Annotated in this window: 52 protein-coding genes, 4 tRNA genes and 1 pseudogene (1 of these 57 only partly in view); 33 read left to right on the forward strand and 24 right to left on the reverse strand. The window is 65.3% G+C overall.

Annotation, left to right across the window (positions count from 1 at the left end):
• Positions 1-388: 388 nt before the first annotated feature.
• From CXY77_RS07895 to CXY77_RS07915, 5 genes are all read right to left on the reverse strand, one after another.
• On the reverse strand, positions 389-1,813 hold the full coding sequence (locus CXY77_RS07895; RefSeq protein WP_092339985.1) for a dihydrolipoamide acetyltransferase family protein: 1,425 nt from the start codon (positions 1,811-1,813) through the stop codon (positions 389-391).
• Positions 1,813-2,832, reverse strand: a complete 1,020-nt coding sequence (locus CXY77_RS07900) for an alpha-ketoacid dehydrogenase subunit beta (RefSeq protein ID WP_092339986.1) — start codon at positions 2,830-2,832, stop codon at positions 1,813-1,815. The genes CXY77_RS07895 and CXY77_RS07900 overlap by 1 nt, the downstream gene beginning before the upstream one ends.
• Positions 2,829-3,971: a pyruvate dehydrogenase (acetyl-transferring) E1 component subunit alpha gene (pdhA, locus tag CXY77_RS07905; RefSeq protein ID WP_092339987.1), complete on the reverse strand. Its 1,143-nt coding sequence runs from the start codon at positions 3,969-3,971 to the stop codon at positions 2,829-2,831. Before pdhA ends, CXY77_RS07900 begins: the two co-directional genes overlap by 4 nt.
• A gap of 109 nt (positions 3,972-4,080) precedes the next feature.
• Entirely contained in the window at positions 4,081-4,569 is a 489-nt protein-coding gene (locus CXY77_RS07910) for an Lrp/AsnC family transcriptional regulator (RefSeq protein WP_092339988.1), read from the reverse strand.
• 6 nt (positions 4,570-4,575) lie between these two features.
• Positions 4,576-5,349 (reverse strand): oxygenase MpaB family protein, encoded by a 774-nt coding sequence (locus CXY77_RS07915; protein WP_092339989.1) that lies wholly within the window; start codon positions 5,347-5,349, stop codon positions 4,576-4,578.
• Between the two features lie 218 nt (positions 5,350-5,567).
• Here CXY77_RS07915 and CXY77_RS07920 point away from each other — a divergent pair, with 218 nt between their 5' ends.
• Positions 5,568-6,128: a YceI family protein gene (locus tag CXY77_RS07920; RefSeq protein WP_104129912.1), complete on the forward strand. Its 561-nt coding sequence runs from the start codon at positions 5,568-5,570 to the stop codon at positions 6,126-6,128.
• 50 nt (positions 6,129-6,178) lie between these two features.
• Here CXY77_RS07920 and CXY77_RS07925 read toward each other — a convergent pair whose 3' ends face one another.
• Both CXY77_RS07925 and CXY77_RS07930 read right to left on the reverse strand, forming a co-directional pair.
• Positions 6,179-7,033, reverse strand: coding sequence for a phosphotransferase family protein (locus CXY77_RS07925; protein ID WP_092339991.1), 855 nt, complete (start codon positions 7,031-7,033; stop codon positions 6,179-6,181).
• Positions 7,034-7,240: 207 nt separating this feature from the next.
• Entirely contained in the window at positions 7,241-7,531 is a 291-nt protein-coding gene (locus CXY77_RS07930) for a DUF4287 domain-containing protein (protein ID WP_092339992.1), read from the reverse strand.
• Positions 7,532-7,658: 127 nt separating this feature from the next.
• Here CXY77_RS07930 and CXY77_RS07935 point away from each other — a divergent pair, with 127 nt between their 5' ends.
• From CXY77_RS07935 to CXY77_RS07950, 4 genes are all read left to right on the forward strand, one after another.
• Positions 7,659-8,246 carry a DinB family protein gene (locus tag CXY77_RS07935; protein ID WP_104129913.1) on the forward strand — a complete coding sequence of 196 codons (588 nt, stop codon included), beginning with the start codon at positions 7,659-7,661 and terminating at the stop codon, positions 8,244-8,246.
• Positions 8,247-8,395: 149 nt separating this feature from the next.
• Positions 8,396-9,430 (forward strand): nitronate monooxygenase, encoded by a 1,035-nt coding sequence (locus CXY77_RS07940; protein ID WP_233197309.1) that lies wholly within the window; start codon positions 8,396-8,398, stop codon positions 9,428-9,430.
• Between the two features lie 175 nt (positions 9,431-9,605).
• Positions 9,606-11,081: an amino acid ABC transporter substrate-binding protein/permease gene (locus CXY77_RS07945; RefSeq protein WP_233197310.1), complete on the forward strand. Its 1,476-nt coding sequence runs from the start codon at positions 9,606-9,608 to the stop codon at positions 11,079-11,081.
• On the forward strand, positions 11,078-11,821 hold the full coding sequence (locus tag CXY77_RS07950; RefSeq protein ID WP_104129915.1) for an amino acid ABC transporter ATP-binding protein: 744 nt from the start codon (positions 11,078-11,080) through the stop codon (positions 11,819-11,821). Before CXY77_RS07945 ends, CXY77_RS07950 begins: the two co-directional genes overlap by 4 nt.
• Positions 11,822-11,884: 63 nt before the next feature.
• Here the strand turns inward: CXY77_RS07950 and CXY77_RS07955 are convergent, their stop codons facing one another.
• The 5 genes from CXY77_RS07955 to CXY77_RS07975 are packed head-to-tail and all read right to left on the reverse strand — an operon-like array spanning position 11,885 to position 17,306.
• Complete coding sequence (locus tag CXY77_RS07955; protein ID WP_092339996.1) at positions 11,885-12,928, reverse strand: aromatic acid exporter family protein; 1,044 nt, start codon at positions 12,926-12,928, stop codon at positions 11,885-11,887.
• 47 nt (positions 12,929-12,975) lie between these two features.
• Complete coding sequence (locus CXY77_RS07960; protein ID WP_104129916.1) at positions 12,976-14,118, reverse strand: winged helix DNA-binding domain-containing protein; 1,143 nt, start codon at positions 14,116-14,118, stop codon at positions 12,976-12,978.
• A 42-nt stretch (positions 14,119-14,160) separates the two neighbouring features.
• The gene (locus CXY77_RS07965; protein WP_092339999.1) at positions 14,161-15,765 is read right to left on the reverse strand and encodes a tripartite tricarboxylate transporter permease; all 1,605 of its coding nucleotides are present in this window, start codon (positions 15,763-15,765) and stop codon (positions 14,161-14,163) included.
• Positions 15,766-16,305, reverse strand: coding sequence for a tripartite tricarboxylate transporter TctB family protein (locus CXY77_RS07970; RefSeq protein WP_104090432.1), 540 nt, complete (start codon positions 16,303-16,305; stop codon positions 15,766-15,768).
• Between the two features lie 2 nt (positions 16,306-16,307).
• Positions 16,308-17,306: a tripartite tricarboxylate transporter substrate-binding protein gene (locus CXY77_RS07975; RefSeq protein WP_104090540.1), complete on the reverse strand. Its 999-nt coding sequence runs from the start codon at positions 17,304-17,306 to the stop codon at positions 16,308-16,310.
• Positions 17,307-17,486: 180 nt separating this feature from the next.
• Here CXY77_RS07975 and CXY77_RS07980 point away from each other — a divergent pair, with 180 nt between their 5' ends.
• Positions 17,487-19,160, forward strand: coding sequence for an ATP-binding protein (locus CXY77_RS07980; RefSeq protein WP_104129917.1), 1,674 nt, complete (start codon positions 17,487-17,489; stop codon positions 19,158-19,160).
• Positions 19,153-19,839 carry a response regulator gene (locus tag CXY77_RS07985; RefSeq protein WP_199181901.1) on the forward strand — a complete coding sequence of 229 codons (687 nt, stop codon included), beginning with the start codon at positions 19,153-19,155 and terminating at the stop codon, positions 19,837-19,839. The genes CXY77_RS07980 and CXY77_RS07985 overlap by 8 nt, the downstream gene beginning before the upstream one ends.
• A gap of 14 nt (positions 19,840-19,853) precedes the next feature.
• Here CXY77_RS07985 and sepH read toward each other — a convergent pair whose 3' ends face one another.
• Positions 19,854-20,987, reverse strand: a complete 1,134-nt coding sequence (gene sepH, locus CXY77_RS07990) for a septation protein SepH (protein ID WP_092340003.1) — start codon at positions 20,985-20,987, stop codon at positions 19,854-19,856.
• 200 nt (positions 20,988-21,187) lie between these two features.
• On the opposite strand from sepH, the gene CXY77_RS07995 reads away from it, so the two are divergent.
• Entirely contained in the window at positions 21,188-21,481 is a 294-nt protein-coding gene (locus tag CXY77_RS07995) for a DUF4193 domain-containing protein (RefSeq protein ID WP_092112645.1), read from the forward strand.
• Positions 21,482-21,490: 9 nt separating this feature from the next.
• Here CXY77_RS07995 and CXY77_RS08000 read toward each other — a convergent pair whose 3' ends face one another.
• On the reverse strand, positions 21,491-21,943 hold the full coding sequence (locus CXY77_RS08000; protein ID WP_092340004.1) for a DUF3093 domain-containing protein: 453 nt from the start codon (positions 21,941-21,943) through the stop codon (positions 21,491-21,493).
• 38 nt (positions 21,944-21,981) lie between these two features.
• Between CXY77_RS08000 and dut the strand changes: the two genes are divergently transcribed.
• From dut to dxs, 5 genes are all read left to right on the forward strand, one after another.
• The gene (gene dut, locus CXY77_RS08005; protein ID WP_092340005.1) at positions 21,982-22,479 is read left to right on the forward strand and encodes a dUTP diphosphatase; all 498 of its coding nucleotides are present in this window, start codon (positions 21,982-21,984) and stop codon (positions 22,477-22,479) included.
• Positions 22,480-22,514: 35 nt separating this feature from the next.
• Complete coding sequence (locus CXY77_RS08010; protein ID WP_092340202.1) at positions 22,515-23,105, forward strand: DUF3710 domain-containing protein; 591 nt, start codon at positions 22,515-22,517, stop codon at positions 23,103-23,105.
• 262 nt (positions 23,106-23,367) lie between these two features.
• On the forward strand, positions 23,368-23,988 hold the full coding sequence (locus tag CXY77_RS08020) for a DUF3159 domain-containing protein (protein WP_104129920.1): 621 nt from the start codon (positions 23,368-23,370) through the stop codon (positions 23,986-23,988).
• A 209-nt stretch (positions 23,989-24,197) separates the two neighbouring features.
• Complete coding sequence (acnA, locus tag CXY77_RS08025) at positions 24,198-27,044, forward strand: aconitate hydratase AcnA (protein WP_104129921.1); 2,847 nt, start codon at positions 24,198-24,200, stop codon at positions 27,042-27,044.
• A 130-nt stretch (positions 27,045-27,174) separates the two neighbouring features.
• Positions 27,175-29,124 (forward strand): 1-deoxy-D-xylulose-5-phosphate synthase, encoded by a 1,950-nt coding sequence (gene dxs, locus CXY77_RS08030; RefSeq protein WP_092340008.1) that lies wholly within the window; start codon positions 27,175-27,177, stop codon positions 29,122-29,124.
• Between the two features lie 143 nt (positions 29,125-29,267).
• Here dxs and CXY77_RS08035 read toward each other — a convergent pair whose 3' ends face one another.
• The 4 genes from CXY77_RS08035 to CXY77_RS08050 all read right to left on the reverse strand — a co-directional run bounded on the left by CXY77_RS08035 (position 29,268) and on the right by CXY77_RS08050 (position 34,552).
• Positions 29,268-31,433 carry a 3-hydroxyacyl-CoA dehydrogenase NAD-binding domain-containing protein gene (locus CXY77_RS08035; protein ID WP_092340009.1) on the reverse strand — a complete coding sequence of 722 codons (2,166 nt, stop codon included), beginning with the start codon at positions 31,431-31,433 and terminating at the stop codon, positions 29,268-29,270.
• Positions 31,430-32,635 (reverse strand): thiolase family protein, encoded by a 1,206-nt coding sequence (locus CXY77_RS08040; RefSeq protein WP_104090423.1) that lies wholly within the window; start codon positions 32,633-32,635, stop codon positions 31,430-31,432. The genes CXY77_RS08035 and CXY77_RS08040 overlap by 4 nt, the downstream gene beginning before the upstream one ends.
• A gap of 110 nt (positions 32,636-32,745) precedes the next feature.
• On the reverse strand, positions 32,746-33,969 hold the full coding sequence (locus CXY77_RS08045; RefSeq protein ID WP_104090422.1) for an HRDC domain-containing protein: 1,224 nt from the start codon (positions 33,967-33,969) through the stop codon (positions 32,746-32,748).
• Positions 33,962-34,552: a DUF3000 domain-containing protein gene (locus CXY77_RS08050; protein ID WP_092340012.1), complete on the reverse strand. Its 591-nt coding sequence runs from the start codon at positions 34,550-34,552 to the stop codon at positions 33,962-33,964. Before CXY77_RS08050 ends, CXY77_RS08045 begins: the two co-directional genes overlap by 8 nt.
• A gap of 64 nt (positions 34,553-34,616) precedes the next feature.
• Here CXY77_RS08050 and CXY77_RS08055 point away from each other — a divergent pair, with 64 nt between their 5' ends.
• Complete coding sequence (locus CXY77_RS08055) at positions 34,617-35,828, forward strand: S9 family peptidase (RefSeq protein ID WP_104090420.1); 1,212 nt, start codon at positions 34,617-34,619, stop codon at positions 35,826-35,828.
• 3 nt (positions 35,829-35,831) lie between these two features.
• Here CXY77_RS08055 and CXY77_RS08060 read toward each other — a convergent pair whose 3' ends face one another.
• Entirely contained in the window at positions 35,832-36,260 is a 429-nt protein-coding gene (locus CXY77_RS08060; RefSeq protein WP_233197312.1) for a SufE family protein, read from the reverse strand.
• Entirely contained in the window at positions 36,257-37,162 is a 906-nt protein-coding gene (locus CXY77_RS08065; RefSeq protein ID WP_104129922.1) for a sulfurtransferase, read from the reverse strand. Before CXY77_RS08065 ends, CXY77_RS08060 begins: the two co-directional genes overlap by 4 nt.
• 134 nt (positions 37,163-37,296) lie before the next feature.
• On the opposite strand from CXY77_RS08065, the gene zapE reads away from it, so the two are divergent.
• From zapE to CXY77_RS08080, 3 genes and pseudogenes are all read left to right on the forward strand, one after another.
• Positions 37,297-38,349 (forward strand): cell division protein ZapE, encoded by a 1,053-nt coding sequence (zapE, locus tag CXY77_RS08070; protein ID WP_092340016.1) that lies wholly within the window; start codon positions 37,297-37,299, stop codon positions 38,347-38,349.
• Between the two features lie 230 nt (positions 38,350-38,579).
• Positions 38,580-39,221: pseudogene (locus tag CXY77_RS08075) on the forward strand (ammonium transporter); the annotation flags it as partial.
• A gap of 248 nt (positions 39,222-39,469) precedes the next feature.
• Positions 39,470-40,696 carry an ammonium transporter gene (locus tag CXY77_RS08080; RefSeq protein ID WP_104129923.1) on the forward strand — a complete coding sequence of 409 codons (1,227 nt, stop codon included), beginning with the start codon at positions 39,470-39,472 and terminating at the stop codon, positions 40,694-40,696.
• Positions 40,697-40,821: 125 nt separating this feature from the next.
• Here CXY77_RS08080 and CXY77_RS08085 read toward each other — a convergent pair whose 3' ends face one another.
• Positions 40,822-42,003 carry a MarP family serine protease gene (locus CXY77_RS08085; RefSeq protein ID WP_104129924.1) on the reverse strand — a complete coding sequence of 394 codons (1,182 nt, stop codon included), beginning with the start codon at positions 42,001-42,003 and terminating at the stop codon, positions 40,822-40,824.
• 166 nt (positions 42,004-42,169) lie between these two features.
• Here CXY77_RS08085 and CXY77_RS08090 point away from each other — a divergent pair, with 166 nt between their 5' ends.
• Complete coding sequence (locus CXY77_RS08090) at positions 42,170-42,901, forward strand: YqjF family protein (protein WP_092340019.1); 732 nt, start codon at positions 42,170-42,172, stop codon at positions 42,899-42,901.
• Positions 42,902-42,921: 20 nt separating this feature from the next.
• Here CXY77_RS08090 and CXY77_RS08095 read toward each other — a convergent pair whose 3' ends face one another.
• The 3 genes from CXY77_RS08095 to CXY77_RS08105 all read right to left on the reverse strand — a co-directional run bounded on the left by CXY77_RS08095 (position 42,922) and on the right by CXY77_RS08105 (position 44,487).
• On the reverse strand, positions 42,922-43,566 hold the full coding sequence (locus CXY77_RS08095) for an SDR family oxidoreductase (RefSeq protein ID WP_092340020.1): 645 nt from the start codon (positions 43,564-43,566) through the stop codon (positions 42,922-42,924).
• A 36-nt stretch (positions 43,567-43,602) separates the two neighbouring features.
• Positions 43,603-44,316 (reverse strand): M50 family metallopeptidase, encoded by a 714-nt coding sequence (locus tag CXY77_RS08100; RefSeq protein ID WP_092340021.1) that lies wholly within the window; start codon positions 44,314-44,316, stop codon positions 43,603-43,605.
• 95 nt (positions 44,317-44,411) lie between these two features.
• Positions 44,412-44,487, reverse strand: a tRNA-Val gene (locus CXY77_RS08105).
• Between the two features lie 442 nt (positions 44,488-44,929).
• Here CXY77_RS08105 and CXY77_RS08110 point away from each other — a divergent pair.
• From CXY77_RS08110 to secF, 15 genes are all read left to right on the forward strand, one after another.
• Positions 44,930-45,001, forward strand: a tRNA-Gly gene (locus tag CXY77_RS08110).
• A 73-nt stretch (positions 45,002-45,074) separates the two neighbouring features.
• Positions 45,075-45,148, forward strand: a tRNA-Cys gene (locus CXY77_RS08115).
• A 60-nt stretch (positions 45,149-45,208) separates the two neighbouring features.
• A tRNA-Val gene (locus CXY77_RS08120) sits at positions 45,209-45,280 on the forward strand.
• Positions 45,281-45,482: 202 nt separating this feature from the next.
• On the forward strand, positions 45,483-47,468 hold the full coding sequence (gene thrS, locus CXY77_RS08125) for a threonine--tRNA ligase (RefSeq protein ID WP_233197319.1): 1,986 nt from the start codon (positions 45,483-45,485) through the stop codon (positions 47,466-47,468).
• 1 nt (position 47,469) lies between these two features.
• On the forward strand, positions 47,470-48,087 hold the full coding sequence (locus CXY77_RS08130; protein WP_369827338.1) for an HIT domain-containing protein: 618 nt from the start codon (positions 47,470-47,472) through the stop codon (positions 48,085-48,087).
• Between the two features lie 102 nt (positions 48,088-48,189).
• Positions 48,190-49,092, forward strand: coding sequence for a pyridoxal 5'-phosphate synthase lyase subunit PdxS (pdxS, locus tag CXY77_RS08135; RefSeq protein WP_092340023.1), 903 nt, complete (start codon positions 48,190-48,192; stop codon positions 49,090-49,092).
• 26 nt (positions 49,093-49,118) lie between these two features.
• Positions 49,119-49,745, forward strand: coding sequence for a pyridoxal 5'-phosphate synthase glutaminase subunit PdxT (pdxT, locus tag CXY77_RS08140; RefSeq protein WP_104129925.1), 627 nt, complete (start codon positions 49,119-49,121; stop codon positions 49,743-49,745).
• Between the two features lie 74 nt (positions 49,746-49,819).
• The gene (locus CXY77_RS08145; RefSeq protein WP_092340025.1) at positions 49,820-50,374 is read left to right on the forward strand and encodes a DUF1697 domain-containing protein; all 555 of its coding nucleotides are present in this window, start codon (positions 49,820-49,822) and stop codon (positions 50,372-50,374) included.
• A 75-nt stretch (positions 50,375-50,449) separates the two neighbouring features.
• The gene (locus CXY77_RS08150; protein ID WP_092340026.1) at positions 50,450-51,214 is read left to right on the forward strand and encodes a YebC/PmpR family DNA-binding transcriptional regulator; all 765 of its coding nucleotides are present in this window, start codon (positions 50,450-50,452) and stop codon (positions 51,212-51,214) included.
• A gap of 4 nt (positions 51,215-51,218) precedes the next feature.
• Positions 51,219-51,845 (forward strand): crossover junction endodeoxyribonuclease RuvC, encoded by a 627-nt coding sequence (gene ruvC / locus CXY77_RS08155; protein WP_092340027.1) that lies wholly within the window; start codon positions 51,219-51,221, stop codon positions 51,843-51,845.
• Positions 51,842-52,507 carry a Holliday junction branch migration protein RuvA gene (ruvA, locus tag CXY77_RS08160; protein WP_104129926.1) on the forward strand — a complete coding sequence of 222 codons (666 nt, stop codon included), beginning with the start codon at positions 51,842-51,844 and terminating at the stop codon, positions 52,505-52,507. The genes ruvC and ruvA overlap by 4 nt, the downstream gene beginning before the upstream one ends.
• Positions 52,504-53,568: a Holliday junction branch migration DNA helicase RuvB gene (gene ruvB, locus CXY77_RS08165; RefSeq protein ID WP_092340029.1), complete on the forward strand. Its 1,065-nt coding sequence runs from the start codon at positions 52,504-52,506 to the stop codon at positions 53,566-53,568. The genes ruvA and ruvB overlap by 4 nt, the downstream gene beginning before the upstream one ends.
• 105 nt (positions 53,569-53,673) lie before the next feature.
• Positions 53,674-54,060, forward strand: coding sequence for a preprotein translocase subunit YajC (yajC, locus tag CXY77_RS08170; RefSeq protein ID WP_092340030.1), 387 nt, complete (start codon positions 53,674-53,676; stop codon positions 54,058-54,060).
• A gap of 149 nt (positions 54,061-54,209) precedes the next feature.
• Positions 54,210-55,931: a protein translocase subunit SecD gene (gene secD, locus CXY77_RS08175; protein ID WP_092340031.1), complete on the forward strand. Its 1,722-nt coding sequence runs from the start codon at positions 54,210-54,212 to the stop codon at positions 55,929-55,931.
• Positions 55,931-56,746, forward strand: the 5' portion of a protein-coding gene (gene secF, locus CXY77_RS08180) for a protein translocase subunit SecF (protein ID WP_092340032.1). Its footprint extends 198 nt past the window's final position; 816 of the gene's 1,014 nt are visible here — the first part of the coding sequence; its start codon is at positions 55,931-55,933; its stop codon lies off the right edge, out of view. Before secD ends, secF begins: the two co-directional genes overlap by 1 nt.

Here is a 56,746-nt window from a genome sequence, read left to right on the forward strand (position 1 = left end):
ACGCACCCCGTGGCTGATCCTGTAGCAGTACGGGACCTTTGGCCCTATGGGACCGATCCGGCAGGCGACACACTGAGAACGTGCCCCAAACAACGGCACATTCGGAGATCGCATGACACTCACTTGCCCCTTCTGCCGTTCACAAGCCCGACTGAGCCCGAATCCCGCCCACGCCGAGCGCAATTCACTTCCCGTCTACATTCTCAAGTGTTCCGGATGCGACCACACCAGTGTGCGCGTCACCCCGGTTCGCGGCCAGCGGGCCACAAACGCCGTCGGCGTCTGATTCACCGCATCACCCCGCTCATCCTCCCGGCGTCCCCCGCGCCGTCGAGGACAACAGGAACACCTTCGCATGCCCCATGCGAAGGTGTTTCTTTCTGTGCCCCTACAGATCGGCGAGCAGGCTCACCGGGTTTTCGATGCAACGGGCCACGTAGGTGAGAAACCCCGCGGCGGTTCCGCCGTCGCAGACGCGGTGATCGAACACCATCGACAGCTCAACGACGGTACGCACCGCGAGTGCGTGGTCGATGACCCAGGGGCGTTCGATCATGCGCCCGATGCCGAGGATCGCCGCCTCCGGATGGTTGATGATCGCCGCCGAACCGTCGACGCCGAGCGACCCGAAGTTGTTCAGGGTGAACGTTCCGCCGGTCAGCGCACTCGGCGCGAAGGTGCCGTCGGGGGATTGGGCCACGAGGGCGGCGATGGCGTCGCGCAACTGCCGGGTGCTCATCGCGTGTGCACCGTGGATGACCGGAACCATCAGCCCGCGCGAGGTTTGCGCGGCAATGCCGAGGTTCACGGCGCCGTGCTGCAGGATCTCCTGGCTCGCGGTGTCGACCGAGGAGTTGAGCACCGGAAACTGCCGCAGGCCGGCCACGACGAAACGCGCGATGAGCGCCGTCACGCTGAATCGTTCGCCGGTGGCTGTGAGCAGCTGATCTCGCGCTGCGAACAGGGCGGTCGCGTCGACATCGAGCCAGATGGTGGCCTCGGGGATCTCCCGCCGGGACGTGGTCAGCCGCTGTGCGACGACCTTGCGCAGACCGGAAATAGGAATCCGGATGTCGGCGCTCACGTCGTCGCGACCGGCCGGCGTTGCGCTGGCCGCTGCACCCGTCGCCGCAACCACGAGAACGGGCGGCGCGGACGTAGGCGGCTCCGACGTGGTCAACGCGGACGTCGTCAACGCTCGAATGTGGTCCTCAACATCGCTGCGCAGCACCAGATCGTTCTGGCCGCTGCCGGCGAGCATGCTCGCGTCGAACCCATTCTCCCGTGCGAGTCGGCGCACGATCGGCGACACGACGGGGGAGCGGCGGGCCGCATCGATACGGACCGGTTCGACCGCCGCGGGAATCGGCGTGGGCGTTGGTGCTTTCAGCCGGGCCGCGGCATCCGCTGTGGTGACCGTGCCGAATCGACCGGCGGCCACCGTGCGCGGCGGCCGGGTGCTCTCGGTGGTGCCGTAACCCACGAGAACCGCGCCGGAACCTTCGGACAAGGTACTGTTCGGCGCCGCGGCGACGGGAACTCCCACAGTGGCGCCAGCCGCGGACACATCGGTGACGGCATCGGCAACCGTCAACAGCACCTGCCCGGCGTGGATGACCTGCCCGGGCTCACCGAACAGGCTCGCCACGACTCCGCCGTAGGGCGACGGCAGCTCCACGATGGACTTGGCCGATTCGACCTCGACCACGGCCTGGTCGATGACGATCGTGTCACCGGGAGCGACCAACCAGGCCACGATCTCGGCTTCGGTGAGACCCTCGCCGAGGTCGGGCAGCAGAAACTCGCGGCTCATCAGGACCACTCCCAGGTGGAGAGTGCGGCCAGAATACGGTCGGGGGTGGGCAAGAAGTACTCCTCGAGCTTGGGCGACGGGTACGGAATGTCGAAGCCGGTGATGCGCAGAATGGGCGCGGCCAGGTAGAAGAAGTTGCGCTCGGTCAGGCGCGCGGCGACCTCGGCGCCGTAGCCGCCGAACTGCGCGGCCTCGTGCACGATGGCGGCGCGACCGGTTTTACGAACGGATGCCCCCACCGTCTCGTCGTCGAACGGCGACAACGAGCGCAGGTCGATGACCTCGATCGAGAGTCCCTCGGCCACGGCCTGCTCGGCGGTGGCGAGAGCCGTTTTCACGGTCGGGCCGTACGCGATGAGCGTGACGTCGGTGCCCTCCCGCAGCACGACGGCCCGGTTCAAGGGCTCGGTCTGCACCGGCAGCGCGAGGGAGGCCTTGCTCCAGTAGCGACTCTTCGGCTCCATGAAAATGACCGGGTCGTCGCTGCGAATGGCGTCGCGCAGCATGGAATAGGCGTCGGCCGGGTTCGACGGGCTCACCACGGTGAGTCCTGGCGTTGCCGTCCAGTAGGCCTCGGAGGAGTCGGAGTGGTGCTCGACGCCGCCGATGTCGCCAGCGTAGGGGATACGGATGACGATTGGCAGCGGGATCTTGCCGCGGGTGCGGTTGCGCATCTTCGCCACGTGCGACACGATCTGCTGGAATGCCGGGTAGCTGAACGCGTCGAACTGCATTTCCACTACCGGGCGCAGGCCGTACATGGCCATTCCGATCGCGGTGCCGACGATGCCGGCCTCGGCCAGCGGTGAGTCGCTCACCCGGGTCTCGCCGAATTCAGCGTAGAGCCCGTCGGTGACCCGGAATACGCCGCCGAGCGGTCCGACGTCTTCGCCGAACAGAACGACCGTCGGGTCATCGACCATCGCGTCGCGAATGGCCGCATTGAGCGCCGCAGCCATGGTGAGGCTTTCGGGCGCGCGCACGGCGGTGCCCGTCTCCAGGGTCTGCTGCGGGCTCATCGGATGCTCTCTTCGTTAGCAATAGCGGATGCCGCGGCATCGCCGTCGAGTTCGGCCGCCAGAAAGGCGCGCTGCTCGGCCAGGGCGGCCCGCGGGGTGGAATAGACGTGCTCGAACAGTTCAAGCGGGTCGATGACCGCCTGCTCGGTCATGCACTCGCGGGTGGTCGTAGCGAGATCCTCGGCGGCGGCCAGAATCAACGCCCGCACCTCCTCGGTGAGTGCGCCCTGGGCGACGAGATACTTTTCCAGGCGTTCGATTGGATCGCGGCTGCGCCACAGGTCGACGTCGGCGGTCTTGCGGTAGCGGGTGGGGTCATCCGAGTTGGTGTGGGCTTCGATGCGGTAGGTGAGGCCTTCAATGAGCGTGGGGCCGCCGCCGCTGCGGGCACGGTCCATGGCCGCCGACACGACGGCGTACATGGCCGCGACGTCGTTGCCGTCCACGTAGTAGCCGGGCATGCCGTAGCCGATCGCCTTGTCGGCGATGGTGCGGCAGGCCATCTGCTTGTCGAGCGGCACGCTGATGGCGAACTGGTTGTTTTGCACGACGAAGACCACCGGGGCCTGCCAGACGGCGGCGAAGTTGAATGCCTCGTGGGCGTCGCCCTCGCTCGTGGCACCGTCACCGAGCAGGGTGAGGGCCACGGTGTCGTCGCGCTTGAGCTTCGCGGCGGTGGCGAGGCCAACGGCGTGCAGCGCCTGGGTGGCGAGCGGCGTGGCCTGCGGGGCGATACGGTGCTGCTGGTAGTCGTAACCGCTGTGCCAGTCGCCGCGGAACGAGGCGAGAATATCCTTTGGCTCGACGCCGCGCGTGAGCAGCGCGATGCTGTCGCGGTAGGTGGGAAACAACCAGTCCTGCGGGGCGAGCGACGCGACGGCGGCGATCTCGCAGGCCTCCTGCCCGAGCGCGGACGGGTAGGTGGCCAGGCGGCCCTGCCGGGTGAGGGCGGTCACCTGCACGTCGAATCGGCGGGCCACGACCATCTGGCGGTACAGATCGAGAAGGGTCTCCACGGGTGGGAGGGCGAAGCCGCCACTCTCGTTCTGGGCGGCCGCACGGCCCTGATCGTCGATCAGACGCAGGGGTGGGGGTGCCAACTCGGCGGTCAGGCTCGGGTTCTCGACATTGAGGCTCATCAGGCAATGGTGCGCCCTTTTTACCGGCGCGGCTGCGCTTTTTCGCAGTTGTGAACGATTGGCCGATCCGCTGCCAGACGGCGGCCAAACGGCGTTTTGGAATCGTGAATCAGTGCCAGGCGTCCGGGGTGGCTCCGGGAGCGTGCCCGGTGATTTCGTCGAGAATCAGGTGTGACCGGGTCGAGATCACTCCCGGCATGGTGTGGATATCGCGGAGGATGGCTTGGCTGAGCTGCTCGTGATCGGGCGCGCTGACGGTGAGGATAATGTCGATGTCGCCGCTCACGGCCTGGGCCTTCTCGACGAAGGGGAGTTGCGCCAGCTGCGCGGCAATTTCACCCCAGGCCACGTCGCCGATCTTCACGACAACCAGCGCTGACACGTTGAGACCGAGCGCCTTGCGGTCAGTCTGGGCGCCGAACCCGGTGATCACGCCGTGGTTGACCAGCTTCTGTACCCGGGTGTGGGCTGCGGTGCGCGAGATGTGCACCTGCAGGGCCAGCTGGCGCATGGAGAGGCGGGCGTCACGGCTGAGCTCGGCGATGATCTGGCGATCGGTGCTGTCGAGTCCGGGGTGGGGAGTCTGCGGTTGCGTCATGAGTTTTCACACTACCGGCGCCAGCGCGGAAGCGTGGAGGGCGCGCAGGTAGTGATTCTTCGGCCAGTGTCGCAGCGCTTGAGGCAGCCGCGGATAGACCAAGCGGATGCCGCCCAGCACCCGCTCAAATCGTCGCTGCCGCCGGGTCGACCACGGCAGTTGGAAGAGTGTGCGAACGTGCGGGGGGAGTAACCCGGCGGTCATGAGACGGGCCAGGGGGAGGGCGGCGCGATACCAGAGCGGCGCCCTGCGGGAGTGCAACAGGTCGTGTGCGACAGTGCGGGTGGCGGCATCCGTGGTGAGGAGCGTCAACTGCTCATTCCAATAGCGGCCGAATGCTGCCCGGTCGCTCGGCCAGAGCTCCGGCGGCACCTGCAGCGACGTACCCAGGCGTGAATACTCCCGGTAAACCGCATCGGCGGTGTCGTCATCGAGGGGCCCGTAGACCAGGCCGTGCAGGTGAGTGGCCGATTCGTACAGCGTTGCGGCGACCCAGAGCTGCAGTTCGGGGGTGAATGCGTTGTACTCAGGGCTCGTGCCGCGCGAATGCACCGGACCGTGCGCGTGGTTGACCCGTGCGGTCATCGCTTCGGCCTGGTCGGCATCGCCGAACACGATCGCGTAGACGTAGCTGAGGGTGCCGTTCAGTCGGTCGAGCGGCCGGGCAGCGAAGTTGCTGTGGTCGGCCACACCGTGTCCGATCGCCGGATTGGCCAGCTGCAGCAGGATGGCGCGGCCTCCGGCAGCGATCAGGATGCCCTCGCCAGCGACCCCCTGCATGTTCGGTGCGCCTCGTTGTCTCACAGCTACCTCCCAATAAACACGCAGAACCCCGTGACAGGGTGAGCCTATTCGGTCGGGCTGAGTTTAGGTCTCGTCTGAACGCCCGAATAGGGGGACATGAATATTTGTCTTTCGGGGAATACCACCGTCTTCTATGCGCTTGCATGTATCCGAGGGCGACAAATCCTGGGCCCACACACTTGAGGAGAACTTTTATGAGCGACACTAACGCACTGAGCATCCCGGGCTACAAGGCCGGAACCTGGACCATCGACAAGACCCACAGCTCCGTCAGTTTCAGCATTCGCCACATCGTCATCAGCAAGGTCAAGGGCACCTTCGATGACTTCGACGCCACTTTCGTCACCGGCGAGAACCCGCTCCAGACGAGCGTCACCGCGTCCGCCCAGGTTGTCTCGATCAACACCAACGAGCCGGGCCGCGACGGTCACTTGCGCACTGGCGACTTCTTCGACGCCGAGACCTACCCGACCATCGGCTTCGTGTCGACCGGCGTGCGCGTGGTTAAGGACGAGTACCTTGTCGACGGCAACATCACCATCAAGGGCGTCACCAAGCCGGCCACCTTCGAGTTCGAGTTCGGCGGCTTCGGCGGAGACCCCTACGGCAACTACAAGTTCGGCGCCACGGCCAAGACCGAGGTCAACCGCGAAGACTTCGGCCTCACCTACAACGCTGCCCTCGAAACCGGCGGCATGCTGCTCGGCGACAAGGTCACGATCACCCTCGAACTGCAGGCCGCGCTCAACGCGTAACCCGTAGTTTTCTCGTGAGCAGGGCCCCACTTCGGTGGGGCCCTGCTTCGTTAACGAGCCAGCAGGAGTATCCATTCGGTCAGGCGTCGACGCAGCCCGGCACCATCCAGGTCGATGCGACCGAGGTCCTGATAGTTGGGCGCCCAGGTTTCCACCCGGGGGTAGGCCTTCAGGGCGGCGAACTGGTCCCAGCGGGCAACCTCGGGGGTGGGGGAGCCGAAGGCATCGTCGTAGGCGCGGGTGAATTCCTCGGCCACGGTCACGTCGTAGAGAAACACGAGGTCCTGGCGGCACCAGGCCAGGTCGTAGCCGCGCGGCGCGCGGCCGGCTCCCGACCAATCCACGATCCCGGTGAGGTGGCCCTCATGCCAGACAGTATTGCCCGACCAGAAGTCGTTGTGGGTGAGCACTCGCGGTTCGTCGTGGAGCTCTGTCCAGACCGGATGCATCGGTGACGTGGCCGCTGGCTCGGTGAACAGCTCGGGGAGCGACGAGTCAACGGCCATAAAGTGGATGCGCGCAAGCGCCTGCCCGAGTTGCCGGGCGAAGTCCTGCGGGTCCTGCGGGGTAATCGAAGCCCGACCCGGAAGCAGCGTCGTGACGATGAGCGGGCATCCGTTCGGTATCCCGTCAACTTTCGCCGTGCCGTCTGGGTCGGCGGCGAGCAGTTGCGGTGACAGCTCACCAAGATCGCCCAGCCCTGCAAGCACCTGAATCTCGCGGCGCACAGCGTTGTCACCGGGCGGGAACTCGCGCAGCACGAACTCGGCGCCATCGACTGTTCCGACGACGTTCGTTGTGGCGTGGGTGCCGCCGGGAAGCGTGCGCACCCAGTGCAGCTCGGAGACGGCGAGTTGCCGGGCGACCCACTCGAGCACGCCTGGGGAGACGGAGACGGAATTCATGCTCTAAAGCTACGCGTCTCAAGCTGCCTGACCTGCGGTCGAGTTGAGGCACCGCGAGATGACAACTTCGGTTCCGTGCTGTCCCTGGCCACGGGGCCGAAGGTGTCGTCTCGACGTTGACGTCCAACGTCCATGGGGCCGAACGTGTCGTCTGGCCCCGCGAACGTTCCCCGCGTCGGTGAGCCCGACCGCGCCCCCTCGTAGGAGTCACGCCGGGTGGGAGGACTTGCCGTCGAGCCACAGTTCGACGGACTCGTCGCGGTGCACGCCGTCGGTTCCGACGTGCTTCTCGCTGATCGTTGTGCCGTTCTTGATCACGTAGACGAGCGCCATCGCGTGGCCGCGCCCCAGACCGTAATCGGACTTGAGCCAGTCGATGATGGTGCCGGCCTTCGTCGCTGGGTCATCGAAACCCCGTTGGTGGGCGATGCCGACCAGGGTGCGCGGCGTCAGCCCGGTCTTCTCCTCGATCGCGTCGAGGTAAGCCTGAAACGACATGGGAGCCTCCTGAGTGAACAGCCTGTTGTCAGATAGTACGCAGATTTCGCGCCCGACCGGGTAATGGCGACGGCAGGCGTCCGCTTCCGGCCTATGCGGGACCGAGGCATGCTGCAAAGCTAAGGACATGGACGATTCTGCGGAGAAGACGACGCTCATGCACTACCTGGCTTCTGGTCGTGAGGCCCTCATCTGGAAGCTCGACGGGCTCAGCGAGTACGACGTGCGGCGCCCGCTCGTGCCGACCGGCACCAACCTCCTGGGCCTGATCAAACACGTCGCGAGCGTCGAGGCCGGCTACTTGGGCGACACCTTCGGGCGACCGTTCGGGGAGGCGCTGCCCTGGCTCGACGATGAGGCCGAGATCAATGCGGATATGTGGGCAACGCCCGAGCAATCCAGGGGCTGGGTGATCGACCTGTTCCGAAGGGTCGGCGAGCACTCCGCCGCCACCATCGAGGCGCTGCCGCTCAACGCGCCGGGACGCGTGGCCTGGTGGCCGCCGGAGCGCAGCAACGTGACGCTGCACCAGATTGTCGTGCACATCATCGCCGAGACGCACCGGCACGCTGGGCACGCCGACATCGTGCGCGAACTCATCGACGGCGCTATGGGCCTGCGCGCCGACAATAGCAACCTCCCGCCCGGTGATGCTGCCTGGTGGCAGGCTTATCGGGAACGGCTGGAAGCGGCGGCCCGGTCGGTACGACTCTAGAGAGGATGCCCCAGCGGTCGTGGCACCGCCCCGATCTGTGCCAAGGTGCAAGAGGGGAACGGCTGATTCGGGCCCGCCGCTACAGTCCGACGCCAAATAGATCATCATTCCAGCTGCTGGAACAACGGTCTAATCTATTGAGGAGCCCCGTGTTCACCCTGACAGCCCTTGAGATTCCTATCATTGCGGCCCCGATGGCCGGCGGAGCCTCGACTCCGAACCTCGCCTGTGCCGTCAGTGAGGCCGGCGGCTTGGGCTTTCTGGCCGGCGGCTACAAGACGCCAGAGGCTCTCGCTGAGCAGATCGTCGACGTGCAGCAGCGCACCGACCACGCGTTCGGCGTCAACCTGTTCATTCCGCAGCCACCGTTGACCGACCGCGCCGCCGTCGAGACCTACCGCGATGCGCTGGGTCGCGAGTACCCCGCCGCCACATTCGGCGAGATCGCCGACGCCGACGACGATTGGTTCGCTGAGAAGGTGGCCGTGGTCATCGAGCACCGGGTCCCCGTGGTCTCCTTCACCTTCGGTCTGCCGCCGCGAGATGCAGCAGAGCGGATGCACACGGCCGGTTCGTTCCTGATCGCCACCGTGACATCGGTGGCCGAAGCCCTGCAGGCCGTGGACCGTGGCGTCGACGCGCTCTGCGTGCAGGGGCCGGAATCCGGTGGGCACCGGGCAACATTCACGACGAGCGACGAACCGGGCACCCTGGCACTGGGGGAGCTGTTGATCGCGATTCGCGAGGTCGTGACGCTGCCGCTGATCGCGGCGGGCGGCATCCGCTCTGGCGGGCAGATCGCGTCGCTGCTGGCCAACGGCGCCGCGGCCGTGCAACTCGGCACGGCGTTCCTCCGTACCGACGAGTCGGGCGCGAATCCGGCGCACCAGAGCGCCCTCCTCGACCCGCGCTTCACCGAGACCGTTATCACCCGGGCCTTTTCCGGCCGGCCGGCGCGAGGCCTGAGCAACGCGTTCATCACCGCCCACGATGCCAGCGCGCCGCACGAGTATCCGCAGGTGCATCACCTCACCAAGGGCCTCCGAGCGGATGCCGCCCGTCGCGGCGACCCCCACGGCCTCGCTCTCTGGGCCGGCACCGGCTTTCGTGAGGCGAGAACCGGCCCAGCGGCAGCGGTGCTCTTGGGTCTCTGGATCGATGCGCGCGCTGCCGTCAGCTCGTAGACACATGCCTGACCGGCCTGAGGTCCGCTGAAAACCTGAGCGGCGTGCACCCCAAGGTAGGCTCGTTCGACAGGGTGTGCAGCATCCGCTACCCGGTAGATCAGCGTCGATCGGCGCGAAACACCCCTCTGGCCGCTAGGTGCGATCAGATCGTACGACAAGAAATGGCTCTCCTTTGCGCAAAATAACTAAATTCCGGGCGGCAAAGCTCACGGTCGCCGTCACGGCGCTGCTGGCTCTCGCCGGCGGATTCGTCGGCATCAGCGCCGCAGCCGCCAGCCAGCCCCAGGCTAAACCGAACACCGAGGTCACCGGCGAAACCTACGTCATCGGAACCGATACGACCTTTGCGCCGTTCGAGTACCGCAAAGACGGTGAACTGACCGGCATCGACATGGACCTCATTCGCGACATCGCAAAGAACCAGGGTTTCACCGTCGAGATCAAGTCGCTCGGCTTCGACGCCGCTCTGCAAGCGTTGCAGTCCAACCAGGTCGACGGCGTCATCGCCGGCATGTCGATCACCGATGAACGGGGGCTCATCTTCGACTTCTCCGACCCGTACTTCAACTCCGGCGTGCAGATGGCCGTCGCCGAAGACAACACGAAGATCTCCGGGTACGCCGACCTGGCCGGCGAGAACGTCGTCGCCAAGCGGGGCAGTGAGGGCGAGACCTTCGCCAATTCGATCAAGGACGAGTACGGCTTCACTGTCAAGGCTCTGGCCGACTCGGCAACGATGTACGACGACGTCAAGGCCGGCAACTCCGTTGCGGTCTTCGACGACTATCCGGTGCTCGCCTACGGCATCAATCAGAACAACGGCCTGAAGTCGGTCACCGAGAAGGAGCAGGGCAGTTCCTACGGCTTCGCCGTCAACAAGGGCCAGAACCCCGAACTCCTCGCCGCATTCAACACCGGCCTCGCCGAACTGAAGACCAGCGGCGAGTACCAGGACATTCTGGATACCTACCTGGAGCAGCCGGCACCGGCCGCGTCATCGGGATTCTTCGGCCTGCTCAGCGACAGCCTGCCCGCCCTGATGAAGGGCCTCGGGCTCACCCTGCTCGCGACCGCGCTCTCCATTGTGATTGCCCTCGTGCTGGGCGTGCTGTTCGGATTCTTCAAGGTCTCGGAGAGCCGCGTGCTGCGCGGTATCGCGAGCGTCTACGTCAGCATCTTCCGTGGCACCCCGCTGCTGGTGCAGGCGTTCTTCTTCTACTTCGGCCTGCCGCAGCTCACCGGGCAGTCCATCGACGTGCTCACCGCCGGTGTGCTCACCCTGAGCCTCAACGCCGGTGCCTACATGACCGAAATCGTGCGCGGTGGCATCCAGTCAGTCGACCCCGGCCAGACCGAAGCCGGCCGCAGCCTCGGTCTCGGCTACGTGACCACCATGCGCCGCGTCGTACTGCCGCAGGCCGTGAAAATCATGACGCCGTCCTTCATCAACCAGTTCGTGATGACCCTGAAAGACACCTCGCTCCTGGCCGTGATCGGATTCGCCGAACTCACCTACCAGGGCCAGCAGATCTACGCCGCGAACTTCCGCACCGGTGAGACCCTGCTGATCGTGGCCGCGCTGTACTTCATCGTCATCAACCTGCTCACCATGCTCTCCAACAAGCTCGACAAGAGGTTCAACAAATGAGCAAGATCAGCCTCAGCAAGATTTCAGTACGTGGTCTCCGCAAGTCGTTCGGCTCCAACGAGGTGCTCAAGGGCCTCGACGTCGAGATTATCGAGGGCGAGGTCGTCTGCGTGATCGGCCCGTCGGGTTCCGGCAAGTCCACTTTTCTGCGCTGCCTGAACAAGCTCGATGAGCTGAGCGCGGGCACGGTCATCGTCGACGGCTTCAACCTGAGCGACAAGACGGTCGATCTCAATGAGGTGCGTCAGCACATCGGCATGGTCTTCCAGCACTTCAACCTGTTTCCGCACATGACCGTGCTGCAGAACATCATGCTGGCCCCGGTCGAGCTGAAGAAGGAATCCACAGCGGATGCCCGCGCCAGCGCCCTGAAACTGCTCGACCGGGTAGGCCTCGCCGACAAAGCGACGGCCCGCCCCGCGCAGCTGTCCGGCGGCCAGAAGCAGCGCGTTGCGATCGCCCGGTCGCTCGCCGTGAACCCCGACATCATGCTGTTCGACGAGGCGACGAGCGCGCTCGACCCCGAAATGGTCGGCGAAGTATTGCAGGTTATCCGGGACCTCGCCGCCGAGGGCATGACCATGGTCGTCGTCACCCACGAGATGGGATTCGCCCGCGAGGTCGCCGACCGGGTCATCTTCATGGCCGACGGCGTCATCGTCGAGGAGGGCACCCCGGCCGAGCTGTTCGGCAACCCGCAACAACCGCGCACCCAGGACTTCCTCTCCAAGGTGCTCTAGCGGGTCCGACCGCGCCCGCTTCGGCGTTGCTCATTCATGGCCGCGCGGCCAGTGCGACCGCGTTTAGGCGCGGTCGCCGACGATCTCCTCGCGCACCCGGCGTAGGTCTTCCATCAGCGAACCGATCAGAATCCAGTGGTCGGGGTGCGGCGTCACGATGCGCAGCGGCGCGGTCAGGGCGAGAACTTCGGGCGCCGGCGGTTCCGGCACGACCGAGAGGTCGCCCTCGGCTCGGGCGAGCAGCGCGAGGTCGTGCGCCGCCCGCGCCAGCTCCCGGGAGAAGGCCTGAACGCTCGGCTCGTACTGCAGCGACTCGTCGTAATGATCGTGCAGGGCCCGGGTCATGCCGATCGCGCGCGTCACAAGCGTCGGCAACCGCTCGATCATGTCGTGATCGGCGTCGAGTGCTACCCGCAGCTTGGCCTTGCGCGGGTTGAGCATGAGGCTCTCCTCGGCCTGGGCGATGGCCTTCTCCGCCGACACCAGCATCGGCCGCAGCAGCCGGGCCTTGATCATCAGTTCCATCAGGTCGATCGGGGTCTGCGGGGTGCGCAGGGCCTCGGCGATGCGATCGAAAGTGTCTGCCAGCTCGCGTGCCAGCAGGCCGACGGCGTCGCGCGCGGGCGCGACCAGCACCGGGGGAACGATGAGCGCATTGATGATCAGGGCGATTCCGGCGCCGATGAAGGTCTCAATGATGCGGTCGAGGGCGTAGCCGGGCGTCGTGGCACCGAGGGCGAGCACGAGCATGGCGCTGATCGGAATCTGACTGGCCGACACCGGGGAGAGTCGCAGCGCCCAGGCTACGAGGATGCTCACCACGATCGTGCCGAGCACGACCCAGCTGGACTGGCCCAGGAAGAACCCGATCGAGGAGGCGATGATGACGCCACCGATGACCCCGGCGGTGCGTTCGATCGCGCGGCCGAGGGTCTGGTTGACGCTCGGCTGCACCACGAGCAGGGCTGCGATCGCAGCGAAAATGGGCAGGTCGCTCGGCAGGAGCAACTGGGAGGCGAGCCAGGCCAGTCCGACGGCGACGGCCATCTTGACGACCTGCAGCATCGGGAGTCGTTTGGAGATGCGCAGGGCCGAGGTTAGTTTCACTGGTCAAGGCTAACCCGTAGACCGCAGAGTGAGACGGATGCCGGCTCTTACCTGTTCGGAGTCGGTTCCGGCCGAACCGGCAGCTCGAGAAACCGGGCGTAGTCGGCGACGGCCCGTTCGAAGTCGCGCTGGGTCTTCTCCGCCCGCGTCCGTGCCGCGGCAGTGCCCGGCTCCTCGAACAGCGAGGCCTCGCAGGTGACCCCCGACGCCGCAATCTTCTTGCGCCAGGTGCCCACGATCTGCCCGTTCGTGACCACGAGCGGCAGAAAGATGCCGTTCAGCCCCGGCACGACCCGCAGGAGGTTCTCCGCGGAGACCACGTGCGTGCGGTCCCGGTACCCCAGCAGGTACTCGTCGAACCCGGGCAGCGCAAGCACCGGCGTGTGCTGGCGCAGGCCGGCCGGCACTCCGGCATCCGCTGTCTCGTCAGAGAGAAAGTGGGCGACGCCGTCGACCTGAACTTCGGTGAGCCGCTCTCTGGCCACGGCGAGGCCGGTTTTCGCGTCGGCGACCGTCAGCTGCGACCACCAGGCGAAGTCGACCAGGGTCGCCGGGCCGTGGCCCAGAAAATAGCGGTAGACGAATTCACCGAGCGCTTCGTCACGTTCGAGGCGGCGCGGGTTCGGTACCCATTCGTCGAGCAGCACGAGCCCCTGCTGGGTACCGATCTGACGGCCCCAGCACAGGGTTCCGGTCAGGGCGAGGTGGGCGATCGTGTGGTAGCCGCGCTGGCCCTCGGTCGACAGCCCGGCTGCCTGCAGCATGGTCATGAATTCGGCGCGGCTGAGTTGCTTCTGTCCGGTCAGGGCGGCGATCGCGGCCTCCCGCGCCCGCTCCAGCACGGTTGCGTCGAGTCCGAGCCGCTCATTGATCGTGCGCGTCTTCTTGAGTCGGCGCGGGGTCGTCAGTCCCTGCATCCAGCCCAGTTCCCGGGCCGGCACAAAGTGCAGGGTGCCGCGCATCGGCCAGGATCGCACGATCTCGCCGGCCGAAACGGATGCCTGCAGCTGGCTGCGCGTCGTGCTGGGGGAGCGCACGCCGAGGGCCCACTGTCCGGCCGGGTAGTCCTGGGCCTGCACCGCGAGCATCCGCTCGGTGACCGCGATCGCATCGGCCAGCGGTTGCCCGGCCAGCCCCTGGGCTCCGAGGCGAAGGCGAACGACGTCGGCGCGGGAGAGGTCAGCTGGCATGACACCAGTATGCCGACTCCCGCGCCGTCGTAGCCGGTTGGGCTAGTTTCCGCGCCGACTCGGGCGCACCGCCCGAATCACCCGGGCACTGCCATCGGAGGTCTGGGTGCCGAAGGCATCGAACTGGTCCTCAGGGGGACCGTCGGTCGGCCCGGCCCCACGACCGAACCGCTGGCGCAGCGCCTTGATCACGGGCGGAACCACGAGGAACAGAACGATCACGGTGTACACGACGACCGCGAGCGGTTCGCTCAGCAGCGCTGCCGGGTCGCCGGCGCTGATCTGCAGTGCGCGGCGCAGCTGGCGTTCCATCTCCGGGCCGAGGATGGCACCGACGATGATCGGCAGCACCGGAAACCCGAAGCGGCGGGCCATGTAGCCGAGCGCACCGAGCAGCAGCAGGATCAGAATGTTGAAGGTCTGCATGCCGGCCGCGTAGGCGCCGAGGGTCGCGAAGAACAGGATGCCAGCATAGAGATACGGCCGCGGGATGCGCAGGAGCTTGGCCCAGAGCGGTGCGAGCGGCAGGTTGAGCGCGAGTAGCAGGGTGTTGCCGATGAACAGGCTCGCGATCAGGGTCCAGACCAGCACCGGTTCGGTCTGGAACAGCAGCGGACCGGGGTGGATGCCGTACTGGTTGAACGCGGCGATCATGACCGCGGCGGTCGCCGTGGTCGGCAGGCCGAGCGTCAGCAGCGGCACCAGAGTTCCGGCGGCGGAGGCGTTATTGGCTGCTTCCGGTCCGGCGACGCCCTCGATCGCGCCGTGGCCGAACTGCTCTGGATGCTTGGACAGCTTCTTCTCGGCCACGTAGGAGAGAAATGTGGGGATCTCCGCGCCGCCGGCCGGAATCGCACCGAACGGAAAGCCGATGACGGTGCCGCGCAGCCATGGCTTCCAGGAACGCTTCCAGTCGTCCTTGCCCATCCACGGCACTCCGACTGGAATCGTTGCCGGCGTGCCGTGGCGCAGGTGGGCGGCGATCCAGAGGGCTTCACCGATCGCGAACAGGGCCACGGCGATCACGACGACGTCGATGCCGCCGGAGAGCAACGGCTGCCCAAAGGTCAGCCGTGCCTGGCCGGTTGTTGCGTCGAGTCCGACGAGTCCGATCGTGAGGCCGATAAAGAGCGAGGCGAGCCCGCGAATACGGCTGGAACCGAGCACAGTGCTCACCGCAACGAACGCGAACACCATCAGTGCGAAGTACGAGGGAGCTCCAAGGCCGATGGCGACCGCCACAACGAAGGGGGCGACGAGTACGAGCGCTCCGGTGGCCAGTGTGCCGGCAACGAAGGAGCCGATCGCGGCCGTCGCCAGCGCCTGGGCACCGCGCCCGGCCTTGGCCATCTTGTTGCCTTCGAGCGCCGTGACCACCGAGGAGGATTCACCGGGGGTGTTGAGCAGAATCGAGGTCGTCGACCCGCCGTACATGCCGCCGTAGTAGATGCCGGCGAACATGATGAGAGAGCCGGTCACGTCGAGCGCGTAGGTGAGCGGCAGCAGCAGGGCAACGGTCATGGCCGGGCCGATGCCCGGCAGCACGCCGACGGCGGTGCCGAGCAGCACGCCGATGAGGGCGAACAGCAGGTTCTGCAGGGTCAGCGCGTTGCCGAACCCCTCCATCAGAAGGGTGAGGTTGTCCATTTAGAGAATTCCCGTCAACAGGCCGGCCGGCAGATTGATGCCGAGGCCCAGTACAAAGCCGTAAAACGTGCCGACGGCGAGCAGAATGCCGATCACGAGCGCCCAGACGAAGCGCCTTGAGCCGAGCAGCAGGGCGGAGCCGTAGAACAGCAGCGCACTGCCGATCACGAATCCGAGAAAGTCCATGGTGAGGGCGAAGACCAGAATCAGGCCGCCGAGGCCGAAGACAGTCGGCCAGTGGGCCTTCTGTGAGAGGTCGATGTCCTCACCGTCTTCGGCCTCAGCGTGGCCGCCCCGCAGTACAGAGATCGCGAGGGCAATCGCACACAGGCCCAGGCCGATCGCGATGATCGTGGGAACGACCTGCGGTCCCATCACGCCGGCGTTGATGGCGGTGTGACGGATGTTCGCGGTATCGACCACGATCACGATCGCGATTACGGCGAGCAGGGCGGCGACTCCTAGCTCGGAGCGACCGTGCAGGCGAGCCTGCAGGCGTCCTCGTAGCCCGGATTGCGCGTCTGTAGTGGGGGCGGTCATTCTTAGACTAAGCCCAGGGTCTTCAGCACGTCGGCGACGCGGGTGTCCTGCTCGGTAAGGAAGGTGCTGAAGTCGTCGCCGGTGATGAATGCGTCGGTCCAGCTGTTGTCCTCCAGAACCTGCTTCCACTCCGGGCTGTCGTGCATGGCGGTGACGGCGTCGACGAGGCGCGCGATTTCAGCGTCGGTCAGTCCGGGTGCGGCCAAAAGTCCGCGCCAGTTCGTGAAGACCAGGTCGATGCCCTCTTCGGTGAGGGTGGGGGCGTCGATGACGGGAACGCGCTCCTCGCTCGTGACGGCGAGTACCCGCAGGTCGCCCGACTTCACCTGTTCCAGAAATTCACCGTAACCCGAGGCGCCGAACTGCAGCTTGCCGCCGAGGATGGCCGGCAGCAGTTCGCCGCCGCCGTCGTAGGCCACGTAGTTGACGGCGGTCGGGTCGATGCCGACGGCATCCGCGAGCTGCATCGGCAGCAGGTGGTCAGGGCCGCCCGGGGAGGAACCGCCGCCGACGGCGAAGGTGGCCGGGTCGGCTTTCCACGCGGTGACGAGGTCGTCGATGGTTTGGTAGGGGGAGTCAGCGGCGACGAAGATGGCGCCGGCTTCTTCGATGAGTCCGGCGATCGGGGTCGCGTCGGCCACCTTGGCATCGCCCTCGTTGGTGTACGCGGCGCCGACGACGCCGAGCCCCATCATGAGCAGAAAGTTGGCGTTACCGGTTTCGGTCAGGGTGCGGGCCAGGCCCACGGTTCCGCCGGCACCGGCCAGGTTGGTGACCTCTGTACCGGTGGCCAGGCCCAGGTCGTCCATCACCTTGACCGCGGCGCGGCCGGTGACGTCATAACCGCTGCCCGCGGCATTGGGGATCATGACCTGCAGGTTCTCGATCGGGCCGCTGTCGGCGGCCTCGGTGTTCTTCGCGCTCGTGACTCCGCAGGCGCTGAGGGCGAGTGCCACGACCCCGGCGAGAACAACGGTGCCGGCCGTGCGGCGTGAACGCATGGTGCGTGCTGTGATTGGCATGCTTGAATCCTCTTCGATTTCTGGCGAGCCTCTTTGCTGGCCGAGATCAGCCTGTGTGGTGGGCCGGTCGGACACAACTTGTGGCCTTAGTGAACGTTGTGTAGCTTGCGGTTGCGATCAGTGATTTCGGTTTGCCCCTTGCATGGGGCACTATCTCTTATGGCCAAAGACGATCGAGAGCAGCTGACCCGGCGCGGGTCGGGCTTCCGTTCGAGCCGTCTCAGCCTCACCCGCCAGCTCTTGCTGTTTCAACTCAGCCTGATCGGGCTCGTTCTGGTCGCTGTCACGGCCATCTCGCTGGAACAGACCCGCACCAGCTTCGAGAGCGGCGCCCAACGTCGCATGCTCACCGTCGCCGAATACACCGCAGCCAACCCGCTCGTACGCAGCCTGCTCTCCAGTAAGGCGGTGCCCCAGCAGTTCTCGGTGCCGGTCGAGTCCCTCCGTACCACCACGGGGGTAGACCAACTGCTCGTAACGGATGTTGACGGCCGCGTGATCGCCTCACCCGCCGATCCGCGGCTGCTCACCACTGACCTGGCTATCGACCCGACGCCCGACGAGTCGGACGCCGCGTGGGCCGGCATCGCGCCGATCGGCACCAATGATTATGTGGTCGCGCAGGTTCCGGTGCTGTCCAATGCCGGGGAGGTCGTGGGCTCCGTGGTCGCCGCCCGCCAGTTCCCAGCCCTAGCCGATCTGCTCGCGAGCGCGGTGCCGAACCTGCTGACCTATGTCGGGGTGGCGGGGGTGCTCGGCGTGACGGGGTCGCTGCTGCTGGCCGCGCGGGTGAAACGGCAGACGCTCGGGCTCGAGCCGGAGCAGATCGGCCGGCTGGTGGAGCACCGGGATGCCATGATCCACGGCATCCGGGAGGGAATGATCGCCGTCGACACCGACGGGCTCATCACACTCGCCAACGACAGCGCCCGCACACTGCTCGGTCTGCCGGCTGATGCAGAAGGCCGGGCGATCGACACGGTGGGCCTCGACGACGAGGCGGTGCGGGCGCTGCGCCCGCTGGAGGTCGGTGAAATCGATACGGTGTTCGTGAACCGCGGGGTGCTGCTCGTGCTCAACCAGACGCTGATCCACCCGCCTCGGTCCCGGCCGGAGGTTGTGACGACCCTGCGTGACCGCACCGAGCTGGTCACGCTGCAGCACGACCTGGGCAGCAGCCGACAGGCGACCGACACCCTGCGCGCGCAGACCCACGAGTTCGCCAACCGGCTGCACACCATTTCGATGCTCATGCAGCTCGGCGACACCGAAGCGGCGGTGGAATACGTTGACGCCGTCACCCGTGACCGCACCGAGCTCGACAATTCGGTCTTGACTCGGCTCCAGGAGCCGGCGGTAGCCGCGCTCGTGATCGCCAAAACGTCCCTGGCCCGCGAACGCGGCGCGACGCTTGTCTTATCGCCCGAATCGAACCTGGGCCGGGTCGATGCTGAGCTCTCCACCGACCTGGTCACCGTGCTTGGGAACCTGGTCGACAACGCCCTCGACGCCGTCACCGGCGCTCGGGAACGCGATGTGCGGATCGATGTGCAGACCGACCCTGGCGCCCGCGCCGTGCGGGTGAGGGTGAGGGATTCAGGGCCGGGCATCGACGTCGCCCTCATCGACCGGGTGTTCGAGGTGGGAGTCACGAGCAAATCGGCACTCGCCGGGGGGGACGCCCATGGTTACGGACTCGCTATCGTGCGCCTCATCGCGACGCGTCGCGGGGGCACGGTGGGCTATCGGGCCGATCAGGGCACCGTGTTCGAGGCCGTGCTGCCGTACGACGCGGCCGGGTTGGTCGAGAGCGAGGAACCGACCCGTGTGTGACGTGCTGGTCGTCGACGACGATTTCATGGTGGCGCGTGCCCACGAACGCATTGTTTCCGAGCAGCGCGGTTTCACCGTGGTCGGTGTTGCGGCGACCGGGTCGGACGCGCTGGCTCAGATTGCCCAGAAGGCGCCGCACCTCGTGCTTCTCGACATGTACCTGCCCGATATGACCGGGCTCGACGTGATCCGCCGGGCACGCGAAGCCGGACGCGATGTTGACTTTCTCGTGCTCAGCGCCGCCCGGGAGGCCGAAATGGTCACCGCGGCGCTGCAGGGCGGCATCGTTAGTTATCTGCTTAAACCGTTCAAGATTACCGAGCTGCAAGCCCGGTTGGCCGCATACGCCAAGCGGCGCCGACTGCTCGGTGGCACCGGTGATTTGAGCCAGAGCGATCTCGACCAGGCGCTCGGGCGCGCATCCGCTCTTTCGATCGACAAGGCAGTCTCCGCGCTGCCGAAAGGCCTGAGCAAGGAGACGGCAGCGCTGACCGCTGCCGCCCTGTCGGCCAGCGACCCCGACCTGGCCGCTTCGGAGTGCGCCGAACTGCTCGGCCTGTCGCGCGTAGTCGCTCGCAAATATCTGGAGTATTTCGTGACGATAGGGCAGGCTGCGGTCAGCCTGCGTTACGGCCAGACCGGCCGGCCGCAGCGTCGCTACGCCTGGCTGGCCGGCTGAACGCCGGCTACGGCTCAGCTGAGGTCGTCGTCGGTGCGGGCACCGAACACGATCTCGTCCCAGCTCGGCATCGAGGCTCGGCCGCGCTTGGGCGTGGTGCGACCGTGGTTGGTGCGTTCCTGGGCCCTGGCCGCCTGGTTGGCCCAGGCGTTGCCGGTTGGCTCCGGTGTGGTGGCCGGAGCAGCACTGGACTCATCGGTGGCCGCGGCATCCGTGAGTGCAGCGTCGACCGGCGTCGCCCGACGCGGGCGCAACGGCTGTGCTGGGGCGGGCACCGAAACGGATGCCGTCTCCCCGCTCGACGCCGCCTCGCGTTCGCCGCGGCGGCGACGCAGAGACTCCAGCAGGTCGGCGGTTTCGCTCATGTTCGAGGCCGGCTCTGCAGCGCGCTTGATCGCAGCTTTCGACACCGCGTCGTCCCGGCTCAGTGAGCGGGAGTACGGCACTACCTCCAGGTTGGGGCTGGTGTCGTTCAGAATCTCGTCGGCGAGGGATTCCTTGAAGTTGAAGGCGTTGCTGTCGAACCGGGACACGTCGGCGGCGCTCGTCTCGGAGCCGACGGCGCGCAGGCGCGGAATCAAGGAGCCCTTGAGTTCGCCCTGCTGCGACAGTGCGACGGCCTCGCTGCCGACCGGAGACAGGGAGTTCTTCTTCGGTTCGAAACCCCAGCGGGCGTCGTGGTCGATCTCGTCGGCGGTGAACGACAACTTGACGATCCACCCGCCGCCGGGCTCCTTCCAACTCGCCCAGCGCTCACCGGTGGCACCGAGTGAGGCGAGGCGTTCCCGAATAACCGAACCGAAGTTGACATTCTCGTCGATCGGGTCCGGATCGATGGCGGTGTGCACCGGAACGCTCAACGCCGAGGAGACGATGTACTCCCGTTCGGCCACGACCGGGCCTTCGAAACGGCGCACGTACTCGAGCGATGCGCCAGTGACCGCGGCGACATCCTCGGCGGACATGCCGGAGCGAATGTGCGCCTGAACTTCCCGCGGGGAAAGCTTGGGAGCGTTGACGCGTTCCGTCTGGGTTTGGCGAAGCCGGGACTGGAGAACCTCGTCGATGGCGATGCGATACCGGTCGCCATCTTCGGACGCTGCGAGCAGCGCACCGTTCTCAACCCCAATAACCTTCAATTCCTGCATGAAGACAAGCCCTCTCGCGATTACCGTTGGCTGCAAGACTGCCACGGGTTGATGCCTTTTTGCGGGAATACGCCGGGCGTGCCGCAAGTTGTTTCTTCGTGTCCGAATAAAAACATTGGCGGACGGTTTGCTATTCCGTCTGGATTGTTGGAAACTGTGCCCGCCGATTTCGTTTATCGGCGTAACTGAAATGGATGGGCATGGCAACCGATTACGACGCACCCCGAAAGACTGAAGACGACTCTGAGTCGATCGAGGCCCTCAAGGAACGTGTGCCAGACAAGATGTCCGGCAGCGTTGATGTCGATGACTCCGACAACCCCGGTGGGTTCGACCTTCCGGGCGCCGACCTGTCCGACCTGGACCTTGATGTCGTCGTTCTGCCCGCGCAGGCCGACGAGTTCACCTGCGTGAATTGCTTCCTCGTGAAGCACCGCTCGCAGATGGGACACGAGACCAAGCTCGGCACCGTCTGTCTGGAGTGCGACTCCTAAAGCTCAGCTCTACCCCACGTTGGCCGTTCGCGATTCATTGATCGCGGCGGCCAACTCTATTGGGTGGCGGCTGGAGATGACCCAGTACGGGGCCGGATCGGTCGCATCCACGATGGGCACGCGTACGACCGGCTTGATCCAGCCGCGAATGAGCAGCCAGGCCCTGGCATCCAGCCGAGGACCCCGCTCCTGCGTGGCTTCGGCCCCGTCGAAGACCGTCGCTTGGCCGAGCAACGTGGTCGAAATTGTGGCGGGGCCGGCGATCAACTCGCCGTTCTGCACGCGAACGACCGGTGACGCCAGCACGAGCAGCAGCACGCAGCCGCCGTATAATACGGCGGCCGTAACAATTCCGGCGAACAGGGAGATCGGCACGAGCACGAGAATGCTCGCTGGTATCACCAGAGCGGTGACGATGAAGGCCCAGGCGTTGGGCCACAGTTTTTCACGGTAATCAGGCATGGCTCTATTCGATCAGATAACTGCACTACCCTCGACACGTGGCAGAAAGCGTCGAAGTCCTGATCCAGGCATCCATCCTCCCGAACTACGCACACCCCGGTGATGCCGGGGCAGACCTGCACGCGGCCGAGGCTCTCGTGCTCGCCCCTGGAAGCCGTGCACTGGTCGCTACCGGCGTGTCGATCGCCCTTCCCGATGGTTTTGCGGCGTTCGTCGTTCCCCGCAGCGGTCTGGCCGTCAAGCACGGCATCACCATCGTGAACGCTCCCGGAACAGTGGATGCCGGCTACCGCGGCGAAATCAAGGTGGCCCTGCTCAACACCGACCTGAGCGAATCGTTCACCATCGCGGTGGGCGATCGTATCGCCCAGCTCATCGTCATGCCGGTAGCCCGCGCCACCTTCATCGCCGTCGACAAGCTGCCTGGCAGCCAGCGTGGTGAGGGCGGTTTCGGATCGACCGGCGTTCTGCCGCGCACTCAAGACAATGCACCAATGTCGGGCGCAGCCGCCCCGCAGACAGGAGATAACCGGTGAGTGACCTCACGAACTCGGGAGAGATCCCCGAATCCATGCCGAAATCGGCACCCGAAGACCGCGAGACCGAGGGCCCGCTCGACGAGTCAGAGGCCAACCCGGTGCGTCCATACGTCGACCTCGGCGGTATCAAGATTCTGCCGCGCGAAGGACTGCACCTGCGCCTCGAAATTGAAGAGGGCAGCAAGCGGGTCGTGGCCATCGGACTCGACTTCGCCGGTTCCACCCTGCAGGTTCAGCCGTTCGCCGCACCGCGCTCCAGCGGCCTATGGCACGAGATCCGCGACCAGATCGCCGACCAGATCGGCAAGCAGGGCGGCACCACCACTCCGCGCGAAGGCCCGTTCGGCCCCGAACTCGTCGCCGAAATCCCGGTCGCGGCCGGCCAGGAAGCCGGTGGCGTCACGCGCCTTGCCCGCTTCATCGGCGTCGACGGCCCGCGCTGGTTTCTTCGCGGCGTGATCGCCGGTGAGGGCGCCATCGATCCCGATGCCGCGTTGCAGATCGAAGACCTGTTCCGCAGCATCGTCGTGGTGCGCGGTTCGACCCCGATGCCGCCGCGCGACCTGATTCCGCTGCGCATGCCGGCCACCCCCGCTGGCACAACCGAAACCGCCGCAGTCTGACCGGCGTCTTGCCACGCCATGAGTGACACCGCCAAAGACCAGCCCGATCAGCCGGAGCTGCCAACCGTGCCGGGTGAAGCAGGCTCGCCGGACACTGACGTCCCGCCGTCCACCTCCGCGCTGTTCGCCCAGTCGATGGCCGGAGCGGCCCGCCGCGCCGGCTTCGGTGCGGCGACGGAGGGCGAGCCGATCAGCGGCCAGGCCCTGCTGAAGGCGATGGGCGGCATCCGCGGCTTGATCGAAGCAGTGNCTGCTGAAGGCGATGGGCGGCATCCGCGGCTTGATCGAAGCAGTGCTGCCCGGCCTGGTTTTTCTGGTCACCTATTCGATCACCATCGACCCGTCGACCGATGTGACGAGCGATCCGATCGGCACGTTGTTGCCGTCGCTGATTGCACCCCTCGTGATCGGCGTCATCTTCGTCGCGCTGCGCGCGATCACCAAGCAGACCACGACCCCGGCTCTCGGCGGCCTGGTCGGAACCATTATCAGCGTTGCGCTCGCACTGTTCTCCGGCAAACCGTCCGACTTCTTTCTGGTCGGCCTGTGGACCAACGCCGGTTACGGCGCCGCCCTGCTCATCTCGGTGCTCGTGCGCTGGCCACTCATCGGCGTGGCCGTCGGGTTCTTGATGGGCGACGGCGTGGCCTGGCGCCTCGACGCGAGCAAGCGTCGGGTCCTGACCATTTTGACTCTGTGCTGGACCGGACTGTTTCTCGGCCGCCTCGCCGTTCAGCTGCCGCTCTACCTGGCCGACAACGTCGAACTACTCGCCTCGATGAAGCTGCTCATGGGCATCCCGCTCTACGCGCCGCTACTCGTCGTCTCCTGGCTCATGGTGCGATCGGTTTATCGCAGAATGGATGCCGCTGACGCGGTCTGAATGACGACGGAGAGACCCCCGCGCCCTGCTAGAGTTATCTTGACGTCAAGATAGTTGTTCGGTGAGAAGTCGCCAGCGCAACTCGATGGAAAAAGGCAGCCCCTGGCATCCGCTGGTTAGGCTTGCCTTGCTGGCACGAGGCTGTGCCTGCCACAAGAATTGAGGACTGCCGCCGGTATCCCGTCGGCTCCCACAACGGAGAGGGCATTGTGTCGGAATCAACAAAGACCGCGGTTAATAGCTTCGGAGCCAAAGACACCCTGCGCGTCGGTTCGACGGACTATGAAGTCTTTCGTCTGGACGCGGTCGACGGCTACGAAAAGCTGCCATACAGCCTGAAGGTGCTGCTGGAGAACCTCCTCCGCACCGAAGACGGCGCCAACATCACCGCCGAGCACATTCGTGCCCTCGGCGCGTGGGTACCCACCGCGGAGCCCGACACCGAGATCCAGTACACGCCGGCTCGCGTCGTCATGCAGGACTTCACCGGCGTTCCCTGCATCGTCGACCTCGCCACAATGCGAGAGGCACTCGTCGAACTCGGCGGCGACGCCAAGAAGATCAACCCGCTCGCCCCGACCGAAATGGTCATCGACCACTCCGTCGTCGCCGACCTGTTCGGAACGTCCGACTCGTTCGAGCGCAACGTCGAGATCGAATACGAGCGCAACGGTGAGCGCTACCAGTTCCTCCGCTGGGGCCAGACCGCGTTCGACGACTTCAAGGTCGTTCCCCCGGGAACCGGCATCGTGCACCAGGTCAACATCGAATACCTCGCCCGCGTCACCATGACCCGCGAGGTGGGTGGCGTCCTGCAGGCCTACCCCGACACCTGCGTCGGCACCGACTCGCACACCACCATGGTCAACGGCCTCGGAGTGCTCGGCTGGGGCGTCGGCGGAATCGAAGCAGAAGCAGCAATGCTCGGCCAGTCGGTCTCCATGCTCATCCCCAAGGTTGTCGGCTTCAAGCTTTCGGGCATCATCCCGGCCGGCGTCACCGCAACGGATGTCGTGCTCACAATCACGCAGATGCTCCGGGGGCACGGAGTAGTCGGCAAGTTCGTAGAATTCTACGGATCGGGTGTGGCATCCGTTCCGCTCGCGAACCGCGCCACCATCGGCAACATGAGCCCCGAGTTCGGCTCTACGGCCGCCATGTTCCCGATCGACGATGTCACCCTCGGCTACCTGCGCCTCACCGGTCGCAGCGAGGAGCAGGTCGCGCTGGTCGAGGCCTACTCGAAGCTGCAGGGCCTCTGGCACAACCCCGACCAGGAGCCGATCTTCAGCGAGTACCTCGAGCTCGACCTCTCCACGGTCGTCCCCTCGATCGCCGGACCGAAGCGCCCGCAGGACCGCATCATCCTCTCCGAAGCCAAGACCCAGTTCGAACGCGACCTGGACAACTACGCCAACGCGCCCGTCTCCCTCGTGGACGCGGCAATAGAGGGTACTTTCCCGGCCTCCGACCCGATCGGCCTCACCCCCCAGGACGAACACAGCGCGCACAACCACGCGTTCGAAAGCGGTCTGACCCGTCACACCAGCCACCCGACGCAGTCGCACCCGCAGCCCACCGACGTCACCCTTGCCGACGGCCGTGAGTTCACGATCGACAACGGCTCGGTTGCCATCGCCGCCATCACCTCCTGCACCAACACGTCGAACCCGAGCGTCATGCTCGCGGCCGGCCTGCTGGCCCGCAACGCGAGCCTCAAGGGCCTCAAGAGCAAGCCGTGGGTCAAAACCACGCTCGCTCCCGGCTCCAAGGTCGTCACCGAGTATTACGCGAAGGCAGGCCTCAACGGCTACCTCGAAGACCTCGGCTTCTACCTGGTTGGCTACGGCTGCACCACCTGCATCGGCAACTCGGGCCCGCTCGAAGACGAAATCTCTTCTGCCGTGCAGGAGAATGACCTCGCCGTTACCGCCGTGCTCTCCGGTAACCGCAACTTTGAGGGACGCATCAACCCCGACGTGAAGATGAACTATCTGGCCAGCCCGCCGCTCGTCATCGCCTACGCCCTCGCCGGCACGATGAACTTCGACTTCGACGCCGACTCGCTCGGCACAGACCACGAGGGCAACGATGTGTTCCTCAAGGACATCTGGCCCGACGCCGACGAGGTGCAGAAGACCATCGACGAGTCCATCGACTCGAACATGTTCGAGACCCAGTACGCCGGCGTCTTCGACGGCGACGAGCGCTGGCAGTCGCTCGAGACTCCCGTCGGCGATACCTTCGCCTGGGACGCCGAGTCCACGTACGTCCGCAAGCCCCCGTACTTTGACGGCATGAGCCTGGAAACCAGCCCGGTTGTCGACATCTCTGGTGCTCGGGTGCTCGCCAAGCTCGGCGACTCCGTCACCACTGACCACATCAGCCCCGCTGGTTCGATCAAGGCAGACGGCCCCGCCGGTCGCTATCTGGCCGAGCACGGCATCGAGCGCGGCGACTACAACTCCTACGGCTCGCGTCGGGGCAACCACGAGGTCATGATTCGCGGAACGTTCGCGAACATCCGTCTGCGCAACCAGCTCCTCGACAACGTCGAGGGTGGTTTCACCCGTGACTTCAGCGTCGCCGGAGGCCCGAAGGCCGACATCTACGATGCCAGCCAGAACTACCAGGCCGCCGGTACCCCCCTCGTCATCTTCGGTGGCAAGGAGTATGGTTCGGGCTCCAGCCGTGACTGGGCAGCCAAGGGCACGAGCCTTCTCGGTGTCAAGGCCGTCATCGTGGAGAGCTTCGAGCGCATCCACCGCTCGAACCTCATCGGCATGGGCGTTGTGCCCCTGCAGTTCCCGGTGGGGCAGAGCGCCGACTCGCTCGGCCTCGATGGTACCGAGATCGTTTCTATCTCGGGCATCACCGAGCTGAACAACGGCACGACCCCGAAGACCGTGCACGTGACCTGCGCTCCGAGTGAATTCTCGGCCGTCGGCAAGGCAGCGGTCGAATTCGACGCCATCGTGCGCATCGATACCCCAGGCGAAGCCGAGTATTACCGCAACGGCGGCATCCTGCAGTACGTTCTGCGCTCGCTCGTCTAGACCGGCACGCGCACTGCTGGTGGGCGCTCCACCAGTACGACAGCGGCGCGTAGACTCGATTCATTCGAGTCTGCGCGCTGGTTTGGTTTGATGAGCAGTCGTGGGAACGCACGACGTGAAAGGACGACGGATGACTCTTCTGGAGACGATTCATGGTCCCCGGGACCTCGATGGTCTCTCGAAAGAGCAATTGCCGCAGCTGGCCGCGGAGATTCGCGCCTTTCTGGTGCGCGAGGTCTCCAAGACGGGTGGCCACCTCGGGCCGAACCTCGGCGTGGTGGAACTGACCATCGCCATCCACCGGGTCTTTCACTCGCCGACCGACGCGATCGTCTTCGACACGGGGCACCAGTCCTACGTGCACAAGCTGCTCACCGGGCGGCAGGACTTCAGCAAGCTGCGGCAGTTGGGCGGCCTGGCCGGCTACCCGCAGCGCTCCGAGTCCGAACACGACATCGTCGAGAGTTCCCACGCCTCCAGCTCGCTGTCCTGGGCAGACGGAATCTCCCGGGCCTTCGAGATCACCGGCCAGAACGACCGCCACGTCGTCGCCGTCGTCGGCGACGGAGCACTGACCGGGGGAATGACCTGGGAAGCGCTCAACAACATCAGCGATGACAACACCCGCAAGCTCATCATCGTGGTCAACGACAACGGGCGCTCCTACGCGCCGACCATCGGCGGCATGGCCCGCTTCCTCAACACCATCCGCACTCGCGCCAGTTACCGGGATGCGTACCTCACCAGCAAGGACGTATTCGATCGCCTCGGTGCGCCCGGGCGGGCCGTCTGGCGCGGCGTACGCGGCGGCATGCACGGGTTCCTCGCCCGCGTCACCAACAACGAGGCCCTGTACTCCAACCTCGACATCAAATACATCGGCCCCATCGACGGCCACGACGTGCACGCGATGCAAGAGGCCCTGGCCCAGGCCAGGGGCTACGGAGCGCCGGTCATCGTGCACGCCATCACCCAAAAGGGCAAGGGCTACGACCCAGCCGTGCAGGACGTGGCCGACCAGTTTCATGCCGTCGGACAGATCGACCCGGAGACCGGGGAATCGGTCGAAGAACCCGGCGCCCAGTCGTACACGTCGGTCTTTGCCGACGAGCTGCTGAAGCTCGCTATCGAGAACGATCGAATCGTCGCGATCACCGCCGCCATGCTGCGGCCCACCGGACTGCACAAGATGGCCGAGCGCTTCCCGTCCCGCGTGCACGACGTGGGAATCGCCGAGCAGCACGCGGTGACCAGTGCGGCCGGGCTCGCCTTCGGTGGCCTGCATCCCGTCGTGGCACTGTACGCAACGTTCATCAACCGGGCCTTCGACCAGGTGCTCATGGACGTGGCCCTGCACAAAGCCGGCGTCACCTTCGTGCTGGACCGGTCCGGCGTCACCGGGCCGGACGGTCCCAGCCACCACGGTATGTGGGACCTCGCCATTTTGCAGGTCGTACCCAATATCCGCCTGGCCGCGCCGCGCGATTCCACGCGACTGCGTGAAGAACTGGCTGAGGCCGTCGCGGTCGACGACGGACCAACGGTGGTGCGCAACCCCAAGGGCACGGTCGGCCACGAATACGATGCCATTCGCCGTCTCGACGACGGCGTTGACGTGCTCCAGGAGGCGACCCAGCAGGATGTCCTCATCGTGACGGTCGGTCCGATGGCGGCGATGGGGCTCGACGTGGCCGACCGGCTGGCAGCGCAGGGGATCGGCGCAACGGTCGTCGACCCACGCTGGGTCGTTCCCGTGCCGCAGAGCATCATCACCCTCGCCGCCGCTCACCGCATCGTCGTCACGATCGAAGATGGCATTCGAGTCGGCGGGATCGGCACGCGAATTCGTCAGGATTTGCGCGAGGCCGGCGTCGACACAGCGGTGACCGAACTCGGCCTGCCCGACCAGTTCCTCGATCACGGTACCCGGGCCGAGATTCTCGAGCGGGTCGGCCTCACCCCGCAACGCATCGCTCGCGATGTCGTTGCCATGGTGCTCGGCAGCAAGATTCCAAACGCCCGACCGCTGCCGGCCGATCACACCGACACCGGTGCCATCCAGGTAACCCGCCGCGACTAACTCCCGCCCGGCACGCGCGTCCCGAATACGGACGGGACGGGGCCCAGGCCCCGTCCACGGGCCCAGCTTATAAACTGGGCCCGTGGCCATAGGGTGGGCCCGGTCGTGCAGACCGAGCCCTGTTCTCGTTAGTGCAGTGCTCGCTAGTTCTGAGCGGATGCCGCCCCGACCGCAGCACCGATCCCGCGGATCGGCGGGGTGTGGAACGTTCCGCCGAAGACCCGCTCGCTCGCGCCGACCCGGTCGAGGTACGGGGTGATCCCGCCCATCTGGAACGGCCAGCCGGCACCGAGGATCATGCACAGGTCGATGTCCTCGGCCGCGTGCACCACGTCGTCGTCCAGCATCCGCTTGATCTCGTCGACCAGGCCATCTTCGACCCGCTGCAGAATCTGCTCGGCCGTCATTGGAGTGCTTCCGCCGGCGACGATCTTCAGCGCGCCCTTGTCGAAGCCCGTGCGGCGGCCCTTGCCATCGCGCTCGAGGATCTTGCCGTGTTCGGCGAGCTTGTGCAGGTTGTCACTCTCGAAGAACCGGTCGGGGAACGCCGCATGGTGCGTGTCGAGCACGTGAGCGCCCACGGTGAGGCCGACCAGCTCGAGCAGCTCGAACGGGGTCATCGGCAGCCCGAACGGCGCCACAGCGGCCTCAACGACCTCGAACGGGGTTCCGGTGTCGACGGCGTGCATCGCTTCACCGAGCAGCTTGGCCAGCACCCGGTTCACCACGAAGCCGGGTGTGTCCCTGGTGATCACCGCGTTCTTGCGCAGCTTGCCGGCGATCACCATCGCGGTCGCGAGGGTGACCTCGTCGGTCTGCGGGGTGTTGACCACTTCGATGAGCGGCATGACCGCCACCGGGTTGAAGAAGTGGAACCCGACCAGGCGCTCCGGGTGGGCCAGCTTCGACCCGATCTGTTCGACCGAGAGCGACGAGGTGTTCGTGGCCAGAATGGCCTCGGGCGAGATGTACTTCTCGATCTCGGCGAACACCGACTGCTTCACGCCGAGCTCTTCGAAGACGGCCTCGATCACCCAGTCGGCGTCGGAGAACAACGACTTGTCGGTGGTTCCCGTGACGAGCGCGCGAAGCCGGTTGGCTTCATCCGCTGAGATGCGGCTCTTGGTCTCGAGGGCCGCGATCTCGCCGTGGATGTACGCCACACCCTTGTCGACGCGTGCCTGGTCGAGGTCGGTGATGACCACTGGCACCCGGAGGCGACGCACGAAGAGCAGCGCGAACTGGCTGGCCATGAGGCCCGCGCCAATAACGCCGACCTTGGTGATCGGGCGGGCCAGTTTCTTGTCCGGCGCTCCGGCGGGGCGCTTGGCGCGCTTCTGCACGAGGTTGAAGGCGTAGATACTGGCCTGCAGCTGGTCTCCGGCGATGAGACCGGCCAGGGCCACGTCCTCACGCTCGAAGCCCTCGGCGCGCGTGCCGCTCTTGGCCGCCTGCAGCAGGTCGAGTGCCACGTACGGCGACTTCGCGACCTCGCCAATACGGTTCACCAGCATCTTGCGGGCGATGCCGACGGCGACGTCCCACTTCACCAGGCGTTCGATCTTGCCGGGCACATTCGGGCGGGCCACCGTCGTCGTGCCAGCGATGACGCCGTCGGCCCAATCGATGGAGTCTTCGAGGAACCGCGCCGACGTGAACATGACATCAGCGATTCCGAGGGCGAGGGCATCCGCTCCGGTGAGGGTGCGGTTGTTCTTGAGCGGGTTCTCGATGATGACCTTGAGGGCGTTCTCGATGCCGATCAGGTTGGGCAGCAGGTAGGATCCGCCCCAGCCGGGGATCAGGCCGAGAAACACCTCGGGCAGCGCGATCGCCGGCACGGCCGCGTCGACGGTGCGGTAGCCGGCGTTCAGGCCGATTTCGAGGCCGCCGCCGAGTGCGAGCCCGTTGATGAACACGAACGAGGGTACGCCGAGAGTGTCGAGCTTGCCCAGGGCGTGGTGACCGAGCTGGCTGAGCAGCTTGCCGGCTTCGAGCGAGGGAATCTCGGCCACCTTGCTGAGGTCGGCGCCGGCGGCCAGGATGAACGGCTTGCCGGTGACGGCGACACCGTGGATCTCGCCGCGTCCGGCACGGGCTGTCAGCTCGTCCATGGTGGCGGCGAATTCGAGCAGGGTGACCGGGCCGAGTGTGTTTGGCCGGGTGTGGTCGCGCCCGTTGTCGAGAGTGACCAGGGCCAGGGTGCGGCCGCCACCGAGCGGCACGTCGCGCACGAAGGAATGCGTGACGACCTCGTCGGCCGAGATCGCGACGAGCGAGGAGAAATCGAGGGAACTGTAGTCGGTCATCGCTTGGCTGCCTTCTTGTTGAAGTGCGGGTTTTCCCAAATCACGGTGCCGCCCTGGCCGAGGCCGATGCACATGGCGGTCAAACCGTAGCGCACCTCGGGGTGCGACTCGAACTGGTGGGCGAGCTGGTTCATCAGGCGAACGCCCGAGGAGGCGAGCGGATGCCCCAGCGCGATCGCCCCGCCATACTCGTTCACGCGGGGATCTTCGTCGTCAATGCCAAAGTGGTCGAGAAAGGAGATGACCTGCACGGCAAAGGCTTCGTTGAGCTCGAACAGGCCGATGTCGGTGATCGACAGGCCCGCCTTGCGCAGCGCCTTCTCGGTGGAGGGCACCGGCCCGAGGCCCATGACCTCCGGTTCAACGCCGGCGAAGGCGAAGCTTTTCATGGTCATCTTCACGCCGAGGCCAAGTTCCTTGGCCGTGGCGCCGCTGGCCAGCAGGCAAGCGGATGCGCCGTCATTCAGGCCGGAGGCGTTGCCGGCCGTAACGCGGCCGTGCGAACGGAACGGCGTGCGCAGACCGGCGAGGCCCTCGAGTGTGGTCTCCGGGCGCGGTGCCTCGTCCCGGGTCGCGAGGCCCCAGCCGGATTCGCTGCGCGTGGCAACGGGAATTAGGTCCGGCTGAATGTTTCCGGCCTCGTAAGCCGCGGCGACCTTCTGCTGGCTGCGCAGTGCGAACCGGTCGGAGCGTTCCTTGGTGTACGACGGGAACCGGTCGTGAATGCGTTCGGCGGTCGCGCCCATGTTGAGGGCGTCCTCGCTGACCAGCCGCTCGGAGAGGAACCGCGGGTTCGGGTCGGCCCCGAACCCCATCGGGTGGCGGCCCATGTGCTCGACGCCGCCGGCGATGGCGAGGTCGTAGGCGCCGAAACCGATCGATGATCCCATCATGGTGACGGCGGTCATCGCCCCGGCGCACATCCGGTCGATGGCGAAACCGGGAACCGATTTCGGCAGGCCGGCCAGCAGCGCGGCCGTGCGCCCCAGGGTCAGTCCCTGGTCGCCGGTCTGGGTCGTGGCCGCGATCGCGACGTCGTCGATTCGTTCCGGCGGGACGCCGGGGTTACGTTCCATCAGCCCGATAATCGCCTTGACCACGAGGTCATCGGCTCGGGTGTTCCAATACATGCCCTTTTCGCCGGCGCGTCCGAACGGGGTTCGAACTCCGTCCACAAAAACGACTTCTGCTCTCTCGGCCACAATGCCTCCCGTAGATGATTCACGCAGACGCGGCCGCTTGGCATCGCATCTGCAAGGTCTGGTCCGATCCTAGAGTGGCAAAAATGGCCGCCCGAATCGTTTGCCGGTTTCTACGACTCCAGATCCGAGGCCGGGTCGGCCGTTTGTGGAACTTCTACAAAAGCATCCGCTATTAATTGTGCGGTCACGTCAACTTGCCAGTGCCGTGCTCCCGAATTGGTCAAGGCTTGTCCAACGGATGCCGCATCCAGCGGCTCCGGCGGCGTCCAGGCCACCCGACGCAGGTAGTCGGGCGTGAGCAGATTCTCCAGGGGAATCTCGACCTTGTCTGAGAGGGCCTGCAGTGCGGCGCGTGCCGCTTTGTAGCGCACGTCGGCTTCCGGATTGCGGTCGGCCCACGCCCGAGGCGGTGGCAGGGTGTCGTTGCTCGCCTTGAGCGCGGGCAGGTCAGTGGTGGCGCGGCCGCGCTGGATCGCAGCCCACCAGCGGTCGAGCTCGTTGCGGCTCGCCCGACCATTGAACTCGCGCAGGTCGGAGAGCGCCTGCCGGGTCGCCGGAAGAACCCGGGCGGCAGCGAGCAGGGAGGCGTCGGGCACGAGACGGCCGGGGGAGACGTCCACGTCGCGCGCGAACTCGTCGCGGGCCAACCAGAGTTCCCGGGCGACAGCGAGGTTGCGCTGGCTGCGCAGCGAGTGCAGACCCGACAGTCGCCGCCACGGGTCGACTCGGGCGGCCTTGGCCTCCTTGGACAGGGTCGCGGCGAATTCCTGGGCGGCAATCTCGGTCTTGTCGGACTCGACCAGCAGGTCGACCATGCGATCGCGCAGGTCGGGCAGGAGCTCGACGTCGAGGGCGGCGTAAACCAGCCAGGATTCGGGCAGGGGCCTCGTCGACCAGTTCGCCGCTGAATGTTCCTTGGCGAGGTGAATTCCGAGCAGCTCTTCCACCACGGCGCCGAGGCCGACCCGCGGAATACCGAGCAGCCGCGCGGCAAGCTCGGTGTCGAAGATGTGTGCCGGGTCGAGGCCGACCTCACGCAGGCAGGCGAGGTCCTGACTCGCGGCGTGCAGGATCCATTCCTCATCGGCCAGCGCTTCGTTCAGCTCGTAGAAATCACCGATCGGCGGCGGGTCGAACAGAAACGTGCCAGCGCCGCGGCGATAGATCTGAATCAGGTACGCGCGTTGCGAGTAGGTGAAACCGGATGCCCGCTCAGCGTCGACCCCGACCGGCCCGTTACCGGCGGCCAGGGCGGCGGTGGCGGCGAGGTAGGCCTCGCGGGTGTCAACGACCTGGTGTTGGACGGTGCTCTGCTTGGACTGCGATTCAGCCACGGGCTGCTCGGCGTGCTGACAACATACTGACTCCTTCCCCAGCGGGAGGGAGGCCGGCCAGCATGCAGAGCAGCTCGCCCCAGCCCTCGACGTGGGCGGTGAGATTGTGATCCAGGGGTGTCCACGACGCGCGCAGCTCAATCTGCGCGCCATCCCCCTGTTTGGCGAGTTCGCCAAAGCCTGACGAGATTATTTTAGTCGCCGTTCCGGAGGCCGCGGTGTACCGGGCCTTGCGGGAGTTGAGAGCGTCGACGAGCCAGGCCCACGTGACCTCGGCCAGAAACGGGTCGAGGCCGATCTCCACTTCGAGCGGTGCCTGCGCGAAACAGACCACGCGAAAGGCTCCGTTCCAGCCTTCGGGCTCCTCCGGGTCATAGAGCAGAATGAAGCGACCGGTACCCAGGTCGGAATCGCTTCCGTGCCGCACCGGCTGGATATTCGCGGCCAGGGCGATCGAATACGGGGCGAGCTGGGCGGGCGCGGCAATTTCGGTGACGACTAATTCGGCCCGGCTCGTGGCGCGGCGAATCGCGGTCAATGCCGCGGCAAACTCCGCGGGGAGCGATTGATCTGTTTCGGGCACGTCTGCAGACTAGAGTTTTTTCTGGGTGTTGTCCGTGAGGCACGCCGACCAGTCGGAGGTGCACATGCACGACCCACAGCCCCCAAACGAGCGCCACCACCACGTTCTGCGTGCGATTCTCGGCCTGACCGGTATCGTCGTCGCGGGCTCCGCCGTAGCTGTCGTGAGCGCCGTCGGTGTGCTCTCTGCAGTCATGGCAAAGACCATCGTCACCCCGCCGACAGCGCGGACCGACGACACCAGGGTCGTCGCGGTCGACCTGCCGAACGCGACCATCACGCTGCAACGCCACCGCGATTCCGTGCTGCCTGGCGACTACAGCTTCTTCTTCAGCGCCGGTACCGGCCACGCCCGGGTCGGTGAGATCACCGCGCGCACGGCGACGACCGTCACCCGGCGCATCCTCGCTGTCGACTACGGTGACCTCCAGGTGGCCCGCCGTGGCCGGTTCAGCGGCTGGCTCTATCAGGGCCCTGCCGATCTGGGCTTCGAATGGACCGAGGTCGCCGTTCCCGCACCCCTCGGACTCGCTCCCGCGTGGCTCTTTCCAGCGGATGCCGAGGCCCGGTCGACACGGTGGGTGATCCAGGTGCACGGTCGGGCGGTGCGCCGCGAGGAGGCCTTGCGGGCGGTGCCGGTCTTTCGCGCGGCCGGTTACACGTCGTTGCTCGTCTCCTATCGCAACGACGGCGACGCCCCCGCGAGCGCTGACGGTCGGTACGGCCTCGGCGACACCGAATGGCCCGACGTGGACGCCGCGATCGCCTACGCCGCCGCGCACGGTGCGACGAGCATCGTGCTGATGGGCTGGTCGATGGGCGGCGCCGTGGTGTTGCAGACCCTCACCCGCAGCGCGCACCCGCACCGGATCAGCGGTGTCGTGCTGGAATCTCCCGTAATCGACTGGACCGACGTTGTCGCAGCGCAGGCGAGAGACCGGCGGCTGCCGGTTCTGATCGCCCGCGGCGCGGTCGCAGTTATGGGCGCAGGCTGGGCCAGGCGCCTCACCGGGCAGACCGAGCCGATCGATTTCAAGCGGCTCGACTTCGTGGCCAGGGCGCGCGACCTGCACCGGCCCATTCTGCTGCTGCACAGCGACGACGACGGCTTCGTGCCGGCCACCGGGTCGCGCCGGCTGGCCGGGCTCCGGCCCGACACAGTGACCTTCGTGGCGTTCAGCGAAGCCCGGCATACCAAACTGTGGAACTACGATCCCGCCCGGTGGAACGCCGAGATCGCGGCCTGGCTGGCCGCGCTGCCGAGTTCCGCGGTCTGAGGATCAGGCGGCGAGGCGATCCCGGAGCTGACGTTTGGCCCGGCCGAGCATCGCGCTCATGCCGCGCAGGCGCAGCGGAGACACTGCCTCGCTCAGACCGATCGACTGCGAATAGTCGTCGGGAACCGCCAGCACCTCCTCGGCGCTAAGGCCGTCCAGGCCCTGGGCCAGGATCGACGCGAACCCGCGGGTGGTCGGCGACTCTCGCGGTGCTGTCGCGTGCAGGTGAAACGCGCCGTCGGCATCCACTTCGACGAAGATGAACACTGGGGACTGGCATTCAATGACTCGTTCGAGCAGATCGGGGTGGTCCTGAAATTTCTGCGGAAGTTCGGGCAACTCGTTGGCGAACTCCAGCAGCAGGAGCAAACGGTCCTTCTGCTCGAGCGCGAGAAAGTCCTCGCGAATCTCATTCAGCAGGTCCGTGCTCACGGGCGCGGCGCCGGTGCAGTTCCGGGCGCGCTGCCGACCGCGATCGGCACGGCCACGGCGTTGCCCCATTCGGTCCAGGAACCGTCGTAGTTGCGCACGTTGTCGAAGCCGAGCAGGTGGGTCAGCACGAACCAGGTGTGGCTCGACCGCTCGCCGATGCGGCAATAGGCGATCACGTCGTCGCCCGCGGCGAGTCCAGCTTCGCCTAGGTAGATGCCGTCGAGTTCGGAGCGGGTACGAAAAGTGGAGTCGTTGGCCGCGGCCCTGGCCCACGGGACAGAGGCGGCGGAAGGAATGTGGCCGCCGCGCAGGGCGCCCTCTTCGGGGTAGGCGGGCATCGTCGTGCGGGCGCCGCTGTATTCCTCGTCGGAGCGCACGTCGATGAGCGGGTTACCGAAGTGAGCGAGAACATCCGCTTTGAACGCACGAATCGGGGCATCATTACGCTCGATCACGGGGTAATCCGTGCGGGTGACCGGGGATGCCGTCGTGGTGATCTCGCGGTCTTCGGCGAGCCACTTGGTGCGTCCGCCGTCGAGCAGGCGAACATCGTCGTGGCCGAACAGGGTGAACACCCAGAGGGCATAGGCGGCCCACCAGTTGCTCTTGTCGCCATAGATGATGACCGTGCTGTCGCGGGTGATGCCCTTGCTGGTCATGAGCGCGGAGAAGGCAGCACCGTCGATGTAGTCACGGTTGACCTTGTCGTTGAGGTCGGTGTGCCAATCGATCTTCACCGAGCCGGGGATGTGCCCCACCTCGTAGAGCAAAACGTCTTCGTCGGACTCCACAACGACCAGTCCGGCGTCACCGCGGTGTTCGGCCAGCCATTGGGTCGAAACCAGTTTGGATGGGTGGGCGTAGGCGGCAAACTTTTCGGTCGGGTCGAACGGGGCAGACATGTAACCTCCATGTGGACCGGATGCATACGGATTCGGGTTGACCGCGGATTAGGCTTATCTGGCCCACCACTTAAACTTACGCGGTGCCGGCATCCAGCGCATTCGCAGCAGCAGAACGAGAACGGGCGTTTCCAATGGCACCAGAGGCCCACCAGAAGGCACAGCACACGGTTCCGCAACTGGCCGAACGCACCCCCAGCATCACGGGCCGGGAAATCGTGGCCGAGTTGGTGCCGCCTCCCCAGTTTGAACACGCCTCGTTCGAGAATTACCGGCCCGATCATGACTACCCATCTCAGGTCGCGGCCGTCGAAAAGTTGCAGGAGTTCGTGAATCCCCGGCCGGCCGGGTTCTTCTCTCGTCGCCGCCAGGCCAAGGACGACCTGCCCGGCATCTACCTGGACGGTGGGTTCGGTGTCGGCAAGACGCACCTGCTCGCCGCGCTCTGGCATGCCGCGACCGGCCCGAAATATTTCGGAACTTTCATTGAGTACACGGCCCTGGTGGGGGCGCTGGGCTACCAGGAGACCATCAAGGAGCTGCGCAGCGCGGAGCTCATCTGCATCGACGAGTTCGAGCTCGATGATCCGGGCGACACCATGGTGATGACCCGGTTGCTCGGCGAACTGGTCGCCACCGGCACCCGCGTCGCTGCCACGTCGAACACCCCGCCCAACTCGCTCGGCGAGGGCCGGTTCGCCGCCCAGGACTTTCTGCGCGAGATCTCGGCCATGAGTGCCAACTTCGAGACCCTGCGCATCGACGGCCTCGACTACCGTCGCCGCAATGTCACCGGTCAGGCCGTGGCTGTGGAGCCTGAGGCACGTGAACACCTGGTTAACACGCTGCTCGGGCGCGGTTCCAAGGTCACCGAAGACGATTTCGGATCCCTGATTCGTCACCTCGGCACGGTGCATCCGTCGAAGTACGTCAAGGTCATTCGCGACGTCGAGGTCATCGCCCTGCGCGGCGTTTTCCTGCTGACCGATCAGTCAGACGCCCTGCGGCTGGTGGCGTTCATCGACCGGGTCTACGACGCTGAGATTCCGATCGTCGCCAGTGGGCGCCCACTCAATGAGGTCTTCGACGACGAGATGATGGCAGGCGGGTACCGCAAGAAATACCAGCGCTCCCAGTCGCGCATGGTCGCGCTCACCACGGGAGAACTGCCGCCGCACACCGACTGACCACGCCAGTCGAGGTGCACGAAACACGCTTTTAACATTGAGCTCATTTCTGTTACCTGCCGGAAACATTCGTCGTTGGCGGCTGAAACCAACTGCCGGAATAGTTTCGCCCAATTCATTTTTTCGGGCGAAAGGCAACTGGGCTGATGGTCGATTTCACAGCTTTTCCGATAAGCGTTCGGGCTGACGCGGCAGCCGACACCAACACCAATTTGAGTTCGTTGTGGCTGATGGTGGCCGCCGCCCTGGTGCTGGTCATGACGCCCGGCGTCGCGTTTTTCTGCGGCGGAATGGTCAAGGCGAAGAGCGTCATCAGCGTGTTGATGATGAGCTTCGGTGCCCTGGGCCTGATCGGCGTGCTGTGGGTCGCCTACGGCTACTCCCTGTCGTTTGGGGCGGGTGATGACTGGCTGATTCCCCACGTTTTGCTCAATCCGTTCGCCAATCTGGGGCTCAGCCGTTTTCTCAGCATCGACGGTGACGGTTTTCTGGCCACAGCGGATGTTGCAGGCACCAACGCTCTCGCCTTCGCCGGTTTTCAGCCGACGTTCGCGATCATCACCGTCGCGCTAATTTTCGGCGCGATCGCCGACCGGGCCAAATTCGGTCCGTGGATGGTCTTCGCCGGGTTCTAGGCCATGCTCGTCTACCTCCCGGTGGCGAGCTGGGTGTTCAACTTCACCGTCGGCAGCGACGGCAAGATGACCGATGGCGGCTGGTCGGTGTTTCTGCTCGGGGTCAACGACTTCGCCGGCGGCACGGCCGTGCACATCAATGCCGGAGCAGCCGGGCTCGCCCTCGCGCTCGTGCTCGGCAAACGGGTCGGGTTCAAGAAGGGTCTGTCCAAGCCGCACAACGTGCCGCTGACCATGCGTCGACACCACGGTGCACGGTGAAGAGGGGTACGTACTCGATGCCGGCTGAGTGATCACAGGGGAGTCAACCAGGCATTTTCAATCCGTAACCTGCGCGAAACACCCCGGTGTGTTTGCTGAAACGTCGAGCGGTAATACTAATGCCAGCCGAGGATGGGGCTGCGAACGATCCGTTTGTGAAATTAGTCCTTGCGCTACCGCATTTGATCAACACCCTGCACATTCGAAACGCGTAAGGACAATCTATGGACACCGGAAGCATCGCATGGGGGCTCACAGCCACCGCACTCGTGTTGTTTATGACACCAGGTGTCGCCTTCTTCTACGGCGGACTGGTCAAGGCCAAGAGCGTCATCAGCATGATGATGATGAGCTTCGGCGCGCTGGGCCTGATCAGCGTCCTGTGGATCCTGTACGGCTTCAACATGAGCGCCGTCAACGGCCCCACGGAGTTCGCTGGTAACCCGTTCTCCGACTTCGGCCTCGGCAAGCTGGCGATGGGCGAGACCGGAAGTATCGACCTTCTCGGCGCCACTTACGGAGCCACCTTCGCTATCATCACGGTCGCCCTCATCAGCGGTGCCGTCGCTGACCGGGCCAAGTTCGGCTCGTGGATGATTTTCGCCGGCATCTGGGCAACCCTCGTGTACTTCCCCGTCGCAGCCTGGGTCTGGGGCGGTGGCTGGATCATGAAACTCGGTGAGACTCTCGGCCTCGGTGATATCGCTGTGATCGATTACGCCGGTGGTACCGCCGTGCATATCAACGCCGGTGCCGCAGCACTCGCTCTCGCCCTGGTACTCGGCAAGCGCGTCGGCTTTCAGAAGGGCATCACCAAGCCGCACAACGTGCCGCTCGTGCTCATCGGCGCCTCCATCCTCTGGTTCGGCTGGTTCGGGTTCAATGCCGGAGCTGAATGGCTCAACGGCCTCGAGAATGTCGGCATCATCGTCGTCAACACTTTGGGTGCCACGGCCGCGGCCATCCTCGGCTGGATGCTCGTCGAGAAGTTCAAGGACGGCAAGGCCACGTCGGTCGGCGCCGCGTCCGGCGCGGTCGCGGGCCTGGTCGCCATCACCCCGGCCTGCGCCAACCTCGAGCCTGGCTGGGCACTGCTGCTCGGTGCCGTCGCCGGTGCCGTCTGCGCCCTTGCCGTCGAACTCAAGTTCAAGTTCGGCTTCGACGACTCGCTCGACGTGGTCGGCATCCACCTTGTCGGTGGCGTCATCGGAACCCTCTACCTCGGCTTCTTTGCCATCGGTACCGGTCTGTTCACCGGCGGTGACCTGAGTCAGCTCCTTGTGCAGGGCATCGCAGCCTTCGCCGTTCTCGCCTACTCCTTCGTCGTTGCCTATGTTCTCGGTTTCGCAATCGAGAAGACCATCGGCTTCCGCATCAAGAACGAAGACGAACTGGCCGGAATCGACACGAGCGTGCACGGCGAAGAGGGCTACGCCCTCGAGCGTGTCTAGCTTCTGACTCCCGCCCGGCTCTCGGGCAACGGGGCGGTACAGAGTTCGGGTTGATCCCGGCTCGGTACCGCCTCGTTTGGGTGCAGGCCCGCTCTACTGCTCCAGGGACGAGCGGATGCCGCGGCTCAGCCGCGAACGCAGGTTCCGGAGGAGACCGGGGCGTCGATGCTGGGCGCGAGGCTGATGACCGGCTGAACCTCTTCGAGCGCGAGGGCATAGCCGACGTTCTCGGTGTTGCTGGCCTTGGCAAAGATGACGCCAACGACCTGACCGGATTCGCTGAGCAGCGGCCCGCCCGATTCGCCCTGCTGCACGTCGGACGCCACGGTGTAGACCTGGCGGGGCGTCGGATCCTGGCCATAAATGTCGGCGACACTGATGGTGCCGATCGAGATGACCTGCGCCGGGTCGGAGACATACGGTCCGCCGAAGGGATACCCGTCGGCGACGGCTCCTTTGCCCGCAGAGAGATTAGCACCGACGGTGAGTGGTGCAGCGCCGAGGCCCGGCACCGAAATGATGGCAAGGTCGTCGACCGGGTCAAAATACACGATCTCCCCGGCCATCGATTCGCCCGCCGGGGTTTCCACGACGGGCTGGCCTACTCCGGCGACCACGTGCGCGTTGGTGATGACGCGGCCGTCAGAGACCACGAAACCGCTGCCGGACTGGCTTTGTCCGCAGGCATAGGCCGTTCCGGTGATGCGCACGACCGACTGCGCGGCCACGGCCAGTGCCGGGCTGCTGGTATCGGCTTCGGCTGCATCCGGTGTCGGTCCGGTGAACGCGTCGACGATGCGCGGCAGCCCCTGCTGCACTGCTACCGAGCGCAGCTCGGCCATCAGTGACTTCACCGGGTCAGGGGTGAGCGAGTCAATACCGGAGACGACGGTGGATGAGGCGATCGCGGGGGAGAGGAAAGGAATACCGAGGGCGCCGATGCTGAAAGCCACCATCGACGCGACCAGGGCGGAGGCGACGGCAGCGAAGGCGGCGCCGAGCACCCGATTGATCGTGCCGAGGGGCGAACGCTTCTTTCGGCGTCCGACCATGCCGCCGGCCGATGCACCGAGAGAGTGGCCAATGAGCACGAGCAGAACGGCGACCGCGATGGTGCCGGGGGTGCGCCACTCCGGGGCGGGAATCCAGCCTCCGACGAGCGGAACCACGAAGAAAGCGGCGATGCCGCCGAGCACTGCTCCGACGATTCCGGTGAGGCTCTGCAGCAGCCCGCTCCGGTAGCCGTTAACGAGGGCAACGAATAAGACCAGAATCAGAAAGAGGTCGAGAACGGTCGAGCCCGGCATTCGTCTCCCTCATCTGGTTTATATCGACGATTCCGTCTTCTTCATGTTTACACAGACCGCCTCCGCTATTGCTGAGCGGGGCGGCCTCGGGGCCCGCATTCCCGGGCGATCAACAGGCGCAGTGGGTGCCCAGCGAGTACCGTGAGACCAGTGAGAGAGGAATTACGTGACGAACGCCGGGGCTTACCCCATTTCAGCGATTGCGCCGCCGCTGGCCGGACGGGCCGTGGCGAGTCAGCGCTGGTCGCACCTTGTATTTCTGCACTGGCGAGTAGATGCTGCGCTGGTCGCGCCGCTCCTGCCGGCCGGCCTGGTGCCCGATGAATACGACGGTTCGAGCTGGGTCGGCCTGATTCCGTTCGTGCTCGATCGCGCGACCATCCTCGGCAGCCCGCCTATCCCATACGTGGGCACCTTCGTCGAAGTGAATGTGCGGCTGTATGCCAAAGACTCCCGGGGCCGTCGCGGTGTCGTGTTCGTGTCGCTCGAGGCGAGCCGCCTCGCGGCCGTATTGGCCGCCCGGGCTCTGTTCTCGCTGCCCTACGTCTGGTCGCGCACCCGCCTCCGGGTGGATTCCGGCCAGTACCGGTACACGTCGACGCGCCACGGTGACGCCACCAGGCGCACCGAGGTCGTAGCTCGCCCTGGAGTTGTCGCCGTGGTCGATGACCCGCTGGCTGACTTTCTGACGGCGCGCTGGGCGCTGTTCACGAGCATCCGTGGTCGCACCGTGCATCTCCGCAACCACCACGAGCCGTGGCCGTTGTACCGTGCCGAGCTCGTGAGCCTCGATGACACTCTGTTGGCCGCGGCCAGTTTCGCTGGCTTAGCCGATCGCGCGCCGGATTCCGTGCTCTATTCGCCCGGCGTCACGACCTGGTTCGGTCGCGGCACCTGACTCTGGATCTGAGCCCCGGACTAACCGGCGATGGCGTCGATGATCGGCACGTCGCCGTCGGTGAATTCGATGAATTTGCCCACGGTGTTGTCGTTGGCCAGCACGGCGGCGGCTACGAGTGCCACGTTCTCGCGTGACGTCGTGCCGGAGGCGTCGGAACCAACCGTGATGGCGCCGGTCGCGGCGTCCAGGGTCAGCGCGCTCGGGCCGAGAATGGTCCAGCTTAGCGACGTAGCGCGCAGGTAGTCGTCTGCTGCGGCCTTGGCCTCGTAGTAGGCGAACATGCCGTCGTCGGGGGAGGCGCCATGGTCGGCGCGTGACCCTTTATAGGACACCATGATGTAACGGTAGATGCCGGTCTGCGCGGCCGCATTGATCGAGCGGATGGCCGCGTCACGGTCGACCGCGTAGGTCCGGTCCGCGCTGCCTCCTCCCGCGCCGGCCGACCAGACCACAGCGTCGTGCCCGGCCAGTGCAGTAGCGAGCTGGTCTGTGGTCAGATTCTCGACATCCGCTACGACCGGCGTAGCACCGGTCGCGCTCACGTCGGCGGCGTGCTCGGGGTTGCGAATAAGCGAGCTGACGTCGTGGCCGTCAGCCGTCAGCAAACGGGCAAGGTGGAGGGCAACTTTTCCGTGCCCGCCGATGATCGCAATTTTTGTCATGTCATCAACCTTGCCACGGTTGGCTGCGTACGGTACTCAGATTTGGATGAAGCCGAGCAGGCGCGCGCTGAAAGCCAGACAGCCCACCTGCACGACGACGAAAACGACTACCCAGACGATCCCCGGAATATGGGTGAGCCTCGCAAGCTGGTCGGCATCCGATGAGGAACCAGCCCGCCGCGACCGGGATTGCTGCAGCTCCAGCGACGTTCGCAGCGAACCGAGGAGCAGAAACACCGTGACCAGCAATGCAAAAATCCCCTGCACCTGGGGGGAGCCAAACCAGGAGACACCGAAAACCGCGGCGCCGGTCACGGCCACCGACCAGAGTCCGAACCAGTTGCGAATCTGCACGAGCAGCAGGGCCAACAGCACCAGGAGTACCCAGAGCAGGCCCACGTCGTAGCCGAGGCTGAGCAGCCAGGCGGCGCCCAGACCGAGCAGCGCAGCGGCCGGGTAGCCGGCCAGCAGGGTGAAGATCATGCCCGGTCCGCTCGGTCGCCCTCGACTCACCGTGAGCCCTGACGTGTCCGAATGCAATCGGATGCCGCCCAGCCGCCGCCCGCAGAGCAGTGCGACGACGCCGTGGCCGCCCTCGTGCACGATGGTGACGGCGTGACGGGCGAGGCGCCACACCGGCGGAAACAGCACGATCACGGCGGCCGCTGCAACGGTCCGCCACGCGACTATCGGTTCCAATCCGGTATGCGGTGTCGTCATGCGGAGCCAGATGTCAAGAAGCACGTCCATGTCCCTCAGACTAGGTTGCCCAGGCCGCTCTCCCCGCTCTCGTGCACGCAGGGGGTAGGCAACGCAAAAAACCCCCTCGTGACAGGGGGTTTTCGTGGTGGGCGATGCGGGACTTGAACCCACGACCTCTTCCGTGTGAAGGAAGCGCGCTACCAGCTGCGCCAATCGCCCAATTGCAGTCGCAGGGAAATCGAAGTTTGCCTTGCGACTTTTGATACTAGCCCAGACTGGAGTGTCGCCGCACATCGACCCCGAGCCGGGTATGGCGCGTGCGCCCCTGGCCCGGTGAAGGCCGTGTTTCGGGCGCGTTCGACCACAATTTTCGGGCGCGCGGGAGCTACGTCGCTGCGCGCGAGGCGGAACTGGTGCGCAGCGGCGCAGCTCCAGCGCCTCGCATTACGCGGGTTTTGCGGCCAGGACCGCACGCGCGCGTACTGGCCTAAGTCCCGCGTACTGACGCAACTCCAGTGCCGGCCCGGAGGCGATCTCAGGGGCAACCGGGCCGCCCCGACCCCGCCCGCACCACACGGCGCAACACGCCGTAGACGGCTCGGTTTGGTTTCCGTCTTGCTATTCAGCTAGAGTCTTTGAGTACGCAGAAATGCGGACAGTTGCGGATGTGGCGCAGTGGTAGCGCATCACCTTGCCAAGGTGAGGGTCGCGAGTTCGAATCTCGTCATCCGCTCAAATGAACTGGAATCGGCTAATTGGCCGGTTCCAATTCGTTTGGTATGAACCCATATGGTGTGAACCCACATGGTGGATTGGCCGAGAGGCGAGGCAGCGGCCTGCAAAGCCGTTAACACGGGTTCGAATCCCGTATCCACCTCCATTCTTTGAGCACGTCCTAAAGATGAGCATGTACGAGAGAATGAGCACTTCCCAGAATCTTGGGCGATTGGCGCAGCGGTAGCGCGCTTCCCTGACACGGAAGAGGTCACTGGTTCGATCCCAGTATCGCCCACAGAGCACTTCCCACAGAAACCCCGGTTCGCCGGGGTTTTTTTGTACCCAAACCGCACCGGTGCACGAACGCACGCCCCGTCTCGATGCCGACCGACGAACAACCCCGCGCGCGCCGCTAAAGTTGACGGGTAGGCAATCAATAGGGAGTTATACACGTGGCTGACGGCTTTGCGCTTTTCACCGATCGATCTGTTGTCGCGATGCGCGTCAACGGTGAGTTGAAAGATTTGGCGGCCACCGTGTTGCCGACGGATGCTGTCGAACCGGTCAGCATATATTCTCCCGACGGCCTCAACATTTTGCGCCACTCTGCCACCCACGTGCTGGCCCAGGCCGTGCAGACCGTCAACCCGGCCGCCCGCCTCGGCATCGGCCCGTTCGTCACCGACGGTTTCTACTACGACTTCGACGTGGCCGACCCGTTCACGCCCGACGACATCAAGTCACTCGAAAAGGCGATGGACCGCATCATCCGCCAAGGCCAGCGTTTCGTGCGCCGGGTAGTCACCCACGATGAGGCACGCGCCGAGCTGGCTGCCGAACCGTACAAGCTTGAGCTCATCGGCATCAAGGGCGGCCCCGGGGAGGGCGGCGAGGCTGCCGCCAACAACAGTCCGACGGCCGACGAAGAATCGGTCGAGGTCGGCGGTGCCGAACTCACCATCTACGACAACGTCGATCCGAAGACGGGGGAGACGGTCTGGAAGGACCTCTGCCGCGGTCCGCACCTGCCGAACACCCGCATGATCGGCAACGGCTACTCGCTCACCCGCCTGGCCGCAGCGTACTGGCGCGGCTCGGAGAAGAACCCTCAGCTGCAGCGCATCTATGGCACCGCTTGGCCCACCAAAGATGAGCTGCGCGCGTATCAGACCCGTCAGGAAGAGGCTGCCAAGCGCGATCACCGCAAGCTTGGCGCCGAACTCGACCTGTTCAGCTTCCCAGAGGAGATCGGTTCGGGCCTCGCGGTGTTCCACCCCAAGGGCGGCATCATCCGCCAGGAGATGGAGAACTACTCCCGCAAGCGCCACACCGAGGCTGGCTACGACTTCGTCTACTCGCCGCACATCACCAAGTCGACGCTGTTCGAAACCTCGGGCCACCTCGATTGGTACCGCGAGGGCATGTTCCCCCCGATGCACCTCGACGAGGAACGCGACGACACCGGCCATGTCACCCGCCAGGGCGTCGACTACTACCTGAAGCCGATGAACTGCCCATTCCACAACCTCATCTTCAAGTCCAGCGGTCGCAGCTACCGCGAACTGCCGATGCGCTTGTTCGAATTCGGATCGGTCTACCGGTACGAGAAGTCCGGCGTGCTCAACGGCCTTACCCGCGTCCGCGGCATGACGCAGGACGACGCCCACATCTACACCACCAAGGAAGGCATGAAGGAGGAGCTCACCAGCACCCTCAACTTCGTGCTGCAGCTGCTCGCCGACTACGGTCTTCAGGACTACTACCTCGAGCTCTCCACCAAAGACCCAAAAAAGTTCGTCGGCACCGACGAGGCGTGGGAGGAAGCCACCGTAACGCTCCGCGAGGTTGCCGAGGCATCCGGTCTCGATCTGGTCGCCGACCCGGGCGGAGCCGCGTTCTACGGCCCCAAGATCTCGGTGCAGGCCAAGGATGCCATCGGGCGCACCTGGCAGATGTCGACCATCCAGCTCGACTTCAACCTGCCCGAACGGTTCGACCTCGAATACACCGCGAATGACGGCAGCCGCCAGCGCCCGGTCATGATCCACCGCGCCCTGTTCGGCTCGATCGAGCGTTTCTTTGCCGTGCTCACCGAGCACTACGCCGGAGCCTTCCCGGTGTGGCTGGCCCCGGTGCAGGTAGTCGGAATTCCAGTGTCGGAGCAGTACGGTCCCTTCCTCGACGACGTGATCGCCACCCTGAAGAGGGCCGGCGTGCGCGCCGAAGTTGACCATTCTGACGATCGCATGCAGAAGAAGATCCGCACGCACACCAAGGCCAAGGTGCCGTATCAGCTCATCGTGGGCGAAGATGACCAAGCCAACGGCGCGGTCAGCTTTCGCTTTCGCGATGGTACGCAGCAGAACGGGGTGCCGGTAGACGAGGCCGTGCAAATTATCGTGGAGTCGATCGAGGACCGCGCGCAGGTGACCACGACTCCGGTCGCCCCGGTCGCCCCTGCTGTGACCGAAGTGCAGGCGTAGCGTGCCGGCCATTCCCGCAGATCGACTGCGCGGTTCCGACGCCGTCGACGCCGGCGCGGGGGAGACCGCTGCCGAGTTCGCCGGTGTTCCGGATGCCTTTCAACGGCTGTGGACGCCGCATCGGATGGTTTACATCCAGGATGGGCAGCAGCCGCACCCCGACGACTGCCCGTTCTGCATCGCGCCGACCCTGGACGATGAGAAGGCGCTGATCGTGGCGCGGGGTACCCACGCCTACGTGCTACTCAACCTTTTTCCGTATAACAGCGGCCACCTGCTGGTCTGTCCGTATCGGCACGTCGCCACCTACGACCAGGCCACGCCGGAGGAGATCGCCGAAATCGGCGAGTTCACCCAGATCGCCATGCGGGTGCTCACGCAGGTGTCGAACTGTGACGGCTTCAACATCGGTATGAATCAGGGACGTATCGCGGGGGCAGGCATCGCCGAGCACCTGCACCAGCACATCGTTCCGCGCTGGGCCCTAGACTCTAATTTTTTTCCGATCATCGCCGGTACCAAGGCCATCCCGCGCCTGCTCGGCGACGTGCGTCGGGAAATCGCCGAGGTCTGGCCCGTCGCCGGGGCGCCTACGGCTGCCGCCACAAGCACTCTCTAGCTTTTTCTCACGGCCGGGCGCGTGCTGGTGCGCCCCGGTCTTCGGCTCACACCCACCAGGCTCCGACCAGACCACCACCATGCAAGGAATAGGATCGTAGTTATGACTGAATCAACCTCTGCCGAGCAGTTCGGATCGAGCCGCGTCAAGCGTGGACTCGCCGAAATGCTCAAGGGCGGCGTCATCATGGACGTCGTCACCGCTGCCCAGGCTCGTATTGCTGAAGACGCCGGCGCTGTCGCCGTCATGGCTCTCGAACGCGTTCCCGCCGACATCCGCTCGCAGGGTGGCGTGGCCCGCATGAGCGACCCCGACCTGATCGACAGCATCATCGCCGAGGTCAACATTCCGGTCATGGCGAAGGCCCGCATCGGCCACTTCGTCGAAGCACAGATTCTCGAGGTGCTCGGCGTCGACTACATCGACGAGTCCGAAGTGCTTAGCCCGGCCGACTACATGAACCACATCGACAAGTGGAACTTCACCATTCCCTTCGTCTGTGGCGCTACCAACCTCGGTGAGGCGCTTCGCCGCATCAACGAGGGCGCGGCCATGATTCGATCCAAGGGCGAGGCCGGCACCGGCGACGTCTCCGAAGCCACCAAGCACATCCGCACGATCAACGGCGAGATCAAGCGCCTCACCTCGATGAGCCGTGACGAACTCTATGTCGCCGCCAAGGAACTCCAGGCTCCCTACGAGCTCGTCGCCGAGATCGCCACCACCGGCAAGCTGCCGGTGGTTCTGTTCACCGCCGGAGGCGTGGCCACCCCGGCCGACGCCGCAATGATGATGCAGCTCGGCGCTGACGGTGTGTTCGTTGGCTCCGGCGTCTTCAAGTCGGGCAACCCCGAACAGCGTGCCGCCGCCATCGTGAAGGCTGTCACCTTCTACGACGACGCCAAGGTCATCGCTGAGGTCTCCCGCGGCCTCGGTGAAGCCATGGTCGGTATCAACGTGTCGGACATCCCCGCACCGCACCGCCTCGCTACGCGCGGCTGGTAGCCAGACCGTTCGTGACGATTCTCTCGATGGGCACCCGACCGGCAGAGGCTGCTGTACCGGCAGGACTGCGGGTTGGGGTGCTCGCCCTGCAGGGCGATTTTCGTGAGCACGCGCAGGTACTGCGCGAGCTCGGCGCGAACGTCGCCCTGGTGCGCCGTCCGGAAGAATTGCTCCAGGTCGACGGTCTGGTCATTCCGGGCGGCGAATCGAGCGTCATGGACAAGCTCGCCCGTACCTTCGGCCTAGCCGAACCGCTCCGCGCAGCCATCCGCGGCGGGCTGCCCGTCTATGGAACCTGCGCGGGGCTGATCATGCTCGCCGACACGATTCTCGATGGCATGAACGGCCAGCAGAGCCTCGGCGGACTCGACATCGCCGTGCGCCGCAACGCCTTCGGTTCGCAGACCGCTTCCTTCGAGACCGACCTTGACATTGCAGCGCTCAGTGACAAACCGGTGCACGCGGTGTTCATTCGCGCCCCGGTGGTCGAAACCGTCGGCCCGCTGGCGACCGCCCTGGCCACCCTCGACGACGGCCGGTGCGTCGCCGTGGAACAGGGAAACCTGCTCGGCACGTCCTTTCACCCTGAGATCACCGGTGAATACCGTTTTCATCAGTATTTCCTGCAGAAACTGGTCGCCGCCGCCCGCTGATGCCAGGCCCAATTGTGCCGGGCGCGCGAGTGTGGCTAGGGTTCAGACATGACTCAGACACCCGGTGGTCAACGATGACCCGATATGTAGCACTGCTCCGTGGCATCAACGTCAACGGCATCACCATCGCCATGGCCAATCTTGCCGACACCTTTCACGACCTCGGTTACACCGACGTCAAAACCGTGCTGGCGAGCGGCAACGTCATCTTCAGCATCGACAGTCCGCTCGTCGACAAAGCGGATGCCGCGGCCCTCAAGGCGCGCATCGAAGCGGCCCTGACCGCCCGGTTCGAGTACGAGGCCTGGATCGTGCTGGTCGACGCCGAATCGCTCGACCGGATCGTGCGTGCCTTTCCCTTCACCGCCGATCATGACGGCTGGCATTCCTATGTCATGTTCTCCTCCGACCCCGGTCATCTCAGTGAACTGGCCGGTCACGCCAAGGAGCTCGAGCCGTCCGACGAACGCATCGAACTCGGCCACGGCGTGCTGTACTGGGAGGTTCGCAAGGCCGTGGGCATCAAGAGCGCCTTCAGCAAGAAGAGCGCCAAGCTCAAGTACCGTGACACGACGACCACCCGTAACCTGCACACGCTGCACAAGCTGCTGGAAGTCACTCCGGGATAGACTGATCCGGCACTAAGCGTGCACCGACTTCGCAGCGCTCACTTAATTTTGACGTAGCACAACAACGGGAGATGTATGTCCGGGCATTCCAAATGGGCCACTACCAAGCACCAGAAGGCGGTCACCGATTCCAGGCGGGCCAAGGCGTTCGCCAAGCTCATCAAGAACATCGAGGTCGCGGCCCGACTGGGCGGCGCTGACCTCTCGGGTAACCCCACGCTGGTTGACGCTATCCAGAAGGCCAAGAAGACCTCGGTCCCCAACGACAACATCGACCGCGCAGTCAAGCGCGGTGCCGGGCTGTCGGGCGAGCAGGTGGACTACACGACGATTATGTACGAGGGCTACGCCACGCACGGTGTCGCGATCATGATCGAGTGCCTCACCGACAACAAAAACCGTGCCGCAGCCGAGGTGCGCACAGCAATGGCCCGCAATGGCGGCGCCATGGCCGATCCGGGCAGTGTCGCCTACAACTTTCACCGCAAGGGCGTCGTTGTGGTCAAGCACCTGCCGACACTCACCGAAGACGACATCATGCTCGCCGTTCTCGATGCCGGCGCCGAAGAGGTCATCGACGAGGGGGACACCTTCGAGGTCCACTCCTCCGTTGGCGATCTCGTCGCCACCCGCACCGCGCTGCAGGCCGCCGGAATCGACTATGAGTCAGCTGACATCGCGTTCATTCCGTCGCTCAAGATTGAGGTCGACGCCGAAACCGCCCGCAAAGTGTTCCACCTGATCGACGCGATGGAAGACCTCGACGACGTGCAGAACGTGTACTCAAACTACGACCTGTCGGCCGAGGTTCAGGCCGCACTCGCAGCCGAGTCCGAGTAGTTCGATGGCGGTCAGGGTTCTCGGCATCGACCCGGGCCTCACCCGCTGCGGTGTGGGCGTGGTCGATGTCGAGGGCAACCGCTCCGCCCGTCTGGTCGATGTGACCGTGCTGCGGAGCGCCGCCGACCTTCCGCTGGAGCGGCGGCTGCTGTTGTTGTCCCAGGGTCTGGAAGAGATGCTCGACCGCCACCGGCCGCAGTTCATCGCCATTGAGCGGGTCTTCGCCCAGCACAACGTGCGCACCGTCATGGGCACAGCGCAGATCAGCGGGGTCGCCCTGCTGCTCGCCGCGCAGCGCGGTCTGCCGGTAACCCTGCACACTCCGAGCGAGGTGAAGGCCGCCATCACCGGTTACGGTGCCGCCGATAAGAAGCAGGTCGGCACCATGGTCGCCCGCATCCTCGGGCTGACCGAGATTCCCAAACCAGCTGACGCAGCGGATGCCCTCGCCCTCGCGATCTGCCACGCCTGGCGCACCGGAGCATCCGGTGGCACCCTGCCGACCGTCGCCTCGGTGAAAGCTGCCACGGTCACGACGGGCGCGCTGACGCCAGCGCAGAGGGCCTGGCGTGCCGCCGAACGTGGGTCGGTGCCAGCAGCGTCAGCGGTGCCCCGTAGTCTTAAGCGGTGATCTCTTCCGTACGTGGCCTTGTCCTTTCAGCTGTCGGCTCAACCGTCGTGATCGAGGTTGGGGGAGTCGGCCTCGGCATCCAGGTGACGCCGGCCACCGCACTCGGCCTGCGCATCAATGACGAAGCCCGGCTGGTGACCACCCTCATCGTGCGTGAAGATTCGCTCACTCTCTATGGCTTTCCCACTGCCGATGAGCTTGCGGTCTTCGAACTCCTCGTCGGTGTGACCGGTGTGGGTCCCAAGTCCGCCCTGGGCGTGCTCGCGGTGCTCAGCCCCAACCAGATCGCGCAGGCCGTCGCCGGCGACGACGACGGCGCCTTCCGCAAGGTCAGCGGCATTGGACCGAAAACCGCCAAACTCATCGTTCTCTCCCTGGCCGGCAAGCTCGCCGTCACGACGGCGACGTCTCCAACCCGCCAGCCAAATGCCACCTCGGTTGCTGTCAGCGTGCAGGCCGCGCTGATCGGCCTCGGCTGGTCGGAGCGCGTCGCGGCCGAGGCCGTCGACGATACCCTCACCGAGTTGGCGGATGTCGCCGATGACGACGCTGCGCCGCCGGCGGTGGCCGCAGTGCTTCGGTTGGCCCTCGGCCGCCTGGGTCCGGCAGCGCACCACGCCACCGGGTCGGCGGCCGCGAGCAACGGAACGGGGCGCTCATGAGCACTGATCCCGCTGTCGAAAACTCCGCCATCAAACTGGTCAGCCCCTCGCTCGAAAGTGAGTCCGAGCTAGCCTTCGAGGGCGCTCTGCGCCCGGCGAGTCTGGCCGAATTCGTCGGCCAGAAAAAGGTACGTGGGCAGTTGCAGCTGCTGCTGACCGCCGCGACCATGCAGAATCGCACGCCAGACCACATCCTCCTGGCTGGCCCTCCCGGCCTCGGCAAAACCACCCTGGCCATGATCGTCGCTTACGAGGGCAACCGCCCGCTGCGCATGTCGAGTGGTCCGGCCATCCAGCACGCCGGCGATCTAGCGGCCGTGCTGTCGTCCTTGGTTCCCGGCGAGGTGCTGTTCATCGATGAAATCCACCGCATGGCACGCTCCGCCGAGGAGATGCTCTACCTCGCTATGGAAGACTTTCGCATCGACATCATGGTGGGAAAGGGTGCTGGCGCCACTTCCGTTCCACTCGACCTGGCCCCATTCACCCTGGTCGGTGCCACGACCCGGTCTGGCCTGCTGCCGAACCCTCTGCGGGACCGTTTCGGTTTCACCGCCCACCTCGAGTTCTACGCCGAGAGCGAGCTCGAACAGGTGTTGGCCCGGGCAGCGCAGCTCATCGAGCTGCCGATCAAGAAGGATGCCCTCGCCGAGATCGCCGGACGGTGCCGTGGCACACCGCGCATCGCGAACCGCCTGCTGCGCCGCGTGCGCGACTATGCGCTCGTGCACGGGGGAGCTGCCGACATCGCCGCGGTGCACGCAGCCCTCGAACTCTACGACGTCGACGCGATCGGCCTCGATCGGCTCGACCGGGAGGTCATGAAGATCATTTTGACTCGTTTTGGCGGCGGACCGGTGGGGCTCAATACCCTGGCCGTGTCGGTGGGGGAAGAGTCCGAAACTGTCGAAGCGGTCGTCGAGCCCTTCCTGGTGCGGATAGGCTTCCTCACGCGTACCCCGCGAGGGCGCGTTGCCACCAGCGCAGCGTGGCAACATTTTGGCCTCGTGCCGCCCCCGGGCTCGACTGCACAGGGCAGTACGACCCTTCTTGACCTATAATTCAATTTGGCCCGCCTGTCTAGAGGCATATTCTCTAGGCCTGCTGTCGGGTCTTCACTCACAGCTTCGGCCACCCGCGCCGCAATCGAAAGGTTTCACCGCTCTATGGATTCTTTGACTCTCGTCATGCTGGCCGTCCTGGCCGTACTCGTCTTCTTCATGTTCCGCAACGGCCGCAAGCGCAAGAGGGACCAGGAGGCCCTGCAGGCCACCATGGTTCCCGGCGCCGACGTCATGACCAACTTCGGCATGTACGGCACGATCATTGCCATCGATGAAGAAGCCAACAAGGTCGAGCTGCAGATCGCGCCCGGCGTCATCGTCGAGATCCACCGCCAGACCATCGCTCGCGTGGTTGAGCCGGTTGTCGCCGACGAACTCGACGACGAGAGCGTTCAGGCCATCGACTCGCTGAACGAGCCGGAATTCGGCCAGCGCGTTGCCGACCTTGACACCGACACGACCGACCAGCCCAAAAAGGGTGACGCGTAGTCGTTTTTCGGCAGGCATAGTTCGGTACGGCCTATTTCGTAGGGCATACTCGCTTGGCACGTTTATTTATTGCACGAAACGCACGTAATGCATCAAGCGGCGCGTCCACACAGTTTGGTGTGGGCGCCAACAGAAAGCTGAGTTCATAGGTGGCTAAGTCGTCTCCGGTCAAGAAGGCCTGGCGTTCCCTGACCTGGCTTGGCGTGATTATCGTCGGCCTCATCGCCCTCAACGCGTTCGGTGTATTCACCCAGAACGGATCGTGGACGCCGAAACTGGCCCTCGACCTCGAGGGCGGAACCCAGATCATCCTCGCCCCGCAGGTGGAGAGTGGCGCGACAGTCACCTCGGAGCAGCTCGACGAGGCCGTTGGGATCATTCGACAGCGCATCAACTCGTCTGGAGTGTCGGAAACAGAAGTCAACACTCAGGGCGGTCGAAACATCGTCGTCTCGATTCCAGGCACCCCCGATGATGCCACCCTGGAGCGCATCAAGTCCTCGGCGAAGCTCGAATTTCGGGCCGTACTCGTAGCCGGGCAGCCGTCCGGCCAGACCGTCGGGGCCGACGGCACCGCAACGCCGGCGCCGCAGGCGACGGTTGATCCGAGCCTGTCAACCACACCGGCCGTTGCACCGACCGACGCGAGCGACCTGAACTACGTCACCCCGGCTCTTCAGGCCGAGTACGACGCCTTCGATTGCAACAAGATCAACAGCACCAACGTGGCGCCCGCCGACCAGCCCCTGATCACCTGTGAGACCGACGGCTCGGTCAAATACATCCTCGGCCCGGTCGAGGTCGACGGTTCCACGATCTCGGACGCGACCAACGGCCAGCGCACCACTCAAAACGGCGCGACCACCGGCGAGTGGGCCGTCAACATCGTCTTCAACAGCTCGGGAACCTCGAAGTTTGCAGACGTGACGACCCGCCTGTTCAGCCTGACCGGTGTGCAGAACCAGTTCGCCATCGTGCTCGACGGCCACGTGATTTCGGCCCCGGCCACCCAGGGTGCCATCCTCGACGGCAAGCCTCAGATCACCGGGTCTTTCGATCAGGAAAGTTCCAAGGCCCTGGCTGACCAGCTCAAGTTCGGTGCACTCCCGATCAGCTTCACCGTGCAGAGCCAGGACACCATCTCGGCAACGCTCGGTTCGACCCAGCTGCTCAACGGCCTCATTGCCGGATTGATCGGTCTGATCCTCGTCGTCCTCTACTCACTCGCTCAGTACCGCCTGCTCGGTTTGGTCACCGTTGCGTCCCTCGGCGTGGCAGCGGTGATCACCTACCTGCTGATCACCATCCTGTCCTGGCGTGAAGGCTACCGTTTGTCACTGGCCGGCGTCGCCGGTTTGATCGTGGCCATCGGTATCACCGCCGACTCGTTCATCGTCTACTTCGAACGCGTCCGTGACGAGTTGCGTGATGGGCGCGGGCTGGAGTCCTCGGTCGAGGCCGGCTGGAAGCGAGCCTTCCGCACCATCGTCGCCTCCGACGTCGTCAACTTCCTCGCGGCCGCAGTGCTGTTCGTGCTCGCCGTCGGCAACGTACGCGGCTTCGCCCTCACCCTGGGCCTCACTACCATCGTCGACCTCCTCGTGGTCAGTCTGTTCACCCACCCGATGCTGCAACTGATCGCCCAGACCAAGTTCTTCAACGAGGGCCACAAACTCAGCGGCCTTGATCCGCGAGCCCTCGGTGCTGTCTATCGTGGTCGAGCGCGGTTTGAACCCTCGGCTTCCGTGCCGGCGACCAAGGTCTCCTCCTCGAGTAAAGAGGCGGCGAAACGACAAACCATCGCGGAGCGCAAGGCTTCCGAGCTCGTGGGTTCCAGCACTGATCGATCAACGGACGGGAAGGATTCCTGATGGCCAGCTTCTCGAAATTTGGAAATGACCTCTACACGGGCGCTCGTTCGCTGAACATCGTCGGGCGTCGCAAGCTGTGGTATCTGATCGCCGGCGGCATGATCCTCATCGCGCTGGTCGGCCCGTTCCTGCTGCGCGGCGGCTTCGTTTTCGGCATCGAGTTCACCGGCGGCAGCGAGTTCGTCGTCTCGCAGACGAGCAGCCAGTCAGAGACCACCGCAGTGGATGCCGTTTCCAGCGTCGTTCCGAATGCCGTACCAAAGGTCTCCACCGTCGGCACCGATGGCGTTCGAGTACAGACCGACCAGCTATCCGAAGGCGAGACGACCGGAGTGCGCGACGCATTGGCCACCGCCTACAACGTGCCCGTCAAGGAAGTCGCCACCTCCTTCATTGGCGCCACCTGGGGGCAGGACATCACCGGGCAGGCACTGCGTGCCCTGGTCGTGTTCCTCGTGCTCGCCGGCATCATCATGGCCATCTATTTCCGCACCTGGAAAATGTCCGTGGCGGCCATGGTCGCCCTGCTGCACGACCTGGTCATCACCGCGGGGTTCTACGGAATCACCGGTTTTGAAATCACACCCGCGGCCGTGATCGGATTCCTCACCATTTTGGGATATTCGCTCTACGACACCGTCGTGGTCTTCGACAAGATTCGCGAGAACACCAACTTCGACGGGTCCGGCTCGAGCCGGACCTTCTCCGAGTCGGTCAACCTCGCCGTGAACCAGACCCTCGTGCGCTCGATCAACACCTCCGTGGTCGCGGCTCTGCCCGTGGCATCCATTTTGTTTATCGGTGCGTTCGTCTTG

The organism is Cryobacterium sp. N21, assembly GCF_002929575.1.
In the GTDB taxonomy this organism is placed as follows: Bacteria; Actinomycetota; Actinomycetes; order Actinomycetales; family Microbacteriaceae; genus Cryobacterium; species Cryobacterium flavum.

Excerpts from the sequence above, each read along its gene's own strand:
- CXY77_RS07895 (WP_092339985.1), bottom strand. The coding sequence starts at position 1,813 with ATGAGCCGCGAGTTTCTGCTGCCCGACCTCGGCGAGGGTCTCACCGAA.
- CXY77_RS07900 (WP_092339986.1), bottom strand. The coding sequence starts at position 2,832 with ATGAGCCCGCAGCAGACCCTGGAGACGGGCACCGCCGTGCGCGCGCCC.
- pdhA (WP_092339987.1), bottom strand. The coding sequence starts at position 3,971 with ATGAGCCTCAATGTCGAGAACCCGAGCCTGACCGCCGAGTTGGCACCC.
- CXY77_RS07910 (WP_092339988.1), bottom strand. The coding sequence starts at position 4,569 with ATGACGCAACCGCAGACTCCCCACCCCGGACTCGACAGCACCGATCGC.
- CXY77_RS07915 (WP_092339989.1), bottom strand. The coding sequence starts at position 5,349 with ATGCAGGGGGTCGCTGGCGAGGGCATCCTGATCGCTGCCGGAGGCCGC.
- CXY77_RS07920 (WP_104129912.1), top strand. The coding sequence starts at position 5,568 with ATGAGCGACACTAACGCACTGAGCATCCCGGGCTACAAGGCCGGAACC.
- CXY77_RS07925 (WP_092339991.1), bottom strand. The coding sequence starts at position 7,033 with ATGAATTCCGTCTCCGTCTCCCCAGGCGTGCTCGAGTGGGTCGCCCGG.
- CXY77_RS07930 (WP_092339992.1), bottom strand. The coding sequence starts at position 7,531 with ATGTCGTTTCAGGCTTACCTCGACGCGATCGAGGAGAAGACCGGGCTG.
- CXY77_RS07935 (WP_104129913.1), top strand. The coding sequence starts at position 7,659 with ATGGACGATTCTGCGGAGAAGACGACGCTCATGCACTACCTGGCTTCT.
- CXY77_RS07950 (WP_104129915.1), top strand. The coding sequence starts at position 11,078 with ATGAGCAAGATCAGCCTCAGCAAGATTTCAGTACGTGGTCTCCGCAAG.
- CXY77_RS07960 (WP_104129916.1), bottom strand. The coding sequence starts at position 14,118 with ATGCCAGCTGACCTCTCCCGCGCCGACGTCGTTCGCCTTCGCCTCGGA.
- CXY77_RS07965 (WP_092339999.1), bottom strand. The coding sequence starts at position 15,765 with ATGGACAACCTCACCCTTCTGATGGAGGGGTTCGGCAACGCGCTGACC.
- CXY77_RS07970 (WP_104090432.1), bottom strand. The coding sequence starts at position 16,305 with ATGACCGCCCCCACTACAGACGCGCAATCCGGGCTACGAGGACGCCTG.
- CXY77_RS07975 (WP_104090540.1), bottom strand. The coding sequence starts at position 17,306 with ATGCGTTCACGCCGCACGGCCGGCACCGTTGTTCTCGCCGGGGTCGTG.
- CXY77_RS07980 (WP_104129917.1), top strand. The coding sequence starts at position 17,487 with ATGGCCAAAGACGATCGAGAGCAGCTGACCCGGCGCGGGTCGGGCTTC.
- sepH (WP_092340003.1), bottom strand. The coding sequence starts at position 20,987 with ATGCAGGAATTGAAGGTTATTGGGGTTGAGAACGGTGCGCTGCTCGCA.
- CXY77_RS07995 (WP_092112645.1), top strand. The coding sequence starts at position 21,188 with ATGGCAACCGATTACGACGCACCCCGAAAGACTGAAGACGACTCTGAG.
- CXY77_RS08000 (WP_092340004.1), bottom strand. The coding sequence starts at position 21,943 with ATGCCTGATTACCGTGAAAAACTGTGGCCCAACGCCTGGGCCTTCATC.
- CXY77_RS08010 (WP_092340202.1), top strand. The coding sequence starts at position 22,515 with ATGCCGAAATCGGCACCCGAAGACCGCGAGACCGAGGGCCCGCTCGAC.
- CXY77_RS08020 (WP_104129920.1), top strand. The coding sequence starts at position 23,368 with ATGGGCGGCATCCGCGGCTTGATCGAAGCAGTGCTGCCCGGCCTGGTT.
- dxs (WP_092340008.1), top strand. The coding sequence starts at position 27,175 with ATGACTCTTCTGGAGACGATTCATGGTCCCCGGGACCTCGATGGTCTC.
- CXY77_RS08035 (WP_092340009.1), bottom strand. The coding sequence starts at position 31,433 with ATGACCGACTACAGTTCCCTCGATTTCTCCTCGCTCGTCGCGATCTCG.
- CXY77_RS08055 (WP_104090420.1), top strand. The coding sequence starts at position 34,617 with ATGCACGACCCACAGCCCCCAAACGAGCGCCACCACCACGTTCTGCGT.
- CXY77_RS08065 (WP_104129922.1), bottom strand. The coding sequence starts at position 37,162 with ATGTCTGCCCCGTTCGACCCGACCGAAAAGTTTGCCGCCTACGCCCAC.
- zapE (WP_092340016.1), top strand. The coding sequence starts at position 37,297 with ATGGCACCAGAGGCCCACCAGAAGGCACAGCACACGGTTCCGCAACTG.
- CXY77_RS08080 (WP_104129923.1), top strand. The coding sequence starts at position 39,470 with ATGGACACCGGAAGCATCGCATGGGGGCTCACAGCCACCGCACTCGTG.
- CXY77_RS08085 (WP_104129924.1), bottom strand. The coding sequence starts at position 42,003 with ATGCCGGGCTCGACCGTTCTCGACCTCTTTCTGATTCTGGTCTTATTC.
- CXY77_RS08095 (WP_092340020.1), bottom strand. The coding sequence starts at position 43,566 with ATGACAAAAATTGCGATCATCGGCGGGCACGGAAAAGTTGCCCTCCAC.
- CXY77_RS08100 (WP_092340021.1), bottom strand. The coding sequence starts at position 44,316 with ATGGACGTGCTTCTTGACATCTGGCTCCGCATGACGACACCGCATACC.
- thrS (WP_233197319.1), top strand. The coding sequence starts at position 45,483 with ATGCGCGTCAACGGTGAGTTGAAAGATTTGGCGGCCACCGTGTTGCCG.
- pdxS (WP_092340023.1), top strand. The coding sequence starts at position 48,190 with ATGACTGAATCAACCTCTGCCGAGCAGTTCGGATCGAGCCGCGTCAAG.
- pdxT (WP_104129925.1), top strand. The coding sequence starts at position 49,119 with ATGGGCACCCGACCGGCAGAGGCTGCTGTACCGGCAGGACTGCGGGTT.
- CXY77_RS08145 (WP_092340025.1), top strand. The coding sequence starts at position 49,820 with ATGACCCGATATGTAGCACTGCTCCGTGGCATCAACGTCAACGGCATC.
- CXY77_RS08150 (WP_092340026.1), top strand. The coding sequence starts at position 50,450 with ATGTCCGGGCATTCCAAATGGGCCACTACCAAGCACCAGAAGGCGGTC.
- ruvC (WP_092340027.1), top strand. The coding sequence starts at position 51,219 with ATGGCGGTCAGGGTTCTCGGCATCGACCCGGGCCTCACCCGCTGCGGT.
- ruvB (WP_092340029.1), top strand. The coding sequence starts at position 52,504 with ATGAGCACTGATCCCGCTGTCGAAAACTCCGCCATCAAACTGGTCAGC.
- yajC (WP_092340030.1), top strand. The coding sequence starts at position 53,674 with ATGGATTCTTTGACTCTCGTCATGCTGGCCGTCCTGGCCGTACTCGTC.